Annotated in this window: 39 protein-coding genes, 2 tRNA genes, 1 pseudogene and 2 riboswitches (1 of these 44 cut by a window edge); of the genes and pseudogenes, 18 read left to right on the top strand and 24 right to left on the bottom strand. The window is 66.7% G+C overall.

Translation table 11 applies throughout. From position 1 onward, the window contains the following. Positions 1 to 102: 102 nt before the first annotated feature. Both HWX36_RS28340 and HWX36_RS28335 read left to right on the top strand, forming a co-directional pair. Positions 103 to 1080: a hypothetical protein gene (locus HWX36_RS28340; RefSeq protein ID WP_175956751.1), complete on the top strand. Its 978-nt coding sequence runs from the start codon at positions 103 to 105 to the stop codon at positions 1078 to 1080. After that, positions 1071 to 1775, top strand: a complete 705-nt coding sequence (locus tag HWX36_RS28335; protein ID WP_175956749.1) for a phytanoyl-CoA dioxygenase family protein — start codon at positions 1071 to 1073, stop codon at positions 1773 to 1775. The genes HWX36_RS28340 and HWX36_RS28335 overlap by 10 nt, the downstream gene beginning before the upstream one ends. Positions 1776 to 1806: 31 nt before the next feature. On the opposite strand, the gene HWX36_RS28330 is transcribed toward HWX36_RS28335, so the two are convergent. Continuing rightward, positions 1807 to 2553: an FkbM family methyltransferase gene (locus HWX36_RS28330; protein ID WP_175956747.1), complete on the bottom strand. Its 747-nt coding sequence runs from the start codon at positions 2551 to 2553 to the stop codon at positions 1807 to 1809. 705 nt (positions 2554 to 3258) lie between these two features. On the opposite strand from HWX36_RS28330, the gene HWX36_RS28325 reads away from it, so the two are divergent. Beyond that, positions 3259 to 3666 carry a hypothetical protein gene (locus HWX36_RS28325; RefSeq protein WP_175956745.1) on the top strand — a complete coding sequence of 136 codons (408 nt, stop codon included), beginning with the start codon at positions 3259 to 3261 and terminating at the stop codon, positions 3664 to 3666. Positions 3667 to 3876: 210 nt separating this feature from the next. On the opposite strand, the gene HWX36_RS28320 is transcribed toward HWX36_RS28325, so the two are convergent. After that, the gene (locus HWX36_RS28320) at positions 3877 to 5817 is read right to left on the bottom strand and encodes a tetratricopeptide repeat-containing glycosyltransferase family protein (protein ID WP_175956743.1); all 1941 of its coding nucleotides are present in this window, start codon (positions 5815 to 5817) and stop codon (positions 3877 to 3879) included. A gap of 27 nt (positions 5818 to 5844) precedes the next feature. Then, the gene (locus HWX36_RS28315) at positions 5845 to 6588 is read right to left on the bottom strand and encodes an acetyltransferase (RefSeq protein WP_175956757.1); all 744 of its coding nucleotides are present in this window, start codon (positions 6586 to 6588) and stop codon (positions 5845 to 5847) included. Between the two features lie 355 nt (positions 6589 to 6943). Here HWX36_RS28315 and HWX36_RS28310 point away from each other — a divergent pair, with 355 nt between their 5' ends. Beyond that, a complete protein-coding gene (locus HWX36_RS28310) occupies positions 6944 to 7237 on the top strand; it encodes a hypothetical protein (RefSeq protein ID WP_175956741.1) in 294 nt (97 codons plus the stop codon). 85 nt (positions 7238 to 7322) lie between these two features. On the opposite strand, the gene HWX36_RS28305 is transcribed toward HWX36_RS28310, so the two are convergent. From HWX36_RS28305 to HWX36_RS28285, 5 genes are all read right to left on the bottom strand, one after another. After that, a tRNA-Ser gene (locus HWX36_RS28305) sits at positions 7323 to 7405 on the bottom strand. Between the two features lie 440 nt (positions 7406 to 7845). Then, positions 7846 to 9372, bottom strand: coding sequence for a hypothetical protein (locus HWX36_RS28300; RefSeq protein WP_175956739.1), 1527 nt, complete (start codon positions 9370 to 9372; stop codon positions 7846 to 7848). A 100-nt stretch (positions 9373 to 9472) separates the two neighbouring features. Beyond that, positions 9473 to 9805, bottom strand: a complete 333-nt coding sequence (locus HWX36_RS28295; RefSeq protein WP_175956737.1) for a helix-turn-helix transcriptional regulator — start codon at positions 9803 to 9805, stop codon at positions 9473 to 9475. After that, complete coding sequence (locus tag HWX36_RS28290) at positions 9798 to 10130, bottom strand: type II toxin-antitoxin system RelE/ParE family toxin (RefSeq protein ID WP_175956735.1); 333 nt, start codon at positions 10128 to 10130, stop codon at positions 9798 to 9800. The genes HWX36_RS28295 and HWX36_RS28290 overlap by 8 nt, the downstream gene beginning before the upstream one ends. A gap of 41 nt (positions 10131 to 10171) precedes the next feature. Next, the gene (locus HWX36_RS28285; RefSeq protein WP_244136533.1) at positions 10172 to 10879 is read right to left on the bottom strand and encodes a site-specific integrase; all 708 of its coding nucleotides are present in this window, start codon (positions 10877 to 10879) and stop codon (positions 10172 to 10174) included. Between the two features lie 74 nt (positions 10880 to 10953). On the opposite strand from HWX36_RS28285, the gene HWX36_RS28280 reads away from it, so the two are divergent. Then, positions 10954 to 11328, top strand: coding sequence for a hypothetical protein (locus HWX36_RS28280; protein WP_175956733.1), 375 nt, complete (start codon positions 10954 to 10956; stop codon positions 11326 to 11328). A gap of 211 nt (positions 11329 to 11539) precedes the next feature. Here HWX36_RS28280 and HWX36_RS28275 read toward each other — a convergent pair. Then, a tRNA-Arg gene (locus tag HWX36_RS28275) sits at positions 11540 to 11615 on the bottom strand. 250 nt (positions 11616 to 11865) lie between these two features. Here HWX36_RS28275 and HWX36_RS28270 point away from each other — a divergent pair. Continuing rightward, positions 11866 to 12780, top strand: coding sequence for a c-type cytochrome (locus HWX36_RS28270; RefSeq protein ID WP_175956732.1), 915 nt, complete (start codon positions 11866 to 11868; stop codon positions 12778 to 12780). Positions 12781 to 12883: 103 nt separating this feature from the next. Here the strand turns inward: HWX36_RS28270 and HWX36_RS28265 are convergent, their stop codons facing one another. Then, positions 12884 to 14971, bottom strand: coding sequence for a UvrD-helicase domain-containing protein (locus HWX36_RS28265; RefSeq protein WP_175956730.1), 2088 nt, complete (start codon positions 14969 to 14971; stop codon positions 12884 to 12886). 452 nt (positions 14972 to 15423) lie between these two features. On the opposite strand from HWX36_RS28265, the gene HWX36_RS28260 reads away from it, so the two are divergent. From HWX36_RS28260 to HWX36_RS28230, 7 genes are all read left to right on the top strand, one after another. Then, entirely contained in the window at positions 15424 to 16482 is a 1059-nt protein-coding gene (locus HWX36_RS28260; RefSeq protein ID WP_175956728.1) for an oxidoreductase, read from the top strand. Between the two features lie 158 nt (positions 16483 to 16640). Beyond that, positions 16641 to 17003, top strand: a complete 363-nt coding sequence (locus HWX36_RS28255; RefSeq protein ID WP_027788671.1) for a hypothetical protein — start codon at positions 16641 to 16643, stop codon at positions 17001 to 17003. 113 nt (positions 17004 to 17116) lie between these two features. Further along, positions 17117 to 17220: riboswitch (glycine riboswitch) on the top strand. 33 nt (positions 17221 to 17253) lie between these two features. After that, positions 17254 to 17387: riboswitch (glycine riboswitch) on the top strand. Positions 17388 to 17471: 84 nt separating this feature from the next. Next, positions 17472 to 18590, top strand: a complete 1119-nt coding sequence (gene gcvT / locus HWX36_RS28250) for a glycine cleavage system aminomethyltransferase GcvT (protein WP_175956726.1) — start codon at positions 17472 to 17474, stop codon at positions 18588 to 18590. Between the two features lie 119 nt (positions 18591 to 18709). Next, on the top strand, positions 18710 to 19090 hold the full coding sequence (gene gcvH, locus HWX36_RS28245) for a glycine cleavage system protein GcvH (protein WP_047899491.1): 381 nt from the start codon (positions 18710 to 18712) through the stop codon (positions 19088 to 19090). 65 nt (positions 19091 to 19155) lie between these two features. Continuing rightward, positions 19156 to 22083, top strand: a complete 2928-nt coding sequence (gene gcvP / locus HWX36_RS28240) for an aminomethyl-transferring glycine dehydrogenase (RefSeq protein ID WP_175956724.1) — start codon at positions 19156 to 19158, stop codon at positions 22081 to 22083. 151 nt (positions 22084 to 22234) lie between these two features. Beyond that, positions 22235 to 23377: an alginate lyase family protein gene (locus HWX36_RS28235; RefSeq protein ID WP_175956722.1), complete on the top strand. Its 1143-nt coding sequence runs from the start codon at positions 22235 to 22237 to the stop codon at positions 23375 to 23377. Positions 23378 to 23407: 30 nt separating this feature from the next. After that, complete coding sequence (locus HWX36_RS28230) at positions 23408 to 24796, top strand: L-serine ammonia-lyase (RefSeq protein WP_175956720.1); 1389 nt, start codon at positions 23408 to 23410, stop codon at positions 24794 to 24796. Between the two features lie 67 nt (positions 24797 to 24863). Here the strand turns inward: HWX36_RS28230 and HWX36_RS28225 are convergent, their stop codons facing one another. The 4 genes from HWX36_RS28225 to HWX36_RS28210 form a co-directional block, all read right to left on the bottom strand. Further along, entirely contained in the window at positions 24864 to 25265 is a 402-nt protein-coding gene (locus HWX36_RS28225) for a type II toxin-antitoxin system VapC family toxin (RefSeq protein ID WP_175956718.1), read from the bottom strand. Further along, positions 25265 to 25501 carry a type II toxin-antitoxin system VapB family antitoxin gene (gene vapB / locus HWX36_RS28220; RefSeq protein WP_175956716.1) on the bottom strand — a complete coding sequence of 79 codons (237 nt, stop codon included), beginning with the start codon at positions 25499 to 25501 and terminating at the stop codon, positions 25265 to 25267. Before vapB ends, HWX36_RS28225 begins: the two co-directional genes overlap by 1 nt. 250 nt (positions 25502 to 25751) lie before the next feature. Continuing rightward, the gene (locus HWX36_RS28215; RefSeq protein WP_174922196.1) at positions 25752 to 26036 is read right to left on the bottom strand and encodes a type II toxin-antitoxin system RelE/ParE family toxin; all 285 of its coding nucleotides are present in this window, start codon (positions 26034 to 26036) and stop codon (positions 25752 to 25754) included. Beyond that, complete coding sequence (locus HWX36_RS28210) at positions 26033 to 26494, bottom strand: hypothetical protein (RefSeq protein WP_175956707.1); 462 nt, start codon at positions 26492 to 26494, stop codon at positions 26033 to 26035. The genes HWX36_RS28215 and HWX36_RS28210 overlap by 4 nt, the downstream gene beginning before the upstream one ends. A 280-nt stretch (positions 26495 to 26774) precedes the next feature. Here HWX36_RS28210 and HWX36_RS28205 point away from each other — a divergent pair, with 280 nt between their 5' ends. Next, positions 26775 to 28478, top strand: coding sequence for a thiamine pyrophosphate-binding protein (locus tag HWX36_RS28205; RefSeq protein ID WP_175956705.1), 1704 nt, complete (start codon positions 26775 to 26777; stop codon positions 28476 to 28478). Further along, complete coding sequence (locus tag HWX36_RS28200) at positions 28475 to 29572, top strand: ADP-heptose--LPS heptosyltransferase (RefSeq protein WP_175956703.1); 1098 nt, start codon at positions 28475 to 28477, stop codon at positions 29570 to 29572. The genes HWX36_RS28205 and HWX36_RS28200 overlap by 4 nt, the downstream gene beginning before the upstream one ends. Positions 29573 to 29814: 242 nt before the next feature. Here HWX36_RS28200 and HWX36_RS28195 read toward each other — a convergent pair whose 3' ends face one another. The 4 genes from HWX36_RS28195 to HWX36_RS37365 all read right to left on the bottom strand — a co-directional run bounded on the left by HWX36_RS28195 (position 29815) and on the right by HWX36_RS37365 (position 33757). Beyond that, complete coding sequence (locus HWX36_RS28195) at positions 29815 to 30849, bottom strand: helix-turn-helix domain-containing protein (protein WP_175956701.1); 1035 nt, start codon at positions 30847 to 30849, stop codon at positions 29815 to 29817. A 216-nt stretch (positions 30850 to 31065) separates the two neighbouring features. Then, entirely contained in the window at positions 31066 to 31620 is a 555-nt protein-coding gene (locus tag HWX36_RS28190) for a hypothetical protein (RefSeq protein WP_175956698.1), read from the bottom strand. 315 nt (positions 31621 to 31935) lie between these two features. After that, positions 31936 to 33462, bottom strand: coding sequence for an aldehyde dehydrogenase family protein (locus HWX36_RS28185; RefSeq protein WP_175956696.1), 1527 nt, complete (start codon positions 33460 to 33462; stop codon positions 31936 to 31938). 136 nt (positions 33463 to 33598) lie between these two features. After that, positions 33599 to 33757 carry a hypothetical protein gene (locus HWX36_RS37365; protein ID WP_244136532.1) on the bottom strand — a complete coding sequence of 53 codons (159 nt, stop codon included), beginning with the start codon at positions 33755 to 33757 and terminating at the stop codon, positions 33599 to 33601. Between the two features lie 27 nt (positions 33758 to 33784). Between HWX36_RS37365 and HWX36_RS28180 the strand changes: the two genes are divergently transcribed. After that, positions 33785 to 34213, top strand: a complete 429-nt coding sequence (locus HWX36_RS28180) for a pyridoxamine 5'-phosphate oxidase family protein (protein ID WP_244136531.1) — start codon at positions 33785 to 33787, stop codon at positions 34211 to 34213. Positions 34214 to 34312: 99 nt separating this feature from the next. Here HWX36_RS28180 and HWX36_RS28175 read toward each other — a convergent pair whose 3' ends face one another. Beyond that, entirely contained in the window at positions 34313 to 35926 is a 1614-nt protein-coding gene (locus HWX36_RS28175) for an MFS transporter (RefSeq protein ID WP_175956692.1), read from the bottom strand. 155 nt (positions 35927 to 36081) lie between these two features. Here HWX36_RS28175 and HWX36_RS28170 point away from each other — a divergent pair, with 155 nt between their 5' ends. Next, on the top strand, positions 36082 to 36966 hold the full coding sequence (locus tag HWX36_RS28170) for a LysR family transcriptional regulator (RefSeq protein WP_175956690.1): 885 nt from the start codon (positions 36082 to 36084) through the stop codon (positions 36964 to 36966). Between the two features lie 63 nt (positions 36967 to 37029). On the opposite strand, the gene eutC is transcribed toward HWX36_RS28170, so the two are convergent. The 4 genes from eutC to HWX36_RS28150 all read right to left on the bottom strand — a co-directional run bounded on the left by eutC (position 37030) and on the right by HWX36_RS28150 (position 42423). Then, positions 37030 to 37821 carry an ethanolamine ammonia-lyase subunit EutC gene (gene eutC, locus HWX36_RS28165; RefSeq protein WP_175956688.1) on the bottom strand — a complete coding sequence of 264 codons (792 nt, stop codon included), beginning with the start codon at positions 37819 to 37821 and terminating at the stop codon, positions 37030 to 37032. Next, the gene (locus HWX36_RS28160; RefSeq protein ID WP_175956686.1) at positions 37818 to 39215 is read right to left on the bottom strand and encodes an ethanolamine ammonia-lyase subunit EutB; all 1398 of its coding nucleotides are present in this window, start codon (positions 39213 to 39215) and stop codon (positions 37818 to 37820) included. The genes eutC and HWX36_RS28160 overlap by 4 nt, the downstream gene beginning before the upstream one ends. Before the next feature lie 90 nt (positions 39216 to 39305). After that, on the bottom strand, positions 39306 to 40718 hold the full coding sequence (eat, locus tag HWX36_RS28155) for an ethanolamine permease (protein ID WP_175956684.1): 1413 nt from the start codon (positions 40716 to 40718) through the stop codon (positions 39306 to 39308). A gap of 241 nt (positions 40719 to 40959) precedes the next feature. After that, entirely contained in the window at positions 40960 to 42423 is a 1464-nt protein-coding gene (locus HWX36_RS28150; protein WP_175956682.1) for a mechanosensitive ion channel, read from the bottom strand. A gap of 273 nt (positions 42424 to 42696) precedes the next feature. Here HWX36_RS28150 and HWX36_RS28145 point away from each other — a divergent pair. Beyond that, positions 42697 to 43573 (top strand): annotated as a pseudogene (locus HWX36_RS28145) (AraC family transcriptional regulator). A gap of 115 nt (positions 43574 to 43688) precedes the next feature. On the opposite strand, the gene HWX36_RS28140 reads toward HWX36_RS28145, so the two are convergent. Then, on the bottom strand, positions 43689 to 43942 hold the 3' portion of the coding sequence (locus HWX36_RS28140) for a zinc ribbon domain-containing protein (RefSeq protein ID WP_175956678.1). It continues 91 nt past the right edge of the window; the window shows 254 of its 345 coding nt (coding positions 92–345); its start codon lies beyond the right edge, outside the window; the stop codon is at positions 43689 to 43691.

Genomic DNA, 43942 nt, shown 5'->3' with positions numbered 1-43942 from the left:
ATCGGCTCATCCGCTCAAGGTCATGAACACGATATCTCTAACGCACCGCTCCCAAAGCCCGTTTACACCGTTCCCAAATTCAACAGCCTGCTAGGGGCACCCATGGCAGGCATACAGTGGGACAAGCAGGGGCGGATCTACGCGCCCGATGCACGGCTATCCTGGGCGAAATCGCACGCGCAGATCCCGACGGTCGCAGGCGTCGACGGCGATACGCTGCAACTGCTGTTCAGCAGCCGCGACGCGGGCAACCGGAGCGCGATCGCGAGCATGGCCGTCCGCGCGAGCGCCCCTGCCGAGATCGTCGCCATCGATCCGGAGCCGGTCCTGCCGCCGGGCGCGCTCGGCACGTTCGACGATTGCGGCACGATGCCGTCGTCGGTCGTCGAGCACGGCGGCGTTCGCTACCTGTATTACATCGGCTGGAACGTGCGCAACACGATTCCGTACCACAACGCGGTGGGCCTCGCGATCAGCGAGGACGGCGGCCGACGTTACCGGCGCCTGTTCGACGGGCCGGTGATGGACCGTACGGCCGACGAGCCGTATTTCTGCGGCACGACGTGCGTGCGAATCGAGAACGGGATCTGGCGCAACTGGTATCTGTCGTGCACCGGCTGGACCCTGGTCGACGGCAAGCCCGAGGCTCGCTATCACCTGAAGTACGCGGAATCCCGCGACGGCATTCATTGGACGCGCGGCGGCCGCGTCGCGATCGACTACCTCGACGACCGGGAAGGCGGGCTGGCACGCGCGTCGGTGCATTTCGACGGCCGTCTCTACCGGATGTGGTTCTGCAAGCGCAGTCACGACGGCTACCGCGAGCGCTCGTCGGTCAGCTACCGGCTCGGCTATGCCGAATCGACCGACGGCATCGTCTGGCGACGGCTCGACGACGATGCGGGGCTCGACGTGTCGCCGGATGGCTGGGATGCGTTCATGGTCGCGTATCCGGAGGTCGTGCAGGTCGGCAAACGCCTGTACATGTTCTACAACGGCGACGGCTTCGGCGCGAGCGGGTTCGGCTACGCGCAGGCACGGGCCACCGGCGGCATTCAGGGTGACGCAGCATGGACGTGATCGCGGGCGATTTTCGGGAACTCGGTTACGCGATCGTCGCGAACGCCGCGCTGCAATCGCTGATGAAGGACGTGCGTGCGAAGTTCGAGCGGCATTTCATGCCCCGATTCGGCGACGACACGACGCGCAACCGCAACATCATCAAGCTGCTCGCCGAAGACCTCGACGTGAAGCGCTTCTTCTGCTCACCCGAGCTGACGGCCGCGCTCGACCGCCACCTCGGCATCGCGATGCCGGTGCAGACGGGCCCGATCGTCACCCACTACACGGCGAACGATCGCATCGGCAACAACTACGGGCTGCCGTATCACCAGGACTGGCCGAGCATGGGGACGTCCTCTCGCGGCGTGATCGCGTGGACGTCGATCGCGGACGTGCGCAAAGGGGCGCCCGGGCTGCGCATCGTTCCGGGCAGCCATCGGCGCGGACTGTGGCCGGGCGAGCAGACCGACCGCGGCTACGTGCTCGACGACCAAGCCGTCGACGGCGCCTGCGACCTCGAGATCGACGCCGGGCACGTACTCTTCATGTCGCCCTATCTCGTGCATCGGACACTCACCAGCGACGCCGCCGACTGGAAGCTGTCGCTGTCGTGCCGCTTCGACGATTTCTCGTGCGACCAATGGAGCCGTCGCGGGTTCGTCAGCGCGTACCGCACCGCTGTCGACCGCCAGGCCTATCTGTCAGGATTTTGAGCGACGCCCGCGTTGCCGCGGGCCTCGACGGTCAGCGCACGAAGATGCAGTTCCACAATCCCGCGTAGTTCTGCACCGGGTGCTTGCTTGCGAGCGTCAGGCCGAGCGCGCCGAGACGGTGCGTGAGCAGGTCCATCTTCGCGTCCTCGATCTCGATCAGCAGTTGCCTGCACGCGCCCAGGCCCTGCATCGCTCCGTCGATGAGCGGAACTTCATGTCCGTCGACGTCGATCTTGACGTACTCGGGCTGCGGCAGGCCGAACTGCTCGCGCCAGCGATCGAAATGGACGACCTGGATCGCATGCACGTGGTTCGGCGCGAACGTTTCGCCCGACACCAGTGACGGCTGGCCGACGATCTTCTCGTGCGCGCCAAGCTCCATCTTGCGGATGAACAGCCGGTCGATCGCAAACCGGTCGGACGCCGCCACGTTGAACGCCTGCAGGTCGAGCCCGTCCTGTGCGTTGAGGTATGCGTTCCACGACAGCAGGAAGTAGTTCGACGGATCGGGCTCGATCGCGATCACCTTCAGGCCGCGCTTGGCCGCATACAACGCGAAGATCCCGTTGCTCGCGCCGAAATCGTAGTAGACGGATGCCGGCGGCAGCCGGTCGATCCAGTCCAGCAGCTCCGGCTCGATGTACTCGAGCCCTGCCGCCATCCAGAGCAGTCGCTTGCTCGGCGCGAGCCAGCGGAACGTGAGCCCACGCACCGTCGTCTCGACGACGTGCCGATCGAGATCGAACGCTTGCGCACGGGTCAGCGCTTCCTCGCTCACGAGACTTTCAACGGGAACAAACTTCCAGTGATTCATGGCCGGCCTTGGTCGATTTCATGCATGGCGGGAGCGTGCCCGCCGCTGCCGATCGGACCTTGCCCCGAAAACGCGTCGATTCTAGCGATGCGTGGCCGATTCGAAACGACGAACAGATTCGGCAAAACCGTGCAATTCGCACCGCTCGCGCGCGGAGCCGGCCAGGACGTCGCGATCGATGCGACGTTCAACGCGTGCAAGTCGCCCACGCGCGAAACGACCTGCCCTCGATTCGATCCGGACGTCCGGTATATCGCGGCTCGTACCGTTCGGTCCCGCTCGGCGGCTCACCGACGGCGGCCGGTCGCCCGGATCCGTTGCCTGTGTGTTCGTGCCGGAAGCAACGATGCGAACTCGGCCTAAATTCGGCAACAGACCTGCCGTAATAGCGAAGGTAAGGAAAGCGTCATGCAAAAGGCAGGCATTCGTAATTGAAGACAGCCTGCGCATGACGCCGGTTCTTGCGCAATGGAACGCGGGGCGCTGCGAGGCATGAAACGGCTCCGCGTCCGCACCCGCCCGATCTCGGCCGGAATGCACGCCACCGATTCTCCCTGTCCGTCGTGTCCTTGGACGAAGCGCGACGGACGAAGGAGAAACGGGGCGCGCCGGTGCGTTTCCGGCGGCACCGGGCAAATATCAATCAACAAACACTGAGAGAACTCATTGATGCGCAACAAACTGATCACTGCCGCACTTGCGGCCATGGTTCCCTTGATGTGCGACGCGGCGACGAGCGTCGTGATCGACGCGAAGGCCAATTGCCTTTCCAGCTATGTCGGGAAGGTGTCCGGCGGTACGTCGGCCAGGCTCGCGCTCGCCCAAGGCCGATATGCCGTGTCGCTCACGTCGAACACGATGAGTTGCAGCGGCGGCAACCTGGGAGGCGGCTGCAACATCGACACGGCGATCATACAAGGCGGCTTCGGCAGCATTCGGTGGGGCGGCGCGGTCACGGCACGCCCGACCGTCGTCGAGATCGGCGGGGGCGTCACGACTGTCTACGCGTACGTGAGCGATGACTACTGCGGCGACAACTCGGGGCAAGCAACATTGTTGTTCGAACCCACGAACTGAGCGCCATCTGCGCGAACCGTGCGGAACTGCATCCTGTTGCCCGCATCCGCGGCGCAGGATGACCCGACCTGTCGAGTCGTGACATGAATCGACCGTTGCCGGTCACCGTCGCGCCCGATGCATCGCATCGGGCGTCTTGAATCGAAGGGCTCCCGGGCCGCCCGCGCCCGACGATGGGCGGCCGATCGGCCGACCCTTTCGGCCAGCGGGTCAGGCGGTATGCACCGTCTCGTCCGCCGTCACGCGAGCGGCCGCGAAATGCGCGGCAAACGCCTCGCGCAAGCGCTCGGCCATCCGGATCCAGCTTTCGTCGCGCCCGCGCCGGAACAGCCTCATCGTGCCGGGATACCACGGCGAATCGTCGCGGTCGTGCATCCAGCGCCAGTCCACCTCCTGATTCGGCAGCAACACCCAGCAAGGCTTGCCGAGCGATGCGGCGAGATGCGCGGTGGACGTGTCGACGCACACCACGAGATCGAGTTGCGCGACGATCGCGGCCGTATCCGCGAAATCGTCGATCTCCGAGCCGAGGTGCAGCAACGGCAGGCCGCCCGGCGGCTGACGCGCCTCATCCTCGCCCTGCCCCTTCTGCAGGCTCACGAAATTCACGCCCGGCACACTCCATAGCGGCGTCAGCAACGCGAGCGACGGCAGCGAGCGGTGCGCATCGTTGTGATGCTTCGGGTTGCCCTTCCACACGAGGCCGACGCGCGGGCCGGCCGGCAACGCATCGAGGCGTGCGCGCCAGCGCGCGACGCGGGCCGGATCGGGCGCGAGCCGCACCGGCGGCGGGATCGTGTCGAGCGTCGTGCCCGCATGCATCGGCGCGCTCAACAGGCTCGTCCAGTAATCGAACTGCGCCGCCTGCGCGATCGCCGTCTCGTGATCGAGCACGGCATCGACGCCGTCGACCGACGCCATCAGCCGATGCAGCGCGGGCTGGCACGCGAACACCACGCGCGCCGCGTGCCGCGCCCTGAATTCCGCGAAATAGCGGCTGAACTGCAGCATGTCGCCGAGGCCGTCCTCCTGCCAGACGAGCAGCGTCTTGCCAGCGAGCGGCTCGCCTTGCCACTGCGCGCACGGCAACACCTCGCGGGTCCGGCGGTGCACGAACGCCGATTGCTCGTAGCGCGATTCGTAGCGCCGCCAGCCTTCGTCGAAGCGGCCCAGGCCGAGCAGCAGCGTCGCCAGGCCGAATTGTGCATCGCCATAGTCCGCGCGCAGTTCGAGCGCGCGGCGGTACGCGCGTTCGGCGTCGTCGTGGCGGCCGGCGTGCGCGAACGTCGTGCCGAGGTTGTAGTGCACTTCGGCCATGTCCGGCGCGAGCGACAGCGCATCGGCGAAGACGGCCATCGCTTCGTCGTGGCGGCCTTGCGCGCGCAGCACGCAGCCGAGATTGTTGTGCGGCTGCGGCAGGCCCGGGCGGCAGCGGATCGCGTCGCGATAGGCCGCCTCCGCTTCCGGCAGGCGATCGAGATTCTGCAGCGCGACGCCGAGGTTGTAGTGCGCCTCCGGGTGATCCGGGCACAGCGCGAGCGCCTGGCGGCTGGCGGCTTCCGCTTCCGGCAGCCGCTGCATGTCGACGAGGATCGCGCCGAGATTGGCGTGTGCGAGCACGGCGTCGGCGCGCACGGCTATCGCGAGCCGGTAGGCGAGTTCCGCCTCGGCCTGCCGGCCGAGGACACGCAGCAGGTTGCCGAGATCGGTCAGCACGTCGGCGGACTGCGGCTCGATCAGCAGCGCCTGCCCGAACGCCTGCTCGGCTTCGTCGAGCCGGCCGAGCGCTTCGAGCACCTTGCCGAACCGGTGATGATGCGACGCCCGCAACGGCGCGACGGACGCGAGCTGCCGGCGCAGGAGCGCCTCGGCGTCGGACAGACGCCCTTGCGACACAAGCAGCGCGCCGAGGCCGTCATACGGTGGCTCGAATGCGGGCATCGCGTCGATCGCGCGCCGCCACCACGCCTCCGCGTCGGCCAGCCGGTTCAGGCCGAGCGCGCAGACGGCCGCGACGTGCAGCGCCGCGACGGCCGGCGCCGGCCGGTCGAGCAGCGGTGCGACGAGCGACAGTGCATCGGCGAACTGGCCGTTCTGGCACAGCGTCGCGGCGTGTTGAGCCGGTGCGGATTCGTCGAAAGCAGGTGTCATGTCATGCGGCGCGGTGCGAACGGACGGTCAGGCTGACGTCGCTACGGCAGCCGGTTGGCCGGACTGGCCCATCGCACGGTCCTTGGCTTCCTGGAGCGCCGCGAGCGTGTCGAGCGCCCGCCCTTCGTCGGCGGTGAGATCCACCAGAAATGCTTCGTTGTTCTGCTTGATCCAGTCGAGCGGCATGTCCCACCACGCGAGCTGCAGCAGCCGTTCGCGCACTTTCTCCGTAAAGCGGAAGCGCACCAGACGGGCCGGCGAACCGGCATAGATTCCGTAAGCCTCGGTGCGGAAATTGGGGGGAATGACGGCCCGCGCACCGATCACGCAGCCGCTTTCGACCTGACTGCCGCCGAGGAACAGCGCTTCATCGCCGATCCAGACGTCGTTGTGAATCACGGTGTCCGCGTATTGCGGCATCGGCGCATGGGTGAGACCGTTACCATAGATGCTGAACATGCTCGTCGAAATCGTGCGCATCTCGTGCTGACCGTTCAACAGGAATCGCAGGCGCAGTCCACCGGCCACGTGCTTGCCGATCACGAGCTTCTGCTGGCCCACGTCGTACTTGGCGATCGAACCGACCCCGATCGACGAACACCGGCCGATATGAAACGTGCCGACCTGCGCTTCTTCATCGAGCCAGTTGCGGAAGAAATTGTTCGGGATCGCCGAAAAGGCGCCATCCCGGTAGCCCAGTACGATGAAATGCTTCGCCCACGGATGGTCGGGCAGCACGCCAATACAATCGTCGGAGGTCGTTACGTTCATTCGCGGTCGCAAGTGTGCCGGTGCAGCGGCTCGATGCCGGGCCGCTCGATACGGCGGGGGAAAACGTCGCGGCACATCGGCCGCGAGCATGGACGATGCAGTATAGAAAGCCATCGACGGCGACCGACCGTTGAGAAGAACGGCGTTCTGGCTTCTATTCTGGCGATGGGGCCGAGTGCGGTCCCGCGTCCGCGGCCCGGGTGCGTCAAGCGGCGACGTGGATTTGACGTCAGGGCCGACGGCTGGCGCGCGAAACATCTGGCGCCCGGCGTTTCATCGCGGCACTCAGGCGTCGGCAGAATCGCTGCGACGATCCTGCTGGCCCGTTCCGTCATGGGCGTCGGCCGCGGTGACGATGTGTTGCCGCAGCTTTCCCGAATGGCGTGCGCCCCTCACTCCCCTGGCCCGCACCATCCGCGCTCAATTACTCGACGAACACCCGCCGCAACTGCTCGAACTGCATGAGCTGGAACTGCACGAGCTTGACGAACTGCAGCTCGACGACGAGCAACTGCTGTCCGACGCGTCGATCGAACCGCCGATGCCCGCTTCAGCGGCGGCGAGCGTCGATATCCGCGACGCGGTCTGCACGGTTTGCGAATACGCCGACCATGCGGTGCCGGCCAGCACGGCCGTGCCGGGCATGTGATGCAGCCGCGCGCGCAGCACGCCGGCGCAGAAAACGTCCCAGTATTCGAGCGTATATTGCAGGTGGAAATGCCACGCGGCAGCGACCGCTCCGGCTGGGATCGAACCAGCAACCCCTGCCTTCGGAGGGCAGAAACTTAAGGAGATCCTGCACCGGCTACTTAGAGCGGTTCGCCAAATCTGTATCACGACGATCGCACGCCCGTCCGGCCACCAAAGCGTATAACCCCTCGCAGGCAGCAATTCGCGACACAATGTGCAACGACGCAAGACAAACAAAGCCCCTGCGTCGGCGCCGACAAAGTCGCAGACGCCAGCCAGTACCCCTGTTCGGCTGCCCTTTATCCAGGGCTTTCTACCTCGCCACAAGCGAACCTAGCGGGTACCCTTATCCGGATCGTTTCTCGTATCGTCGCCTCGGCCTCCGAATTTCCCGATTCGAGCCTGTGAAACATCAAGAGCATTTATGTGCCGCCTTGCATGCTCCGATTCATTGCCTCTGAATTCACGAATAATGCGAGACACATAATGGGTGTCGTAAATAGAAGCCTTTTCAGAACCAAATTTCTTCACTTTCACTCTCCCGTCCTGAATTTACCCTCTAAAAAATCACTCTTCAATATAGAAATTCCAAAAACTATTCGTCAGTAGTTTATCCCCAGTCATCACTCTAAATGTGCATCCCGTAATTTTTTCCTTCAGCAAAACATAGCCACCCGGCTGGTCCACCACTTCAAACTCTAGCTTATTAAGAACAATCCTTTTAATAAGCTCAGCACACGCATCCACGCTTCTCGCAACGAGCACCCCGTTTGCCACACCCGACCTTAGATTTGTCTGCAAGCCAAGCGGATGGTCGTCCTTGAGAACTTTTGCTCGCTTATCGTAATGCCCCTTAACCGCTTCACGCACCTTTTTCTTAAGCGCATCGATTTCCATCGACAACTTTCCAGACAAATGATCTATCGTTTCACTATCGTTCCACGCAGAATCTGGCTTGTATATTCTAAGCAGCTTAATCAGTATCCCTTCTTCACTCTCACCACTATAAATCTCAACAAACGTTTTATAGAGATAGTCCCAAAATTTATCGTCAACATCAGGAACAAACGCAATCACCGGCTTACCCTGAGCAAGGGTAGAAGCAAGCTCTGAATCTTTCCCCAAAGTATCTGACTCCTGAGCCAGATACACCGTACACTCGGCTCGCCGAAGCATTAGTGCTTCCGCAAGCCCCTTATCCAAACGATTTTCACAGTATGCATTTGTCGGATCAAAAAATCTAAGCTTCAAATCACTTATATGACGATTCTTTGTAATTTTCTCCATAAATTCGTTAACAAAAACGAATTCATGCCGATCACGCATCGACGTTGCGACATAGACATCCAAATGATCGGATGTTAGGTAAGCACTGTGATTTCGCTTTCCAACTTCAATAACGCCATTTCGATGTTCAATTTTTGCCTGAACCGTTGGATCGCCCGGATTCTTGTTTGATTCATCTTCCAAGCTGCGGCCAGATATATAGCCCAGCAGGTAGGTGTTCTTGCTATCAATCGGCTCTATTTCGATTAACGGGTTGTGACGAGAGCGAAACCCTTCGTCCGAACGCTCAGACGTTACATCATGAACAAATCTCTCCAATGCATCCGGATTTCGCGACAACCCCTTAAAACCATACTTGACATTACCAAACAGCAGTAACGCAAGCTCACGAAACGCATCCACCCCTTTTCGTAAATCGTTGGCGGAGGATATATCTTTGACGCTTTCTCCATTTACCCGTATAGCTGCCGGATCACAAAGAAATTCAAAAAATTTTGCGTCAACGCGGTCGTATCCAACCGCAAGAAGCAATTCGTTAAATTGAGAGTGCCCGAGGCTCAAGCCGCTCGTTACTGATTCGGCAACGCTGGAAAGGATTGATGATTCGCCGTGCAATGGTAGTGGCTGCCCAGTTAAATTCTCTAACAGCTGGCGCAGCTCTTCGGCGTTCAGAGCGGATGCTTGTTCCTCTTTCAGAGTGTTCACTGGGTCCCCGACGTCTTGTTGATATGGTCGGTCCGAGATGCGGAACGCCACCCGGCCGTTCGTCCCAGTATATGCTGCGGTATATCGCGTATCAATTTTCATTGCGATACCTCGTGACATCACGCAACAATCGGCCAGCGTTACAACATCGCTCCAGCTATCAATGCTACTTCTGCCGGCGCTCGACTTGGCCGGTGAACCACTAAGCGAACGATATTACAAGTCGCTTACCGCATGCGGCCGCGTACTTGCGCAGCGTTGCGAACGACGGCGAGTGTTTTTCGCTCGTCAGAGATGCTTCAAGCCGCGACACGGCGGATGCCGTCGTTCCCATGCGTTCCGCCACCTGAGCCTGCGTCAAACCCGATTCTTGCCGAGCAGCCAAAACTGCGCGCAGTGCGCTGTACTCGTCTTCCAGTGCGTCGTATTCCGCCTTGACACCGCGTTTTGCCAGTAGGCGCTCTGTATCGTCCGCCGTGTGTGGAACCGGGTTGAATCCCTCTGCGCGAGCGCGCTTGACCGTCATCTTAGCCATTTTTCACCTCACTCAAACGTGCCCGGGCGGTCCGCAGCTCGTTCCGCAGCGTCTCCTGCGTCTTCTTTACAAACGAGTGCAAGACAACGACACGTCGCCCAATGTGCGTGCAGTAGAACACGCGCCCGATGCCTTCCCTACCCTTCGGGCGCAACTCAAACAGCCCGTCCCCCATAGCGCGAGAGTGCGGCATACGCAGATCCGCACCAAACTCCTGCATCAGATCCAAGAGCCGCAAATAGTCCGCCAAAATCCCGGCCGGTAGCTCGAAGACGTCGCGCTTGACGCGCTCGTTGAAGTAGACGACTGTCCAATTCTGAGTCATGTTAGCAAATTTGCTATGTTTTTGCAATTTTCCTCACCACCTTATAGAGGCAAGAGCTTCTGCACGGCCGCACGCCCGTGATCGGGCGACAAGTGCGCGTAGCGCTCCGTCACCGTGATGGAAGAGTGTCCCAACAGGTCCTTGACCACATACAGCGACACCCCCTCCATGACGAGCCACGAGGCAAACGTGTGGCGCAGATCGTGTATCCGGAAATTTTCGATCCCAGCGCGGGCGCACGCGGCAACGAATCCCTTTTGCAAGGTGCCAATTCGCCGCCCCGAGCCGGAAGCAAACACCCAGTCAGAGCCAGCGCAGTTTCGCGCCACCCAATCGCGCTGATCCCTCAGCGCCGATATAGCGCCACTGTTCAGCGGAACCAGTCGACGCTTGCCGTTCTTTGTGTGCTCACACTCGAGCCGGAGGTGCGAGCGCTCGAAATCGACTCTGCACCACTCGAGCGTGAGCAGCTCATTTTTCCGGCAACCGGTGCTCAGCGCGAGGCGCACGAAGTTGCGAAGATGCGGCCGCCGCGCACTCATCCCGGCCGCGAGAATCAGCGACGACGCTTCGCTTTGGGATATCCAGCGGACCCGCGACTCACCGCTGTCAAGGCCGAGGCGTTGAACAGGATTCGGCAATTCTGGATAGTCGTGTTCGGTCCGCACGAAATTAATAGCCGCCGACAACAGCTTGAGCTCGCGCTTTACGGTCGATTCCCGAACGCCATCTGCGAGCCGGGCAGACACATACTGCCGAACGTCTCCCTGTTGATGTCCACGCAGAACTGACCCACTGGGGATGCGGTGGAAATCAACACACAGTGAGAGTCGGCATCAGAAACGCGGGCGGCAAAACACTTTCAAATTGCAAGGTGTATGTAGAGAAGCTATCACCACCGGCCAACTTGCCCGGTGGTGATACTCAGCTACTTGAAATGAGCGCATTCCACTTGCGGCATGACGACCCGGAAAAGCTCATGGACATCGCAGCTCATTGGGATCACGTTAGCCAGTTCAGATTCAGCACCCCGATATCTGGCGGCTTCTTCGAGACGGCCAACTATATGGAAGACGGAGTGAAGCGAACCTTCGCCGTCAGAGTATCCGCGACTGAATGCGAGCGCTCTGCTCTGTTCGAGATATGGACGGACGAGTCGAGGCGGCTACACCTCAAGTTCCTCAACTACATCAACTGACGCCGCGCCAGTCGGCTCCCTCTGAGCTGTCTTGCGCAACTGCCTACCATGTCCGGCAGAGTAAAATAAAGGTGCCTGAGCAATCCCGCTCAGGTCCAACCAAGCAGAAATTGACCGGAACCGTCGGACTCGTATAGGACGCGGGGTGTACGCTAAGAGTCGAAACAGGCTTGCGGCCGATGCCGTAACTTGTTGATCTTAAAGAATTTCTTGGCGCGCCCGGCTGGGATCGAACCAGCAACCCCTGCCTTCGGAGGGCAGTACTCTATCCATTGAGCTACGGGCGCGTGAGACAGTGAAGCGACCCCATATACAGGCCGCCCACGATTGGCAAGACAGCAAGGATACCCGGTTTCACATGACGCGTCCACCGTGCCCGACGAATCCCCGCCGGGCCGCGCTGCGTGCGGGTAAACACGCGCCATCGCACCGCTCGCCGTGATGTAAACGTTCCGTCTATAATCGACCGGGCTTCATTGGACTGCCATTTGCCGTTGCACCGCGCTCACAATTCCTATTCACGGAGACGAGGCAAGCATGAGCGAAGCACCCCACGAATCTCCCGTCAAAACCCCCGGGCAACTGATTGCCGTCATCATCGCGTCGTTCGCGATTCCGATCATCCTGATCGTCCTGTTCGCCAACTATGCGAACCATGCGTTCCGTTACGGCGCCGGCACGGACGCGCTGTCCGACGAGCAGGTCGCCGCGCGCATCGCCCCGCTTGCGCAGGTCGACGTGAAGGACGCCAACGCGCCCCGCACGTACAAGACCGGCGAGGAAGTCTACAAGGCCGTCTGCGTGACCTGCCACGGCACGGGCGCCGCCGGCGCACCGAAGTTCGGCAACAAGGACGACTGGGCGCCGCGCATCTCGCAAGGCTTCGACACGCTGCTGAAGACGGCCCTCGCCGGCAAGGGCGCGATGCCGCCGCGCGGCGGCACGAGCCCCGACGACGTCAGCGACTATGAAATCGCCCGCGCGATCGTCTACATGGCGAACAACGACGGCGCGAACTTCCCCGAACCGGCCGCGCCGGCCGCCAATGCGGCACCGGCTGCCAGCGGTGCCGCAGGTGTCGCGGCGGGCGCCGCAGGCGCATCGGACGCGGCCGACGCCGCGAGCGCGCAGATCGCCGCCGCGCAGGCCGCGATCGCCGCAATCCCGAAGGCCGGCGCAGCACCGGCGGCCGCGCCGACCAGCGCCGACGCCGCATCGGCCGGCAAGGCGCTGTATACGCAGGTCTGCCAGGCCTGCCACGCCGCCGGCGTGCTCGGCGCGCCGAAGTTCGGCAGCAAGGAAGACTGGGCGCCGCGCCTGAAGGACTCGATGGATACGGTCTACAACTACGCGCTGCACGGCAAGGGCGCGATGCCGCCGAAGGGCGGGTCGAACGCGTCGGATGCCGACGTGAAGGCCGCCGTCGATTACATGGTCAACGCGTCGAAGTAAGCCCACCCGGCAGTCAGTAAAAAACCCCCGCGACGCATACGCATCGCGGGGGTTCTGTTTTTTCGGCAGGCCACTTGAGCGCCGGAACGCCCGGGCCCACGCGTCACTTCTGCAGCAACGCCTTCAGGCTCGCGAGCCGGTCCTTCGGCGACATCGGCGCCTCTTCCGGCGTCGGCGGCGGCGCCTCGTCGAGCCCCATCTCCGGGATGAAGCGCGACGGTTCGCACACGACCGTCTCGCGCGCCCGCTTGCGCTTCTTGCACCAGTTCAGGTGCAGGCTGCGCTGCGCGCGCGTGATCGCGACGTACATCAGCCGGCGCTCCTCCTCGATCCGCTCGTTGTCGATCGGGCCGTCGTCCTCGGAGCCGCCGCGGTGCGGCATGATGCCCTCCTCGACGCCGACCAGGAACACGTGCGGATACTCGAGCCCCTTCGACGCATGGACGGTCGACAGGCGCACGGCGTCCGGATCCTCTTCCTTGCCCTCGAGCATCGACATCAGCGCGACGGTCTGGATCAGGCCGAGCAGGTTCTTGCCCGTATCGGCGAGCCCATCCGCGTTGTGGAAACCTTCCGCCTCGCCGTCGACGGCCTCCGCCTCGGGCTTGGTGCCCTTGCGCTTCAGCCATTCGAGGAATTCGAGCACGTTCTGCCACTTCGACTGCGCCTGCCGCTCGTCGAACGCGTCGTACAGGTACGCCTCGTAGTGGATCGCCTCCATCATGTCGTCGAGCACGACGGTGGCAGGATCCTTGTCCGCGCGCTCGGTCAGGCGCTGGATGAAGTCGCAGAACATCCGCAGCGGCTCGACCTGCCGCGCGGACAGCCGCGCCTCGATCCCGCCCATGTACACGGCCTCGAACAGCGACACTTTCGCCTGACCCGCGAACGAGCCGAGCGCTTCGAGCGTCGTGTTGCCGATCCCGCGGCGCGGCGTGGTGACCGCGCGGATGAACGCGGGATCGTCGTCGGCGTTCGCGATCAGCCGCAGGTACGCGCACAGATCCTTGATCTCGGCCTTGTCGAAGAACGACTGGCCGCCCGACAGCACGTACGGGATCCGCTCGCGCCGCAGCACCTGCTCGAAGATCCGCGCCTGGAAGTTGCCGCGATACAGGATCGCGTAGTCGCGGAACTGCGCGCGCCGCTCGAACTTGTGCGCGGACAGCCGGAACACGACCGATTCGGCTTCATGCTCTTCGTCGTTGCACGGCGTGACGGTGATCGAATCGCCCATCCCGTGCTCGGACCACAGCTTCTTCTCGAACAGTTTCGGGTTGTTCGCGATCACGTTGTTCGCGGCGGTGAGGATGCGCACCGTCGACCGGTAGTTCTGCTCGAGCTTGATCACGTGCAGCTTCGGGAAATCCTTGCCGAGCTGCGCGAGGTTCTCGAGCGTCGCGCCGCGCCAGCCGTAGATCGCCTGGTCGTCGTCACCCACCGCCGTGAATGCGGCGCGCGGGCCGGCGAGCAGCTTCAGCAGCTCGTACTGGCACGCGTTGGTGTCCTGGTACTCGTCGATCAGCAGGTAGCGCAGCTTGTTCTGCCAGCGGTCGCGCACCTGCTCGTTCTTCGCGAACAGCTCGGCGGGCAGACGGATCAGGTCGTCGAAGTCGACCGCCTGGTACGCGTGCAGCGTCGCGACGTAGTTGCGGTAGACCAGCGCGGCCTGGTGCTCGTCCTCGTTGGCCGCGATCGCCATCGCCTCGTCGGGCATGATCAGGCCGTTCTTCCACAGCGAGATGATGCTCTGGATCTTGCGGATCAGCCCCTTGTCGGTGGTGCCGAGCTGCTCCTGGATCATGCCGAAGCAGTCGTCCGAATCCATGATCGAGAACTGCGGCTTCAGGCCGACGTGCTCGGCCTCCTGGCGCAGGATCTGCACGCCGAGCGAGTGGAAGGTGCAGACGGTGAGCTGGTTGACGGGCACCTTGCGGCCTTCCTTGCCGGGCGTGGTGAGCGTCTTGCCCTCGAGCAGCTTCCCCACGCGCTCGCGCATTTCGGCGGCCGCCTTGTTCGTGAACGTGACGGCGGCGATGTGGCGCGGCTCGAAGCCTTTCGCTTCGATCAGGTGCGCGATCTTCTGCGTGATCACACGGGTCTTGCCGCTGCCCGCGCCGGCGAGCACGAGACAGGGACCGTCGAGGTAGCGCACCGCTTCGTTCTGGGCGGGATTGAGGCCTGCGGACATGATGGCGGATGGTGTTGCGGTTGACGGCGGAACGCCGGGAGGATGCCTTGCGCGGCAGGCTGGCGAAGCAGGCGGACACGCGGGCAGGACGCGCATGTTAACACGGCGGCGGCGTGCTTTTCGGGAGCGCCGCCGGGCGGGGCTGCGCGGGCCGACCGGCCGGCCGCCCCCTGTCCGTCCGGCCAATCCGGCCCCGTTCTCGCATCGATCGGCCACAATATGTCCACCCGGCGCAGCCGCCTGCGCCGCGTGGGCTGGGCAGGTCGCCGCGCACGTGCGGCCTGCGCGTTCGCGCAAGCAAAATGCCGGCTTTCCTTGCGCAAGCGCCAGATCGCACCGCGCATTCCGCCCAACGCGCCAGTGCAAGCGGCGGCGCCATGCCAAAATAGCCGGTCGTCTTCGCGCCGTCTCGGCGCACCATCCTTTAGTTTCCTTCGCAGCCAGGGATTGCCATGTCGTCATTGCTCAGGATTGGTTTGATGGGTTTCGGTTTCGCCGGCGCGACGTTCCACGCGCCCGTGATCGCCACGAGCGGCCGCACTGAAGTCGCCGCGATCGCGACGGGTCAGCCCGATCGCGCGCAGGCCGCGTATCCGGGCGCGCGTGTCGTCCCCGATCTCGACACGCTGCTCGGCCTCGACGACATCGAGTGCGTGGTGATCGCCACGCCGAACGACACGCACTTCGCGCTCGCGCGCCAGGTGCTCGAAGCCGGCCGCCACGTGGTCGTCGACAAGCCCGTCACGCTCACCGCCGACGAGGCGCTCGCGCTCGCGCGGCTCGCGAACGCGCGCAGCCGGCTGTTCGCGCCGTTCCACAACCGCCGCTGGGACGGCGACTTCCTCACCGTGCGCCGTGTCGTCGAATCGGGCGAGCTCGGCCGGCTGACCTGTTTCGAATCGCACTTCGACCGCTTCCGCCCAACGCCGCGCACGCGCTGGCGCGAGGAGCCCGCCCGCGGCGGCGGCCTGCTGCTCGACCTCGGCCCGCACCTGATCGACCAGGCGCTTGCGCTGTTCGGCGTGCCGGAAACCGTGAGCGCGACCGTCAAGACGCGCCGCGACCACGGCACGGCGCCCGATTTCGTGCACCTGCAGCTCGGCTATCCGGACAAGGACGTCGTGCTGCATGCGAGCGCGCTGTCGGCGATCGAACCCGCGCGCTTCACGCTGCACGGCACGCGCGGCAGCTACCAGAAGTTCGGGCTCGACACACAGGAAGACCAGCTCAAGGCCGGCCTCACCGCGGACGACGTCGAATTCGGCGGCGGCAACCCGCCCGGCCTGCTGCGCGTGCTCGACGGCGACGTCGAGGTCGAGGTCGAGCGCCCGGTGCCGACGCTCGATGGCCAGTACGCGGAGTTCTACCGCGCGCTCGCCGCGTCGATCCGCGACGGCGCACCGTTCCCCGTCGCCGCGCAGGACGCCGTCGACGTGATGACGATCATCGAGCTCGCCGCGCAAAGCGAGCACGATGGCCGCCGGCTGCCGTTCGTGCGCCGCACGATCTGACACCGCGCGCCGGCCGGTCATGGCCGGCCAGCGCACCCGCACTTGGATCTGCCGGAACATTCGGTTACAAATGCCGGGGGAACGAAAGTCAGCGCCCGACCGGTCTGACGCGTTTCTCAAAAAAGTCGATCCGACACCAATCCGTCAGGAGAATGTTGATGCAACGGTTGATTCGCGCAGCTGCGTGCTGCGTCCTGGTTTCCTCGCTTGCGGCCTGTATCGTGCAGCCGCAGCAGCCGGTCCGCCCGGCCCCCCCGCCGCGGCCGAATCCGCAGGTCGTCGCGAACGAGCGGATGCAGCAGATCCAGGGCCGGATCGACAACCTGCACCGCCGCATCGATGCGCGCGTGAACGGCGGCTACTACCCGCCGCCGTACGGCGCGCAGCTTCATCACCGCCTCGACGTGATCCGCCAGGAAGCGAACGACATGTCCGCGCAACACAGCGGCGGCCTGTCCGGCGACGAGCAGCGCGTGCTGAACCAGGAACTCGACACGGCCGCACGCGCGATCGGCGAGTAACGCACCGGCGCCCGCCGGAGCGGAAAAAGCGGCGGCACCGGGTGCCGCCGCTTGTCGCGAAGCGACATTCTTTTGCTCAAATTGACAAGGCCCACCCGCTCGCGTACAGTCGCCCGCACGCGTCGGGAGAGCGTGTAGCCGGGCTGGTTCAGCACCGGTTGCGCCGCCGAAGGGGCACACCCGCAAACTCTCAGGCAAAAGGACCGACCGCGTCGGGGAATCCCGTCCGCGCATTGCGCGGGCCACACTCTCCCCGCACTCTGGAGAGCGGCAGTAGCCCGCAGCGCATCGGTTGCGCGGGCAGGCTGCCCACCGAAGGGGCGCGCGTTCGCCAGGCCTGGCCGGCAGCGCAATCTCTCAGGTATCGAGGACAGAGGGGCATGTACCGGATCGCTCGCAGGCCATCGGCCGCGGCGGTCGGCACATGGCCGTTCTGATCCGCGCGCAAGCGCCTTGCCTGAGGCCTCGATGACTGCACTGAATCACACCCCGCTCAACGCCGCGCACCGCGCGCTCAATGCCCGCATGGTCGACTTCGGCGGCTGGGACATGCCCGTCAACTACGGCTCGCAGATCGAAGAACACGAAGCCGTGCGCACCGACGCCGGCATGTTCGACGTGTCGCACATGTGCGTCGTCGATTTCACCGGCAGCCGCGTGCGCGCGTTCTTCGAGCATGCGATCGCGAACAACGTCGGCAAGCTCAAGACGCCCGGCAAGGCACTCTACTCGTGCCTGCTCAATCCGCAGGGCGGCGTCATCGACGACCTGATCGTCTACTACTTCACCGAGGAATTCTTCCGCGTCGTCGTCAACGCCGGCACGGCCGAGAAAGACATCGCGTGGTTCAACCAGCTGAACGAGCAAGGCGGCTTCGGCGTCACGATCGCGCCGCGCCGCGATTTCGCGATCGTCGCCGTACAGGGCCCGAACGCCCGCGAAAAAACCTGGACGACCGTGCCCGCCGCGCGCGCCGCGACGAGCGAGCTGAAGCCGTTCAATGCCGCGCAAGTCGCCGGCACGCCGTTCGGCGACCTCACCATCGCGCGCACCGGCTATACCGGTGAAGACGGTTTCGAAGTGATCGTCCCGGCCGTGCACGTCGAAGCGCTGTGGAACGCGCTGCAGCAAAACAGCGTGCGCCCGTGCGGGCTCGGCGCGCGCGACACGCTGCGCCTCGAGGCCGGCATGAACCTGTACGGCCAGGACATGGACGACACCGTCTCGCCGCTCGACGCGGGCCTCGCGTGGACGGTCGATCTCTCCGCGCCGCGCGACTTCGTCGGCCGCGCCGCACTGGAAGCCAACGGCACCCGCGCCGCGTTCGTCGGCCTGATCCTGCAGAAGGAAAACGGCAAGGCAGGCGGCGTGCTGCGCGCGCACCAGAAAGTCGTCACGCCGCACGGCGAAGGCGAGATCACGAGCGGCACGTTCTCGCCGTCGATGCAGGAATCGATCGCGTTCGCGCGCGTGCCGGCGGCCGTCCAGATCGGCGACCTGGTCCAGGTGCAAATTCGCGACAAGAATCTTCCCGCGCGCGTGGTAAAACTGCCGTTCGTGCGCAACGGCAAGGTCCTCGCTGCGTAACGGCCGGGAGGCCCGCCTCCCGGGAAGCCGGGAGATGGCGCCCGGCGCAACACCACACCCGGCGCGCCCCGGCGGCGCGCCAGCAAAACGAATCACACCCTTTTATCCAGGAGCATCCGATGAGCAACGTCCCGGCCGATCTGAAATACACCGACGAACACGAGTGGATCCGCACCGAGGCAGACGGCACGCTGACGGTCGGCATCACCGATCACGCGCAGAGCACGCTCGGCGACATCGTCTTCCTCGAGCTGCCGGCAGTCGGCAAGCAGGTGAAGGAAGGCGACGCCGTCGGCGTCGTCGAATCGGTGAAGGCTGCATCCGACATCTACTCGCCGGTGTCCGGCGAGGTCGTCGCCGTCAATACGGAAGCCGCCGACGCACCGGAAGAAGTGAACAGCGACGCGTACGGCGTGTGGCTCTTCAAGATCAAGCTCGCGGCCGGCGCATCGACCGACAAGCTGATCGACGCTGCCGCCTACACCAAGCTGATCGACTAATTTCCTCACCCGAACCGCGCGGGGCCGGCCAGCCGCCCCGTCCCGCGCGGGACCAGAGTCACGCCATGAAGCTCGAACACCCGGACCGCCTGATGAACCGCACGCCCCTCTCGCTCGCCGCGCTCGAAACGCACGACGCGTTCGCCGAACGCCATATCGGCCCCGACGCCGCCAGCCAGCAGGCCATGCTCGACACGCTCGGCTTCGCGTCGCGCGCCGCCCTGATCGACGCCGTGATCCCGGCCTCGATCCGTCGCGCCGAAACGCTGCCGCTCGGCCCGTTCGCGCAGCCGAAGAGCGAGGCCGAAGCCCTCGCCGCGCTGCGGGTTCTCGCGGACAAGAACCAGGTGTTCCGCTCGTACATCGGTCAGGGTTACCACGACACGCACACGCCGGCCGTCATCCTGCGCAACGTGCTCGAAAACCCGGCGTGGTACACGGCCTACACGCCGTACCAGCCCGAAATTTCCCAGGGCCGCCTCGAGGCGCTCCTGAACTTCCAGCAGATGGTGGCCGACCTCACGGGCCTCGCGATCTCGAACGCGTCGCTGCTCGATGAAGCCACCGCCGCCGCCGAAGCCATGACGCTGCTGCAGCGCACCGGCAAGCCGGCGTCGAACGTGTTCTACGTCGCCGACGACGTGCTGCCGCAAACGCTCGAAGTGATCCGCACGCGCGCGCTGCCGGTCGGTATCGAGGTCAAGACGGGCCCGGCCGCCGACGCAGCACAATCGAATGCATTCGGCGTGCTGCTGCAGTACCCGGGCGTGAACGGCGACGTGCGCGACTACCGCGCGCTCACCGAAGCGATCCACGCGGCCGGCGGCCACGTGGTCGTCGCAGCCGACCTGCTGGCCCTCACCGTGCTGACGCCACCGGGCGACTGGGGCGCGGACGTCGCGATCGGCAACACGCAGCGCTTCGGCGTGCCGATGGGCTTCGGCGGCCCGCACGCCGCGTATCTCGCGGTGCGTGACGAATTCAAGCGCCAGATGCCGGGCCGCCTCGTCGGCGTGACGGTCGACGCGCAGGGCAAGCCCGCGCTGCGCCTCGCGCTGCAAACCCGCGAACAGCACATCCGCCGCGAGAAGGCGACGTCGAACGTGTGTACCGCGCAGGCGCTGCTCGCGATCATGGCCAGCATGTACGCGGTCTACCACGGCCCGCACGGACTGAAGACGATCGCGCTGCGCGTGAACCGCATCGCGGCGCTGCTCGCCGCGGGCGTGAAGCAGCTCGGCTTCGCGACCGTCAACGACACGTTCTTCGACACGCTGACGATCGACACCGGCGCGCGCACCGCGCAGGTTCACGAATTCGCGAAGGCAAAGCGCATCAACCTGCGCCGCGTGAGCGCCACGCAAGTCGGCGTGTCGGTCGACGAAACGACGACGCGTGACGATCTCGCCGATCTCCTCGCCGTGTTCGCGCAAGCCGCGGGCGGCACCGCGCCGGCCGTCGACGCGCTGGACGCGGGCCTCGCCGGCGTCGCCGCGCTGCCGGCCGGCCTCGAGCGCACGAGCGCGTACCTGACGCACCACGTGTTCAACCGCCACCATTCCGAAACCGAAATGCTGCGCTACCTGCGCAGCCTGTCGGACAAGGATCTCGCGCTCGACCGCTCGATGATCCCGCTCGGCTCGTGCACGATGAAGCTGAACGCGACGTCGGAAATGCTGCCGGTCACGTGGCCCGAATTCGGCCGGATCCATCCGTTCGCACCGGCCGAGCAGACCGTCGGCTACCGCGAGATGATCGACCAGCTCGAGCAGATGCTCGTCGCGGCCACCGGCTACGCGGCCGTGTCGCTGCAGCCGAACGCGGGCTCGCAGGGCGAGTACGCGGGCCTGCTGATCATCCACGCCTACCACGCGTCGCGCGGCGAAGCGCACCGCGACGTATGCCTGATCCCGGCGTCCGCGCACGGCACGAACCCGGCATCCGCGCACATGGCCGGCATGAAGGTCGTGGTCGTTGCATGCGACGCACAAGGCAACGTCGACATCGCCGACCTGAAGGCGAAGGCCGACGAGCATTCGAAGGATCTCGCGGCGATCATGATCACGTATCCGTCGACGCACGGCGTGTTCGAGCAGAACGTGCGCGAGATCTGCGAGATCGTCCATGCGCACGGCGGCCAGGTGTACGTCGACGGCGCGAACATGAACGCGATGGTCGGCCTGACCGCGCCGGGCCAGTTCGGCGGCGACGTGTCGCACCTGAACCTGCACAAGACCTTCTGCATCCCGCACGGCGGCGGCGGCCCGGGTGTCGGCCCGGTCGCGGTCGGCGCGCACCTCGCGAAGTTCCTGCCGAACCAGCGTTCGACCGGCTACACGCGCGGCGAAGACGGCATCGGCGCGGTATCGGCCGCGCCGTACGGCTCGGCGTCGATCCTGCCGATCTCGTGGATGTACATCGCGATGATGGGCGCGAAGAACCTGACCGCCGCGACGGAAACCGCGATCCTCAACGCGAACTACATCGCGAAGCGCCTCGCGCCGCACTACCCGGTGCTGTATTCGGGCCCGGGCGGGCTGGTTGCGCACGAGTGCATTCTCGACCTGCGTCCGATCAAGGAATCGAGCGGCATCACCGTCGACGACGTCGCGAAGCGCCTGATGGACTACGGCTTCCACGCGCCGACGATGAGCTTCCCGGTGCCGGGCACGCTGATGGTCGAGCCGACCGAATCGGAATCGCAGGAAGAACTCGACCGCTTCATCGCCGCGATGATCGCGATCCGCGACGAAATCCGTGCGGTCGAGGAAGGCCGCGCCGACCGCGAGGACAACCCGCTGCGTCACGCACCGCACACGGCAGCCGTCGTCACCGCGAACGAATGGCCGCACGCGTACTCGCGCGAGCAGGCTGCGTACCCGGTCGCGTCGCTCGGCACGAACAAGTACTGGCCGCCGGTCGGCCGCGCGGACAACGTCTACGGCGACCGCAACCTGTTCTGCTCGTGCGTGCCGATGTCAGAATACGCATAACGCGCGCCAGGCCAGGAGCCGTCCGATGGCAATCGCACCGCACGCAACTCCGTGTTGCGTGCGGTTTTTGCATTCGCCGCCCGAACCGGTGCGCGTTCGCCCGCCAATCCGGCTAACATCACACGCGATCCAGCCAATGAAGGAGTTCCGCATGGTGCGTCCGATGTTTCCGGGCCAGGGTGCAATGCAGAGCCGGCCGCGCACGCGCGCACGCCGGTTCGCGCCGATGCTCGTCGCGTCGCTGTCGTTTGCCGCCGCAGGTCTCGGCGCGTCCGGCAGCGCGCGCGCGGCGATGAATTTCTGCGCGGCGCCGGCACTGCAGGCGAGCGAGACGACCCAGGCCGAGCCGGGCGTCCAGGCGCTGATCCGCAGCGTCGACGCGCGCATCGGCGAGCAGCCGAAGGCCATGCCGCGCGTGCACACCGAGGGCACGCTGCCGCACGAAGGCATCTACGACCAGAGCGTCGACGCGCTGAAGGATCTCGACCTGGTGCGCGACGCCGCGCTCGCGTGGCGCGTGACGAACGCGCCGCGCTACCTGCAGCTCGTCGACCGCTTTCTTTCCGCGTGGGTCGCGACCTACCAGCCGAGCTTCAACCCGATCGACGAGACGCGCTTCGACAGCCTGATCGTCGCGTACGACATGACCGCGAGCGCGCTGCCAGTGAAGACCCGCAACGCGACGGCCGCGTTCATCGCGCAGCTCGGCGCCGGCTATGTCGCGCAGATCGATGCGCAGAAGCGCCCGCTCACCGGCACCTGGCGCAACAATTGGCAAAGCCACCGGATCAAGCTGATCGCGCTGTCCGCGTTCACGCTCGGCGACCGCAAGATGATGAACGCCGCGCAGCGGCTGTTCGTCGAGCATCTTGCCGACAACATCGGCCCGGACGGCAAGACGTGGGACTTCGAGGAACGCGATGCGCTGCACTATGCGGTGTACGACCTGCAGCCGCTGGTGACGGCCGCGCTCGCCGCGCGCCGCTTCAACCGCAACTGGCTGCGCGAGCGCGGCGCGAACGGCGCGACGCTCGCGGCCGCGCTCGACTGGCTCGTGCCGTATGCGCTCGGCGAGAAGACGCACGAGGAATTCGTGAATTCGCCGGTGCCGTTCGACGCGAAGCGCCGCGAGGCCGGCCTGCCGGGCTACACGGGGCAGTGGGACCCGAAGAACGCCACCGAACTCTTTCATCTGGCCGCGCGGCTCGACGGGCGCTATGCCCGCGTCGCGCAGCAGCTTTCCCCAACGCCGCCCGCATGGCTCGCCGCGTGCCTGCCATTGCAGGCGCGCTAGCACTACTCTTAAAGCAAGGCAGAAAACAACATGGCAGTCAGCGTCTTTGACCTCTTCAAGATCGGTATCGGTCCGTCCAGTTCGCATACGGTCGGGCCGATGCGCGCGGCGCTGATGTTCGTCCAGGGCCTCGAGCGCGACGGGCTGCTCGACGCGACGGCCCACGTGAAGGTCGAGCTGTACGGCTCGCTCGGCGCGACCGGCAAGGGCCACGGCACCGATCGCGGCGTGATGCTCGGCCTGCTCGGCGACGCGCCCGACACCGTCGATCCCGACACGATCGACGCGCGGCTGGAAGACGTCCGCAAATCGAAGCAGCTCGCGCTGCTCGGCACGCATCCGGTGCCGTTCGTGCTGAAGGAGAACATCGCGTTCTACCGCCAGGCGCTGCCCGAGCACCCGAACGGGATGAAACTGCGCGCGTCCGACGCGAGCGGCGCGGTGCTGGTCGAGCGCACCTACCTGTCGGTCGGCGGCGGCTTCGTCGTGACGGCCGGCGCACCGAACACGAAGGTGCTGAGCGCGGCCGAGCAGATGACGCACCCGTTCCGCACCGGCGCCGAGCTGCTCGCGCTGACCGAGTCGACCGGCAAGTCGATCGCGCAGCTGATGTGGGAAAACGAGCGCGCGTGGCACACCGAGGAAGAGACGCGCGACGGCCTGCTGAAGATCTGGGCCGTGATGCAGTCGTGCGTGTCGCGCGGCTGCGGGATCGGCAACCCGGAAGCCGACGGCAACCTGCCCGGCCCGTTCCAGGTCAAGCGCCGCGCGCCGCAGCTGTACCGCACGTTGACGGGCAGCCCGGAGCGCGCGCTGCAGGATCCGCTGTCGATGATCGACTGGATCAACCTGTACGCGATCGCGGTCAACGAGGAAAACGCGGCCGGCGGCCGCGTCGTCACCGCGCCGACCAACGGCGCGGCCGGCATCATCCCGGCCGTACTGCACTACTACACGCGCTTCACGCCCGGCGCGAACGAACAGGGCGTGATCGACTTCCTGCTGACGGCCGCCGCGATCGGCATTCTTTACAAGCTGAACGCGTCGATCTCCGGTGCGGAAGTGGGCTGCCAGGGCGAGGTGGGCGTCGCGTGCTCGATGGCGGCCGGCGCGCTCGCGGCCGTGCTCGGCGGCACGCCGCAGCAGGTCGAGAACGCGGCCGAGATCGGGATGGAACACAACCTCGGCCTCACCTGCGACCCGGTCGGCGGGATGGTGCAGATCCCGTGCATCGAGCGCAACGCGATGGCGTCGGTGAAGGCCGTCAACGCGGCGCGCATGGCGCTGCGCGGCGACGGCTCGCACTACGTGTCGCTCGACTCCGTGATCAAGACGATGCGCGAGACGGGCGCCGACATGAAGACGAAGTACAAGGAAACGTCGCGCGGCGGGCTCGCGGTGAATATCGTCGAGTGCTGATGCCGACGCCGGCGGCCATGCGGGGTGGATCGATATCCCGCCAGGCCGCCGGGCACGGTCCCGGACACTAATCGTTCAGCCAGTTCTCCAGTCGCAACCCCGGATAGCTGACGAAATCCCGCGCGTTGTTGGTGACGAGGGCGACATCGAGCGACACCGCATGCGCGGCGATCAGCTTGTCGAGGTGGTCCTTCTTCCGCTCGCGCGTTGCGTCGCGGACCGGACCATACGCGTGCGCAGCCGCGACGTCGAAAGGCGCGACGGGAATATCCTCGATCAATGCGGCGAGGTTGCGACGCTCCCGCGCGGGATTCGCACATGCGGTCACGCCGTACTCGAGTTCGGCATAAGTGATCGCCGACATGACGACGTCGCCGGTGTAGCACTGCGCAAATCGTTTCGCCACCTGCTCCGGCTGATTTTTCATCAGATAGATGCACATGTTGGTGTCGAGCATGTAGCGCGGCATCACAAACCCTCGCGTTCGGCCTGCTCATGCTCGCCACGCCCTTCGGTCATGAAGTCCGGCCCGAATTTCGCGAATTTCTCGAGTACCCGAGTCAGGGGTCGCCGCATCGGCCGAATGCGGATTTCGTCACCGACGCGCTCGATTTCCAGCTCGATATCGCTGCGTTCATAGGCAAGGTCCGCAGGAATGCGCACGGCCTGCGAGTTGCCGTTCCGAAATACCCTCGTGGTGTGCATGTCGATCTCCCATTCGGATGTACGCCGGATGTACGTTAGGTCATTTCCGATCTCTTGTAAATCCATGTGTGTACATGACGATCCGTTCGGCAGAGGTGTGTTCAATGGGTCGTGCCTCGATCCGTAAGCGAACACTTGCGCCGCCATCTTTCCCCTCCCGTCATGGTGTTCCTCCGGTGCTTGAGGGCTCGATTCAGCCCCGTTCCAACATTTGGTGAATAGCGTCGAGCACCGAGCCCGGGGCCATGCGTCACGGCCACTGCCGCCGCGCATGCAAGACGCGGAGAATCTCCACAATGTTGTCGGCCGGCCGGATGCGATATACGAGCACGTAGTTCGGTGCGACCACCAGCTCGCGCGTGCCCGCCACGCGCCCTTGCCGATACAGTTCGGCGCGCGCGGGCAACGCCGCGGCGCGCTCCTCCAGCCGCTCGTCCAGCTCGAGCGCGGCCAGCGGGTCATGCCGGCCGATGTAGTCCATGATCGCGGCGCGGTCCTCGCACGCCTTAGGATGCCAATGCAGCGCGAGGGTCAAACAGCATTACCCCGCTTGCCCGCGATCCGTTGACGCAGCGCGGCACGGCGCGACGCAAACTCTGCGCTGACCTCGGCATCGGGAATCGACGGGCGCGGATCGTCCAGCGCCTGCTGCACCTGCTCGCGAAACCAGCGGTCGTGGACAGCCGCTTCATGGGCCGCTTTCAGCGCGGCCGCACGATCGGGCCGGGTCGCCCGGCCGGCTGCATCCGGGTCGAAATCCGACGTGTCAACATCGAACCGGCTGATGCCGATATCGCGCAGAAATCCGACCAGCGTTTCAAAACGACGGAACACGCGCACGTCGCCGCGCTTGGCCGACAGGAGCCGTTCGCTTGCGCCGCAACGGGCCGACACGGCCCAGCCGTTGCCGCAGCCGATCACCCGCGCGGCGCGCACCGCACCGGCCTCGACGAGCTGGACGAGGGTCTTTTGATCAATCGTTTCGGTTGCCATGACGGATCCTCGATCCCGTTAGTCATTCTGGAAAATTCTACTATTGAACGGGCTCCCGTTTTATTATTACTTGGGAGGCACGACATCGATGATCGAGACCCGTATTCGTCTCGACATCCGTAGCCCTCAATTCTCACCGTCGAGCAATCACGCACAAGCTGGCCGTTCGGCCAACCGAAGCCAGCGCGCACGCGCCGAACCGCCCCGCGTTCCGACACTTTTCACCGCCCCGCCGACAGGCGTAAGCTGTACGTCCCGCTACCCAGGGAGACGGCAGCCCATGTCGCATTCCAAGGATCTCGAGCAGCCCGCCACCACCGGCGCGCGACTGCTCGTCGATGCGTTGCTCGCCAATCACGTCGAACGCGTGTTCTGCGTGCCGGGCGAGAGTTTCCTCGCCGTACTCGATGCGCTGGCGGACGACACCGCCCGCATCCAGACGGTCGTCTGCCGCCACGAGGCGGCCGCCGCGAACATGGCCGAGGCCGTCGGCAAGCTGACCGGCCGCCCCGGCATCGCGTTCGTCACGCGCGGGCCCGGCGCGACGCATGCGTCGATCGGCGTGCACACCGCGTTCCAGGATTCGACGCCGATGATCCTGTTCGTCGGCCAGTGCGCACGCGAGCACCTCGACCGCGAAGCCTTCCAGGAAATCGACTACCGCCGGATGTTCGGCCAGATGGCGAAATGGGTCGCGCAGATCGACGATCCGCGCCGCATTCCCGAATACCTGAGCCATGCGTTCCACGTCGCGATGTCCGGCCGTCCCGGCCCGGTCGTGCTCGCGCTGCCCGAAGACGTGCTGTCCGAAGCGTGCGCGCCGCAGCCCGTCGTGCCGGCCGCGAAACGTGTCGCGGCCGCGCCGTCGGCCGCGCAGCTCGACGAACTGCGCGAGCGGCTCGCGCGCGCGGAACGGCCGCTGGCGATCGTCGGCGGCAGCGGCTGGACGCCCGACGCGTGCGCGAACCTGCGCACCTTCGTCGAGCGCTGGCAATTGCCGGTCGCGTGCGCGTTCCGCTACCAGGACACGATCGACAACGCCCACCCGCACTATGCGGGCGACGTCGGGCTCGGGATCAACCCCGCACTCGCGAAGCGCATCCGCGACGCCGACCTGCTGCTCGTGATCGGGCCGCGCCTCGGCGAAGCGACGACGGGCGGCTACACGCTGCTCGACATCCCGAAGACGCGCCAGACGCTGATCCACGTGCACCAGGGCGCGGACGAGCTTGGCCGCGTGTATGCGGCCGACCTGCCGATCGTGTCGGGCATGCCCGAAATCGCCGCGCCGCTCGCCGCGCTCGAGGCGCCCGAGCACCCCGCCTGGGCCGGCACCGCCGCCGACGCGCACCGCGCGTATCGCGAATGGCATGCGCCGCTGCCGATGCCCGGCGACGTCCAGCTCGGCGACGTGATGGTGCAGTTGCGCGAGCGCCTGCCGCACGACGCGATCCTCACCAACGGCGCCGGCAACTATGCGATCTGGCTGCATCGCCACTTCGCGTACCGGCACTTCCGCTCGCAGCTCGCGCCGACGAGCGGCGCGATGGGCTACGGCGTGCCGGCTGCGCTTGCCGCGAAGTCGCTGTACCCGTCGCGCGCCGTCGTCGCGCTCGCGGGCGACGGCTGCTTCATGATGGCCGGCAACGAGCTCGCGACCGCGATGCAGTACGGGCTGAACATCGTCGTGATCGTCGTCAACAACGGGCATTTCGGCACGATCCGCATGCATCAGGAGCGCAACTACCCGGGACGCGTGCATGGCACGGGGCTCACGAATCCCGATTTCGCCGCGTATGCGCGCGCGTTCGGCGCGCATGGCGAGACCGTCGAGCGCACCGCCGATTTCGCGCCCGCGCTCGAACGTGCGCTGACCTGCGGGCTGCCCGCACTGATCGAAATCCGCATCCCTCAGGACGCCAGCACGCCGGCCGCGACACTCGAGCAGATCCGCGAACAGGGCCGCCGCGCGCGCGGCGGATGAAGGTGGACACGCACGCCGCGCCGCCCGACGTCGCGCTCTCGCACGACGACGCACTCACGCTCCCCGGCACGCTGCTCGCACCGGACGGCAGGTTCGTCGCACCTTACGACCTCGAGCACGGCGGCGCGCGCGCCGTCGGCCACGTGCCGGCCACGGCCGCACGCGGGCTGCTGCACGCCGCGCACCGGCCGTTCCGGCTCGACTACGACAGCGCACGGCACGTGCACGTGATCAACGGGATGGGCGTCACGCTCGGCGACTCGGTGATCGGGCTCACCGCCCTCGCCGCGCTGCGCGCCGCGCACCCCGGCCTGCGCTTCACGCTGTACCGGCCAGCCCGCGCGCCGCGCTATGTCGACGCGCTGTATGCACTCGCGGCCGACATCGTCGCGCCGTCGCGCACCCTGCCGCACCCCGCCGACGCGCTGCTGGCGGACGCGCCGTGCATCGACGTCGGCAATCACCTGTACTGGCCCGCGTTCGCGCGGCTGCCGATGATCGATTTCTTCCTCGACGCGCTCGGCGTCGAGCCCGCGTCGGTGCCGGCAGCGGCCAAGCGCAACCGCTGGCTCGCGCGGCTGCCGCTACCTGCGTTGCCTGCGCCATGGCAGCGCCCGTACGTGCTGTTCTGTCCCACCGCGAGCACCGCATTGCGTAGCGTGCCGCCCGCACTGCGGGCAACGTTCGTCGAGCAGCTCGCGCAGCGCTACGGATTGCCGGTGGCCGGGTTCGGGCCCGTCGCGCATCCCGCCTATGTCGACGTGAGCGCCGATGCGGCCGACGATACGGCCCGGTTCATCGCATGGGTCAAGGGTGCCAGCCTGCTGTTCACGCCCGACACGGCCGCGCTGCATCTCGCCGACGGCTTCGACGTGCCGACGCTCGCATGCTTCACGACGATCGGGCCGGCGCTGCGCGTGCGCGACTATCCGCATTGCGTGCCGGTCGCGCTCGACGTGCCCGCCGAATTGCGCGGGCTGCATCGCAGCGAGCGCCCGGCCGATCTCGCGACGGTCGAGGCGGCCTATCGCGCGATCGATTGGGATGCGGTGGCGTGGCCCGCGCCGCGCGAGGCGGCGGCTACGGCCGATTAGGGAAGCAGGGTGCGGCGGGCAGCGGCGACGCCGAAAACGCGCTGTGTGTCCGCGCCGCCTGAGCCTGAGCCTGAGCCTGAGCCTGAGCCTGAGCCTGAGCCTGAGCCTGAGCCTGAGCCTGAGCCTGAGCCAGAGCCAGAGCCAGAGCCAGTGCCAGTGCCAGTGCCAGTGCCAGTGCCAGTGCCAGTGCCAGTGCCAAAGTCTGCGTCGAAACCGGAACCGCTTCGACTACCGCCCCACACTCACCCCACCGCCACCATCCCCGCGCGATCGCGCAGCGTCTCAGACGGCCGCTTGCCGAACAGCCGCCGGTAATCGGTCGCGAACTGGCTGAGGTGCCAGAAGCCCCATGCCTCCGCCACGTCCTGCACCGAACCGGCCGCGCGGCCGCACAGGTCACGCCGCGCACCGTTCAGCCGCAGCGTGCGCAGGTAGGTGGCCGGCGCCATGCCGAGCACGTCCTGGAAGCAGTACTGCAGCGTGCGCCGGCTCACGTGCAACTGCTCGCACAGCTCGGGCACGCCGACCGGGCGCGTACGGTGCGCGAGCACGTACTCGCGTGCCTGTTCGACGATCCAGCGCCGCATCGATGGCGCGCGGCCGGCGTCGTCGTCGGCCGGTTGCGCGCACGCATCGAACAGCGCGGCCAGCACCTCGGCCTGCAGGTCGTCGCGCTGCGCATCGGCCAGCGGGCCGGCCATCGCCACCGCACCATCGAGCCGGCGGCCGAGCAGCGCGCACAGGCGCGCGAGCCGCGCATCGCCGACCTGCATCACGCGCTGCGTGAACAGCCGCTCGTCGAGCGCGCGGCGCTCGACCTCCTCCGCATAGCGGCGCAGCACGTCGCCGCGCACGACGACCCCGTAGATCGAGAACTGCGCGGGCGTCACCAGTTCGAATTCGACATTGCCGGGCCGGAACGCAAGCGCACCCGGCCCGATGCGGCACGCATCGACGCGCGCGGTGCCGTCGCACACGAGCGGGATGCCGAACCAGTACGCATCGCCGCGCACCTCGCACGCCTGGCGCAGCAGGTGGCTCGTCGATTCGCGAAACAGCTTCATCGTGTCGAGCGGCAACTCGGTCAGCGTGCCGACGAAGCGGCCAGCCGCGAGCTGGTCGTAGGTCTGCCGCCAGCCGATCAGGTTGCGCGCCTGCTCGTCGGCGTCGTGCGCCACGCTGACGACCGCCTGCCCGGCCAGCGCATCGTCGCCCTGCGCGTTGCGCCGCGTGTCTTCGGCCGTCGGTTCTTCGCTGCACGCCACGTGTTGATCCATCGTGTCCTCCCTCACCTGCCCGGAACCCCGCCTGTCACGCAAGTCCCGTGCCGAACGATGCACGACCTGCGCAAAGCCCGTCATTCGACGCTGCGCGGCCTGCGCGCGCCATGCAGGCGTACCCAAACGCCCTGCCGTACGCACCCCGCCAGTGCGGCACGCGCCACGCCGGCGCACCCGGTGCGCTCCGCCCCGCCGGCGACACGCGACGGCCGGCTAGCCACCGCTCGCGGGCCGCAGCCGCACGACCCGCGTGCCGCAATTGCCGTACGCCTGCGCGACCGCCAACTCGACGATCGCGCTGCCGGCCGGCCACGGCGCCGCGTCCGCATCGGACAGGTCCGTGCGCAGCGTCGCGCGCCCGTTGATCCGGTAACGGATACCGCGCATGAAGTCGACGAACAGCAACCCGACGCCGCTGCCATCGCACCGCGCAATGTCGCCCCGGCCGTCGTCGCCCTCACCGTACACCGGCAGCACGAAGCGCAGCGTCTTCGTATCGATCACGCGCACGACCGGCAGCAGGTCGCCGTTCGCGTCGCGCCGGCTCTGCACGATGTCGCAGGTCACGCCCGCCGGCCCGCCGCAGGCCGTGCCGACGAACATGAACGGCTGCGTCTCGATGAACTGCCGCACACCGATGGTCAGCCGGGTCGTCACGACGTCGCTCATCCGCTCGGCTTCGTCGGCGACGCCGAAGCGGTGGTGCGCATCGAGTTCACCCGCGTGGAACACGGGATGGCGCGGACGGGATCGGGGCGGTTCTGACATGGGGTTCTACGTCCGGCGCCGGCTCAACGTGCCGCCGCGAGCAAACGGCCATCGGGTTCGTTTCCGTCGAAGGCCGCGGCAATGCGCGGCCGGTGTCGGGTTGCGACTGCGAATGGGCGGAAACGGCAAATCTCCGGATCGCCGGTCGGCCATGCGGCACGCATCCGCGCACCGGTCGTCAGCCAGCCACCGTCGCCCGGCGCGACACGCGTTCGACGACCATCCGGCATCCGACGCTTCGCCGCTGACGCCGAAACTCGGCACCCCGACCGGCCGGCAACCCGCTGCCGGCCGGCCAGGACGCCCGCGCGCGGATCAGAAGAACCCGAGCGCCTCGGCCTGGTAGCTCACCAGCAGGCACTTCGTCTGCTGATAGTTCGACAGCGCCATCTTGTGCGTCTCGCGGCCGATCCCCGACTGCTTGTAGCCGCCGAACGCCGCGTGCGCGGGGTACAGGTGGTAGCAGTTGGTCCACACGCGGCCGGCCTCGACCTCGCGGCCCATCCGGTACGCACGCGTGCCGTTACGCGTCCACACGCCCGCGCCGAGCCCGTAGAACGTGTCGTTCGCGAGCTCGATCGCGTCCTGCTCGTCCTTGAACGTCATCACCGACGCGACCGGCCCGAAGATCTCTTCCTGGAACACGCGCATCTTGTTGTTGCCGAACAGCATCGTCGGCTTCACGTAGTAGCCCGTGCCGAGTTCCGCCGCCGGCGCCGTGCGCTCGCCGCCCGTCAGGCATTGCGCACCTTCGCCGCGGCCGATGTCGATGTACGACAGGATCTTGTCGAGCTGCTGCTGCGATGCCTGCGCGCCGATCATCGTCTGCAGGTCGAGCGGGTGGCCGGCCTTGATGCGCTCGACGCGCGCGACGGCCTTCTCGATGAACTTCTCGTAGATCGATTCCTGGATCAGGATCCGCGACGGGCACGTGCACACTTCGCCCTGGTTCAGCGCGAACATCGCGAGCCCTTCGAGCGCCTTGTCGAGGAACGCGTCGTCCTGGTCGAGCACGTCGGCGAAGAAGATGTTCGGGCTCTTGCCGCCCAGTTCGACCGTCGACGGGATCAGGCTGTCGGCCGCCGCGCGCAGGATGTGCTTGCCGACCGGCGTCGAGCCCGTGAACGCGATCTTCGCGATGCGCTTGCTGGTCGCGAGCGCTTCGCCCGCTTCCTTGCCGAAGCCGTTCACGATGTTGATCGTGCCGGCCGGGAACAGGTCGCCGATCAGCTCCATCAGCACCAGCACCGACGCGGGCGTCTGCTCGGCCGGCTTCATCACCACGCAGCAGCCGGCCGCGAGCGCCGGCGCGAGCTTCCACGCGGCCATCAGCAACGGGAAGTTCCACGGAATGATCTGGCCGACCACGCCGAGCGGTTCGTGGAAGTGATACGCGACGGTGTTGTCGTCGATTTCGGAGATGCCGCCTTCCTGCGCGCGGATGCAGCCCGCAAAGTAGCGGAAGTGGTCGATCGCGAGCGGCAGGTCGGCCGCCATCGTCTCGCGCAGCGGCTTGCCGTTGTCGATCGTCTCGGCCACGGCCAGCAGCTTCAGGTTCTTTTCCATCCGGTCGGCGGCGGCGAGCAGCAGGTTCGCGCGCTCGGCGACGGACGTCTTGCCCCACTTGCGGCGCGCGGCATGCGCGGCATCCAGCGCCAGCTCGATGTCGTCGGCACCCGAGCGCGGGATGCGGCAGAACGGCTGGCCGTTGATCGGCGACACGTTCTCGAAGTACTCGCCTTTCACCGGCGGAACCCACTTGCCGCCGATGTAGTTGTCGTATTGCTGACGGTACGGGTATTCGACGTCGAGGCCCAGTTGCTTCAGGTCAAACGGGTTCATACATGTCTCCTGTTCATCGTGCTTGTTTGAGTACAGCGCCGGTTGGAATTGCGCTGCCCTCGTTTACGCAACATGCGTGCCAAACCGGACGGAAACATGGCGACCCCGGCCGGCCCGCGTGCGCACCGTGCCGTGTTCACCGATGCAGCACGGCGGCTGTGCCGATTCTGAACAGCGCGACTGCGCCGCGCGCCGGGGTGGTGTTCGAAATTTCCACACTGCGCACGCGCACCTGCACGCGGAGACAGGCCACGCCGCGTGGCATGTCGCTTGCGTGCGCGATGCGCAATCCCATGCAACGGCGTGTGCGCCGGACCCCACCATGAACGACCGCGGCCCCCTGACCGACGACGCCATCGCGTTCATCCGCGAGCAGGCGTTCCTGATCGTCGCGACCGCCGACGCGGACGGCAACAGCGACTGCTCGTACCGCGGCCGCCAGCCACGCGCGGACGGCTCGTTCGAGCCGCTCGTCGACATGCCCGACCGCCGCACGCTCGTGCTGCCCGACTTCGCGGGCAACAACCTGTTCAACACGATCGGCAACCTGCTCGTGAATCCGGCCATCGCGCTGCTGTTCGTCGACTTCGTGCGCCAGACGACCTGGCTCGTGCAGGGCCGCGCGACGATCGACGAGGCGGCGGAACACCGCGCGCACGTGTGGCCCGCTGCGCGGCGCTATGTGGTGGTTGACGTGGAACGGGCGCAGGCACGGGCGGATGTGACGCTGCCGCTACTGGTGCCGGCGTGATGCGCGTGACGGATCGTCAGCGTGCGAATGCGGCGATGACGAAACAAGGCGGCACGCCGGCCGCCGTGGCCGGAGCACCCGTGCGCGACGACGCGCGGCTCAACGCCCGTGCGTCTGCGCACACGCCGCTTCGATCCGGCTGCGCACCGGCACGTCGGTATGCGCGTGCTCGTCGGTGTCGTCACCCGTTTCAGCTGCCGCCGGCCGCGCGCCGAGAAACGCAAACACCACCCCCGCGCACAGCACCGTAACGACCGCCAGCCCGGTCAGCAACCGATCGAACGCATGCGTGTAACTCGCGAGCAGCGCCGCATGCCCGACACCCGGCAGCGCCGCCGCCGCACCCGCGAGATCGCCGGTCGCGAGCCGCGCAGCCGCACGCAGCGTCGCGTCGGGTGTGCCCGCAGCACCCGCCGCCTGCGCCAACCCCGCCCGCGCGAGCGCGGCCAGCACCGCACCCACGACTGCAAGCGCGATCCCCTCGCCGGCCACGCGCGTCGTGCTGAAGATCCCCGTCGCCATCCCCGCGCGCTCCTTCGGCACGACGCTCACCGACAGCCCGTCCATCAGCCCCCACGGCATCCCGGCGCCGACGCCGATCGCGAGCATCGGCGCGATCGCCGCAGGCCCCGCGCCGCCGCGCAGCGCGATGCCCAGCCACACGAGCCCGGCCGCCGCGATCAGGAGCCCGAGCCCCGAGATCACGCCGGCCGACAGCCAGCGCGTGAGCGTCGCGGCGACGAACGGCACGACCAGCATCGGCGCGGAAATCGCGAGCATCAGCCAGCCGGCGTCGATCTCGCTGAAACCGTCGATGCCGATGAAGCGCAACGGCAACACGACGAGCAGCACGATATAGCAGCAGCAGGTCGACACCGGCAGCACCTGCACGCCGACGAAGCGCGCGATCCGGAACAGCGACAGGTCGAGCATCGGCCGCGCGACCCGCGTCTCGATCACGACGAACGCGCAGGCGCCGAGCGCCGCGCCGGCCAGCAGCGCGATCACCGGCGGGCTCGACCAGCCGCGCGCCGGCGCCTCGATCACGCCGAACGTGAACAGCGTCAGCGTGGTGGTGAACGCCGTCGTGCCGGGCCAGTCGAGCCCCGTCGCATGCGGGTCGCGCGACTCGTGCATGCGCGGCAGCCCGAATACGAGCGACAGCCCGCCGGCCACCGCGCTCGTGACGAAGATCGCGCGCCAGCCGACATGCCCGATCAGCGCGCCGGCGAGCACCGGCCCGAACGCGAGCCCGATGCCGAAGGTCGTGCCGAGCAGGCTGAATGCGCGCGTGCGCGCCGCGCCGTCGAACTCCTGCGCAAGCGCGGCCGTGCCGCCCGCGAGCGCCGCGGCTGCCGCGAGCCCCTGCGCGGCGCGCAGCAGGTCGACCGCGAGCATCGACGGCGCGAACGCGAGCGCAACCGACATCAGCGTGAAACCGCCGACGCCGATCGCGAACAGCCGCTTGCGGCCAAACTGGTCGGCCAGCGCGCCGGCCGCCATCAGGAAGCTGCCGAACGCGAGCATGAACGCGTTGGTGATCCAGTTCATCGCGACCGTGCCGCCGTGCAGGTCGCGACCGATCGCCGGCGTCGCGACCGCGCCGCCCGAAAACGACAGCGGCAGCGCGACGGCAGCCATGCAGACGGCGGCCAGCACCCACGCGCGCCGGCGCGCCGACAGGTCTGAAGCGGCTGAAAAAGGGTGATCCATCATCGCTCCTCGAAAAGCCGGCGCGGATGCGCCGCCAGAGCGACAGAAGATAAATCCGATTCAATCCGCAAAAAACCACGCAAAGTTCCGCATATAACGGACTAGAATTCCGCAATTCACTCGACTACGCGCGTTGGCGCACGCCCTTCGATTCGATGGACAACCTGACCGGCATCGTCGCCTTCGTCCGCACCTCGGAAGCGCTGAGCTTCGTCGCCGCCGGCCGCGCGCTCGGCATCTCGGCGTCGGCGGTCGGCAAGACGATCGCGAAACTCGAACAGTCGCTCGGCGTGCGCCTGTTCAACCGCACGACGCGGCGCGTCACGCTCACCGAAGAAGGGCGGCATTTCTACGAACGCTGCCAGCGGATCCTCGAGGATTTCCGCGATGCGGAAGCGACTGTCACGGCGTCGGCGCAGCGCCCGCGCGGCAAGCTGCGCGTGAGCCTGCCGGTGATCGGCTACCGGTTCCTGCTGCCGGTGCTGCCCGAATTCCGTCAGCGCTACCCGGACGTCGAACTCGATCTCGATTTCAACGACCGGATGGTGGATGTCGTCGAAGGCGGCTTCGACGCGGTGATCCGCAGCGGCCCGCTGTCCGATTCAAGCCTGATGTCGCGGCGGCTCGGCCCGTTCGCGTTCGTGCTGTGCGCGACGCCCGCGTATCTCGCCCAGGCCGGCACGCCGCGCACGCCGCGCGATCTCGAAACGCACGAGTGCGTGCGTTACTGCTTCCCGACCACCGGCAAGCTGCAGGACTGGGCGCTCGCGGCCGACGACGGCACGCCGCTGAAACTGCGCACCGCGCTGACCTGCAACAACATGGAAGCGCTGCGCGGCACCGTGCTCGCGGGGCTCGGCATCGGCTACATGCCCGACTTCCTCGCGCACGACGCGCTCGAACGCGGCGCGCTCGTCACCGTGCTCGACGACTACCGGATCGCGCCGGGGCAGTTCTCGATCGTGTGGCCCTCGAGCCGGCAGTTGTCGCCGAAGCTGCGCGTGTTCGTCGATTTCCTGTGCGAGCGGCTGTTCAGGTAGCCGCCCGCAAGCCGCTCGAACTGCGCGAATACCGCCGCGCACCAGCGGCCCGCACGGCCCGTATCAGTCCGCCCCGATCCGCTCCGCCTGCGCCTGCGGCAGCAACGCATCGCTGTCATCCTTCAGCCCGACGCCCGTCAGCCCGAGCCTGCGCGCGTGCGTCATCAGGTAATGCAGCTTGTGCGCGGCCGCCGCGTAAGGCAGCCCTTCGGGCCGCACGTTCGAGATGCAGTTGCGCAGCGCGTCGTGGCAACCGACCTTCGGCGCCCACGTCAGGTACACGCCGAGGCTGTCCGGCGAGCTGAGCCCCGGCCGTTCGCCGATCAGCATCGCGACGACCTGCGCGCGCAGCAGCTCGCCGATCTCGTCGCCGAGCGCGACGCGCGCCTGGGTCGCGACCACCACCGGGCCGATCCGCCAGCCGTCCGCATCGAGCCGCGGCCGCACCGCCTGCAGCAACGGCAACGCCTGCTTCGCGGCCGCGAACGCCGACAGCCCGTCGCCGACCACGAACACGACGTCGGGTGCGTCGTCGAGCGCCGCGCCATAGCCGGCCAGCTGCCCGCGACTGTGATCCGACAGCTTGCGGCCGAGGTCGGGCCGGCGCAGATAGTGGTCGCGGTCCGGCGCGGCGCTCTGCACGCCGAGCGTCGGTAACCCGCATGTCTCGATCTCGCGCCGCAGCGCGTCCGCATCGAGCGGCTGGTGCACCGCGTCGCGCGCCTGCGCATGCGACAGGTTGAACGCGAGCAGCGGCGCGGTCGGCAGGCTGTTGCCCGCGCGACCGAGCGCGATCCGTGCGTTCGTGAACGCCTTCAACTGCGCCCACGGGTTCTTCTCGACGGCGTCGCTCATGCCGAAATCCCCATCCAGTCGTTCGCGCCCGCGAGCAGCGGCACACGCGACGTCGCGGCGCGCAATGCACCGTGTGCGTCGGCGATCTCCATCGTTTCCAGCCACTCCTCGAATTCCGGCGCGCGGCGCAGGCCGAGCACCTCGCGCACGTACAGCTGGTCGTGGAACGACGTGCTCTGGTAATTCAGCATCACGTCGTCCGCGCCCGGAATCCCCATGATGAAGTTGATGCCGGCCGCACCCAGCAGCGTCAGCAGCGTGTCCATGTCGTCCTGGTCGGCTTCCGCGTGGTTCGTGTAGCAGATGTCGCAGCCCATCGGTACGCCGAGCAGCTTCCCGCAGAAGTGATCCTCGAGGCCCGCGCGGATGATCTGCTTGCCGTCGTACAGGTATTCAGGGCCGATGAAGCCGACCACCGTGTTCACGAGGAACGGCTCGAACTTGCGCGCCACCGCATACGCGCGCACTTCGCAGGTCTGCTGGTCGACGCCGAAGTGCGCGTTCGCCGAGAGCGCACTGCCCTGCCCCGTCTCGAAGTACATCAGGTTGTTGCCGACCGTGCCGCGCTCGAGCGACAACGCGGCCTCGCGCGCGTCGCCGAGCAGCGCGAGCGAGATGCCGAAGCTCGCGTTCGCCTTCTCGGTACCCGCGATCGACTGAAACACGAGATCGACCGGCGCGCCCTTCTCGATTGCCGCGATCGTGTTGGTCACGTGCGTGAGCACGCACGACTGCGTCGGCACGCCATAGCGCTCGCGGAACCCGTCGATCATCGCGAGCAGCTTCACGATCGCCGCGAGGCTGTCGGTGGCCGGGTTGATGCCGATCATCGCGTCGCCGCAGCCGTACATCAGCCCGTCGAGCATCGATGCGGCGATGCCCTTCACGTCGTCGGTCGGGTGATTCGGCTGCAGCCGCACCGACATCCGGCCCGGCAACCCTACCGTGTTGCGAAAGCGCGTGACCACGCGGCGCTTCCTCGCCGCCGCGATCAGATCCTGGTTGCGCATCAGCTTCGACACGGCCGCGACCATCTCGGGCGTGAGGCCCGGTGCGATCCGTTCGAGCGCCGCGCCGTCGGCCACGGGCGACAGCAGCCAGTTGCGGAAATCGCCGACGGTAAGGTGCGAGATTTCCGCGAACGCGGCAGCGTCGTGATCGTCGACGATGAGGCGCGTGACCTCGTCGTCTTCATACGGGATCACCGCTTCGTTCAGGAACGCCTTCAGCGGCACGCCCGCGAGTGCGATTTTCGCGGCGACGCGCTCCTCCTCGCTCGCCGCCGCGACACCGGCGAGCTGGTCGCCGGAACGCAGCGGGCTCGCCTTCGCGAGCAGCGTCTTCAGGTCCGCGAAGCGGTACGTGCGCGGGCCGATCGTCTCCGTATAGGACATCTGCGAGTCTCCTTGCCAAAAGCCGACGGCGCGCCCGTTCGACGGGGCGCGCCGGATGCCGTCAGGAACGGCCGTTCACCTTCGCCATGCTCATTCCTCCAGCAGCACGTCGCCCGGCGCGCTCGCGCGCTGGGAACGGGTCGCGAGGAAGTACGCGTAGCCCACCGCGAGGAAGCCGACGAACACCAGCGCGACCAGCCCGTTGAAGACCACCATCGTACCGAGACAGACGAGCGCCGCAAGAATCGCGAATGCCGGGAAGATCGGGTACAGCGGTGCGCGGAACGGCCGCGCCATCTTCGGCTGCGAGCGGCGCAGCTTGAACAGCGACGCCATGCTCACGATATACATCACGATCGCGCCGAACACCGACATCGTCACGATGTTCGCGGTCAGCGTCTGGCCGCCGAACTGGATCAGCTCGTCGCTGTAGATCGCCGCGATGCCGACCACGCCGCCCGCGAGGATCGCGCGATGCGGGGTCTTGAAGCGCGGATGCACCTTCCCGAGCCACTCCGGCAGGTAGCCTTCGCGGGCCAGCGCGAAGATCTGGCGCGAATAGCCGAGGATGATCCCGTGGAACGACGCGACCAGCCCGAACAGCCCGAGCCACACGAGCATGTGCATCCAGCCGCTGTTCGCGCCGACGATGTACTTCATCGCCTGCGGCAGCGGGTCGTTGATGTTCGCGAGCTTGGTCCAGTCGCCCGCGCCGCCGGCGAACACCATCACGCCGATCGCGAGTGCAACGAGGGTCAGGATCCCGGCGACATACGCGATCGGAATCGAGCGCTTCGGGTTCTTCGCCTCCTCGGCCGCCATCGCGACGCCTTCGATCGCGAGGAAGAACCAGATCGCGAACGGGATCGCCGCGAACATCCCGTGGAACGCGCCCACGCTGAAATGATCGACGCCCGACCAGCCGCCCTTCATGAAGTTGCTCCACGCGAAGCCCGGCGACACGACGCCCATGAACACCAGCAACTCGAAAATGGCGAGCAGCGTGACGACCAGCTCGAAGGTCGCGGCGATCTGCACGCCGACGATGTTCAGCGCCATGAACACGAGATACGCGCCCATCGCCGCATGCTTCGGTTCGAGCCCCGGGAACTGCACGTGCAGGTACGCGCCGATCGCGAGCGCGATCGCGGGCGGCGCGAACACGAACTCGACGAGCGTCGCCGCGCCGGCGAGATAGCCGCCCGTCGGGCCGAACGCGCGGCGCGCGTACGCGAACGGGCCGCCCGCGTGCGGGATCGACGTCGTCAGCTCGGTGAAGCTGAAGATGAAGGTCGTGTACATCGCCGCGACGAACAGCGCGGTGACGACGAAGCCCAGCGTGCCGGCGCTCGCCCAGCCGTAGCTCCAGCCGAAGTATTCGCCGGAAATCACGAGGCCGACCGCGATGCCCCACAGTTGCCAGGTCCCGAGCGTCTGCTGCAGCGCGGGCTGGCCGGACGACTTGGCGCCGGCGGCGGGCCGGCCATTCGACTCTGCTTTCATCGGACTCTCTCCTCAAATGCGCCGGGCCTGGCGGCCTGCGCGACTGAGAATCGATGCTAGAGAGTCATTAAACGACGTGTTATCGAAATTCGGCAAAGATCGCGGCTGACATTTCGCTGACGGAAATGCCGGCCCGGCCGGCCATGCGACGCGCGCCGATGTGCCGGGCGCGCACGCCCGACCGCGCCCTGCGGGCCACCGCCGCCGGCCGCGCGAAGCGGCCGGACGGCACGCGACAGGCTTACTGCCCGCCGCTGCGCTGGTTGAACCAGCGATCGAGCAGCTTGCCGGCCGCTTCGCGCCCGCCAAGACCGAACGACAGCGCCACCGCCACCGCGATCGCGCCGAGCACGAGGCCGAACGCAAGCTGGACGATCTCGTTCGCGATGCCCATCGCGCGCAGCCCCATCGCGAACACGAGGCCGAGGATCGCGAATTGCGCGATGCGCGCGAACAGCACGCTGTGCTCGCGGTCGGCCTGCTCGATCACGCGGCGCGCGAGGCCCGCGAGCCACACGCCGATCACGAGGATCACGCCGCCCATCAGCACGTGGCCGCCGAATTCGATGAACAGCGTGACGACGTCGCGCACCTGCGAGAACCCGAGCCGGTTCGCCGCTTCGACCGACGCGAACAGCATCGCGAAGAACACGATCAGCCGCGCGACCAGCACCGACGGCTGCAGGATCCCCGAGAACACGCGCTCGACGCCGAGCACGGCCGGCAGCCCGTCGGCGCCCGCGGCTTCCAGCAGCTTCTGCGCGAGCGACGCGACGAAGCGCGCGAAGTAGAACGTCACGAGCACGATCACGATCGCCGCGACGATGTCCGGCACCGCGCCGAGGAACTGGTTCAGCATGTTGGTGGCCGGCACCGAGATCGCGTCGATCTTCAGCGCGTCGAGCGCGGAGATCAGCGTCGGCACGAACACGAACACATAGACGATCGTGCCGATCAGGCTCGACACGCGCACGGGCGTCGGGCTGTCGAGACGCTGCGTGAGGCGGTCGGCGCCCGCGGCGACGAGCAGGTTCGTCACGAGGCCGCGCAGCACGCGCGCGACGATCCAGCCGACCAGGCCGATCACCGCGGCCGCGAACAGGTTCGGCACGATCGCGAGCAGCTTGTCGACCATCCCCTGCACCGGCGACAGCAGCCCCGACAACGCGAACGACGCGAGGATCGCCGGCAGGAACATCAGGATCACGAGCCAGAACAGCACGTCGCCGAGATAGCCGCTCATCGGCCGCATGCCGGCGCCTTCGGACAGCTTGTCGTCGATCTTGCTCGCCTTCAGCGCGCGGTTCGCGAGGCTGCGCAGCAGCGACGCGATGAGCCACGCGATCAGCGTCAGCGCCCCGCCGCCGATCAGGTTCGGCAGGTAGTTGACGATGTGCGTGACGAGCAGCGAGAACGGGTTGGAGACCGCGTACAGGTTGAGCACGTTGAAGATGCCCACCGCGGTGACGAGCAGCACGAGCCAGAACAGGCCGCCTGCGATGATGCGCTCGACGCAGGCGCCCTGGCCGGTGCTTTCGTTGATCCGCTGATCGACCTTCAGCGCGCCGAGCAGGCGCATCGCGCCGGCCCGCACCACGACGGCGATCAGCCAGCCGATCACCAGGATGCCAATCGCGCCGGCGATCTTTGGCAGATACCCCCCTAGCGTGGCCTGCAGCGACGTGATGAAGCTGGAAGCATCCATTTCTTCTTCTCCCGAAAACGTGGTGTTGCGATTGAACATCGACGAACTACCTGCGTACTTCGAAAACGTGCTGCCCCGACAGAGCAACTTACCCGAGAAAAATGACGCGATCATCCGATTTCACCGTCTTTAACTTTAGTCATAGATCACGGGGGGGCAAGACCCCATTTCGCCATAAAATGGGGCCGGCTTTGTCGGCCTCATGCGCATTTCCGCAAGATTGGTCGATTCGGTCCGCGCTACCGTGACGTCGGTTCCCGCCCGGACACGCCGATGGCCGTCGAAACGAAACCGGGCCAGCCCGCCTGGGTTCGTTACGCGGCCAGCGTGGCGCGTCCACGCGTGCATTCGCGCGCACCTCGACGGCCCGCCCGACCTGAACCGGCTTGCCGAAGTCGCGTGCCTGTCGCCGTATCACTGGCAGCGCGTCCATCGCGCGCGGTTTGGCGAGTCGATCGTGCCGACGATGCGGCGGATGCGGATCGTGCGCGCGTCCGAGGATCTCGTCTGCACGACGCGGCCGATCGACGAAATCGCGTGGCGCGCGGGCTACGGTTCGACACCCGCGTTCACGCGGGCGTTTCGCGACGCATACGGCGTGCCGCCCGTGCAGCACCGGCGCACGGGCAGCCACCGGCCCATCTATCCGCTACAGCGAGGAGAAGAAGATATGTTCAAGCATGAAGTCGACATCCGGCAGCTACCCGAATTACACGGCTACGCGGTAGCGCACACCGGTTCGTACTTGAAGGTCAGCGAAGCGTTCATGCAGATCGGCGCGTGGGCCGGGCAGCACGGGTTGATCGGTCCCGGCGCGAAGATGATCGGCATTTATTACGACGATCCGGACACGACGCCCGAAGCGCAGTTGCGCGCGAAGGCCTGCTTCATGCCGGCCGACAGCGCGCCGGACATCGAACCCGCGCCGCCGGTGGAGCGCGTGACCGTGGCGGGCGGCGAATATGCGGTGCTGTTGCATACGGGGCCGTATGCGGACCTGAAGACGGCCTACCAGTGGCTCTACGGCGACTGGCTGCGTCACTCGGGCCGCGAAGCCGCCGACGCGCCGCCGTTCGAGCTGTACCTCAATACGCCGATGGATGCGGCGCCGGCCGACCTGCGCACCGAGATCTACCTGCCGCTGCGCTGATCGAAGGGCCGGGGTGCCGGGGCGAGCCGGCGCGCTGTTCCAGGACGACGCCCGTTGCAGGCACCATGCTCTCGGCGACGGTTCCGATGCGGGCAATCACACCGGAGATCGCGCGTTATCCGGCCTGCGTCCCGCAGCCCGGGCAGAAACGCGCGTCGGCAGCCAGCGCCGCGTGGCAGCGGCTGCAAGCCTTGGCGCGTTGCGACGCGCCGCACTGCGCACAGAAACGCGCATCCGCCGCATTGAGCGCGCCGCAGCCCGCGCACGCAAGCTGGCTCAGCGGCACGTTGCCGCCCTGCCCGTCGGCCGGCGCCTGCCAGCCCCAACCGTAACGATCGCGGCCGCGCGCATCGTGGCCGCCATGCCCGT

It is taken from the genome of Burkholderia sp. BCC0405, assembly GCF_902833075.1.
Lineage (GTDB): Bacteria > Pseudomonadota > Gammaproteobacteria > Burkholderiales > Burkholderiaceae > Burkholderia.
The sequence above is the reverse complement of the archived record's forward strand: the minus strand, read 5'-3'. Positions and strand labels throughout refer to the sequence as shown.

Coding starts and splice junctions, on each gene's coding strand:
- HWX36_RS28340 (WP_175956751.1), top strand. CDS start 103: ATGGCAGGCATACAGTGGGACAAGCAGGGGCGGATCTACGCGCCCGAT.
- HWX36_RS28335 (WP_175956749.1), top strand. CDS start 1,071: ATGGACGTGATCGCGGGCGATTTTCGGGAACTCGGTTACGCGATCGTC.
- HWX36_RS28325 (WP_175956745.1), top strand. CDS start 3,259: ATGCGCAACAAACTGATCACTGCCGCACTTGCGGCCATGGTTCCCTTG.
- HWX36_RS28320 (WP_175956743.1), bottom strand. CDS start 5,817: ATGACACCTGCTTTCGACGAATCCGCACCGGCTCAACACGCCGCGACG.
- HWX36_RS28315 (WP_175956757.1), bottom strand. CDS start 6,588: ATGAACGTAACGACCTCCGACGATTGTATTGGCGTGCTGCCCGACCAT.
- HWX36_RS28310 (WP_175956741.1), top strand. CDS start 6,944: ATGTGTTGCCGCAGCTTTCCCGAATGGCGTGCGCCCCTCACTCCCCTG.
- HWX36_RS28300 (WP_175956739.1), bottom strand. CDS start 9,372: ATGAAAATTGATACGCGATATACCGCAGCATATACTGGGACGAACGGC.
- HWX36_RS28295 (WP_175956737.1), bottom strand. CDS start 9,805: ATGGCTAAGATGACGGTCAAGCGCGCTCGCGCAGAGGGATTCAACCCG.
- HWX36_RS28290 (WP_175956735.1), bottom strand. CDS start 10,130: ATGACTCAGAATTGGACAGTCGTCTACTTCAACGAGCGCGTCAAGCGC.
- HWX36_RS28270 (WP_175956732.1), top strand. CDS start 11,866: ATGAGCGAAGCACCCCACGAATCTCCCGTCAAAACCCCCGGGCAACTG.
- HWX36_RS28265 (WP_175956730.1), bottom strand. CDS start 14,971: ATGTCCGCAGGCCTCAATCCCGCCCAGAACGAAGCGGTGCGCTACCTC.
- HWX36_RS28260 (WP_175956728.1), top strand. CDS start 15,424: ATGTCGTCATTGCTCAGGATTGGTTTGATGGGTTTCGGTTTCGCCGGC.
- HWX36_RS28255 (WP_027788671.1), top strand. CDS start 16,641: ATGCAACGGTTGATTCGCGCAGCTGCGTGCTGCGTCCTGGTTTCCTCG.
- gcvT (WP_175956726.1), top strand. CDS start 17,472: ATGACTGCACTGAATCACACCCCGCTCAACGCCGCGCACCGCGCGCTC.
- gcvH (WP_047899491.1), top strand. CDS start 18,710: ATGAGCAACGTCCCGGCCGATCTGAAATACACCGACGAACACGAGTGG.
- gcvP (WP_175956724.1), top strand. CDS start 19,156: ATGAAGCTCGAACACCCGGACCGCCTGATGAACCGCACGCCCCTCTCG.
- HWX36_RS28235 (WP_175956722.1), top strand. CDS start 22,235: ATGGTGCGTCCGATGTTTCCGGGCCAGGGTGCAATGCAGAGCCGGCCG.
- HWX36_RS28230 (WP_175956720.1), top strand. CDS start 23,408: ATGGCAGTCAGCGTCTTTGACCTCTTCAAGATCGGTATCGGTCCGTCC.
- HWX36_RS28225 (WP_175956718.1), bottom strand. CDS start 25,265: ATGCCGCGCTACATGCTCGACACCAACATGTGCATCTATCTGATGAAA.
- vapB (WP_175956716.1), bottom strand. CDS start 25,501: ATGCACACCACGAGGGTATTTCGGAACGGCAACTCGCAGGCCGTGCGC.
- HWX36_RS28210 (WP_175956707.1), bottom strand. CDS start 26,494: ATGGCAACCGAAACGATTGATCAAAAGACCCTCGTCCAGCTCGTCGAG.
- HWX36_RS28205 (WP_175956705.1), top strand. CDS start 26,775: ATGTCGCATTCCAAGGATCTCGAGCAGCCCGCCACCACCGGCGCGCGA.
- HWX36_RS28200 (WP_175956703.1), top strand. CDS start 28,475: ATGAAGGTGGACACGCACGCCGCGCCGCCCGACGTCGCGCTCTCGCAC.
- HWX36_RS28195 (WP_175956701.1), bottom strand. CDS start 30,849: ATGGATCAACACGTGGCGTGCAGCGAAGAACCGACGGCCGAAGACACG.
- HWX36_RS28190 (WP_175956698.1), bottom strand. CDS start 31,620: ATGTCAGAACCGCCCCGATCCCGTCCGCGCCATCCCGTGTTCCACGCG.
- HWX36_RS28185 (WP_175956696.1), bottom strand. CDS start 33,462: ATGAACCCGTTTGACCTGAAGCAACTGGGCCTCGACGTCGAATACCCG.
- HWX36_RS37365 (WP_244136532.1), bottom strand. CDS start 33,757: ATGGGATTGCGCATCGCGCACGCAAGCGACATGCCACGCGGCGTGGCC.
- HWX36_RS28180 (WP_244136531.1), top strand. CDS start 33,785: ATGAACGACCGCGGCCCCCTGACCGACGACGCCATCGCGTTCATCCGC.
- HWX36_RS28175 (WP_175956692.1), bottom strand. CDS start 35,926: ATGGATCACCCTTTTTCAGCCGCTTCAGACCTGTCGGCGCGCCGGCGC.
- HWX36_RS28170 (WP_175956690.1), top strand. CDS start 36,082: ATGGACAACCTGACCGGCATCGTCGCCTTCGTCCGCACCTCGGAAGCG.
- eutC (WP_175956688.1), bottom strand. CDS start 37,821: ATGAGCGACGCCGTCGAGAAGAACCCGTGGGCGCAGTTGAAGGCGTTC.
- HWX36_RS28160 (WP_175956686.1), bottom strand. CDS start 39,215: ATGTCCTATACGGAGACGATCGGCCCGCGCACGTACCGCTTCGCGGAC.
- eat (WP_175956684.1), bottom strand. CDS start 40,718: ATGAAAGCAGAGTCGAATGGCCGGCCCGCCGCCGGCGCCAAGTCGTCC.
- HWX36_RS28150 (WP_175956682.1), bottom strand. CDS start 42,423: ATGGATGCTTCCAGCTTCATCACGTCGCTGCAGGCCACGCTAGGGGGG.